At 69.7% G+C, this 55,734-nt stretch carries 48 protein-coding genes, 2 tRNA genes and 1 riboswitch (2 of these 51 running past the window's edge); of the genes, 30 read left to right on the plus strand and 20 right to left on the minus strand.

All coding sequences use genetic code 11. From position 1 onward, the window contains the following. The 3 genes in view from CDN99_RS05130 to CDN99_RS05140 are tightly spaced (at most 36 nt apart) and all read right to left on the minus strand, a layout consistent with a single transcriptional unit that may run on beyond the window. A protein-coding gene (locus CDN99_RS05130; RefSeq protein WP_088383115.1) for a M15 family metallopeptidase crosses the window boundary here: on the minus strand, positions 1-2,146 show its 5' portion. 536 nt of this gene lie to the left of the window's left edge; only the first 2,146 of its 2,682 coding nucleotides appear in the window; its start codon is at positions 2,144-2,146; its stop codon lies beyond the left edge, outside the window. Positions 2,147-2,182: 36 nt separating this feature from the next. Further along, positions 2,183-3,367 (minus strand): cell wall hydrolase, encoded by a 1,185-nt coding sequence (locus tag CDN99_RS28080; protein ID WP_141100642.1) that lies wholly within the window; start codon positions 3,365-3,367, stop codon positions 2,183-2,185. Further along, positions 3,364-4,887, minus strand: coding sequence for a hypothetical protein (locus CDN99_RS05140; RefSeq protein WP_088383117.1), 1,524 nt, complete (start codon positions 4,885-4,887; stop codon positions 3,364-3,366). Before CDN99_RS05140 ends, CDN99_RS28080 begins: the two co-directional genes overlap by 4 nt. A 151-nt stretch (positions 4,888-5,038) precedes the next feature. Here CDN99_RS05140 and CDN99_RS05145 point away from each other — a divergent pair, with 151 nt between their 5' ends. Beyond that, positions 5,039-6,235, plus strand: coding sequence for a hypothetical protein (locus CDN99_RS05145; protein WP_141100643.1), 1,197 nt, complete (start codon positions 5,039-5,041; stop codon positions 6,233-6,235). Between the two features lie 128 nt (positions 6,236-6,363). On the opposite strand, the gene CDN99_RS05150 is transcribed toward CDN99_RS05145, so the two are convergent. Further along, a complete protein-coding gene (locus tag CDN99_RS05150; protein WP_088383121.1) occupies positions 6,364-7,065 on the minus strand; it encodes an ion channel in 702 nt (233 codons plus the stop codon). A gap of 305 nt (positions 7,066-7,370) precedes the next feature. Here CDN99_RS05150 and CDN99_RS05155 point away from each other — a divergent pair, with 305 nt between their 5' ends. Then, entirely contained in the window at positions 7,371-7,589 is a 219-nt protein-coding gene (locus tag CDN99_RS05155; protein WP_088383123.1) for a hypothetical protein, read from the plus strand. Between the two features lie 117 nt (positions 7,590-7,706). Here CDN99_RS05155 and CDN99_RS05160 read toward each other — a convergent pair whose 3' ends face one another. The 6 genes from CDN99_RS05160 to CDN99_RS05185 form a co-directional block, all read right to left on the minus strand. Continuing rightward, positions 7,707-8,648 carry a DMT family transporter gene (locus tag CDN99_RS05160; protein ID WP_088383125.1) on the minus strand — a complete coding sequence of 314 codons (942 nt, stop codon included), beginning with the start codon at positions 8,646-8,648 and terminating at the stop codon, positions 7,707-7,709. Between the two features lie 205 nt (positions 8,649-8,853). Then, positions 8,854-9,516, minus strand: coding sequence for an amino acid ABC transporter permease (locus tag CDN99_RS05165; RefSeq protein ID WP_088383127.1), 663 nt, complete (start codon positions 9,514-9,516; stop codon positions 8,854-8,856). Positions 9,517-9,793: 277 nt separating this feature from the next. After that, on the minus strand, positions 9,794-10,789 hold the full coding sequence (locus CDN99_RS05170; RefSeq protein WP_088383129.1) for a cytochrome d ubiquinol oxidase subunit II: 996 nt from the start codon (positions 10,787-10,789) through the stop codon (positions 9,794-9,796). Next, positions 10,786-12,168: a cytochrome ubiquinol oxidase subunit I gene (locus tag CDN99_RS05175; RefSeq protein WP_088383131.1), complete on the minus strand. Its 1,383-nt coding sequence runs from the start codon at positions 12,166-12,168 to the stop codon at positions 10,786-10,788. Before CDN99_RS05175 ends, CDN99_RS05170 begins: the two co-directional genes overlap by 4 nt. Positions 12,169-12,452: 284 nt before the next feature. Further along, a complete protein-coding gene (gene aqpZ / locus CDN99_RS05180) occupies positions 12,453-13,133 on the minus strand; it encodes an aquaporin Z (RefSeq protein WP_088383133.1) in 681 nt (226 codons plus the stop codon). Positions 13,134-13,324: 191 nt separating this feature from the next. Next, positions 13,325-14,248 (minus strand): LysR family transcriptional regulator, encoded by a 924-nt coding sequence (locus CDN99_RS05185; protein WP_088383135.1) that lies wholly within the window; start codon positions 14,246-14,248, stop codon positions 13,325-13,327. A 158-nt stretch (positions 14,249-14,406) separates the two neighbouring features. On the opposite strand from CDN99_RS05185, the gene CDN99_RS05190 reads away from it, so the two are divergent. From CDN99_RS05190 to leuD, 3 genes are read left to right on the plus strand one after another with little or no spacing between them, the layout of a single operon-like run. Beyond that, positions 14,407-15,411, plus strand: a complete 1,005-nt coding sequence (locus CDN99_RS05190; RefSeq protein WP_088383137.1) for an alpha/beta fold hydrolase — start codon at positions 14,407-14,409, stop codon at positions 15,409-15,411. Between the two features lie 11 nt (positions 15,412-15,422). After that, complete coding sequence (leuC, locus tag CDN99_RS05195; RefSeq protein WP_088383139.1) at positions 15,423-16,952, plus strand: 3-isopropylmalate dehydratase large subunit; 1,530 nt, start codon at positions 15,423-15,425, stop codon at positions 16,950-16,952. Next, positions 16,949-17,614: a 3-isopropylmalate dehydratase small subunit gene (gene leuD / locus CDN99_RS05200; RefSeq protein WP_088383141.1), complete on the plus strand. Its 666-nt coding sequence runs from the start codon at positions 16,949-16,951 to the stop codon at positions 17,612-17,614. The genes leuC and leuD overlap by 4 nt, the downstream gene beginning before the upstream one ends. On the opposite strand, the gene CDN99_RS05205 is transcribed toward leuD, so the two are convergent. Continuing rightward, on the minus strand, positions 17,574-18,626 hold the full coding sequence (locus tag CDN99_RS05205) for a DMT family transporter (RefSeq protein ID WP_088383143.1): 1,053 nt from the start codon (positions 18,624-18,626) through the stop codon (positions 17,574-17,576). The genes leuD and CDN99_RS05205 overlap by 41 nt on opposite strands. 111 nt (positions 18,627-18,737) lie before the next feature. Between CDN99_RS05205 and CDN99_RS05210 the strand changes: the two genes are divergently transcribed. After that, positions 18,738-20,072 (plus strand): aminotransferase-like domain-containing protein, encoded by a 1,335-nt coding sequence (locus CDN99_RS05210; protein ID WP_088383145.1) that lies wholly within the window; start codon positions 18,738-18,740, stop codon positions 20,070-20,072. Positions 20,073-20,078: 6 nt separating this feature from the next. On the opposite strand, the gene CDN99_RS05215 is transcribed toward CDN99_RS05210, so the two are convergent. Next, the gene (locus tag CDN99_RS05215; RefSeq protein ID WP_088383147.1) at positions 20,079-20,999 is read right to left on the minus strand and encodes a class I SAM-dependent methyltransferase; all 921 of its coding nucleotides are present in this window, start codon (positions 20,997-20,999) and stop codon (positions 20,079-20,081) included. A 207-nt stretch (positions 21,000-21,206) separates the two neighbouring features. On the opposite strand from CDN99_RS05215, the gene CDN99_RS05220 reads away from it, so the two are divergent. From CDN99_RS05220 to CDN99_RS05230, 3 genes are all read left to right on the plus strand, one after another. Then, positions 21,207-21,743 (plus strand): DUF4124 domain-containing protein, encoded by a 537-nt coding sequence (locus tag CDN99_RS05220; RefSeq protein WP_141100644.1) that lies wholly within the window; start codon positions 21,207-21,209, stop codon positions 21,741-21,743. A 149-nt stretch (positions 21,744-21,892) separates the two neighbouring features. Then, a complete protein-coding gene (locus tag CDN99_RS05225) occupies positions 21,893-22,177 on the plus strand; it encodes an EF-hand domain-containing protein (RefSeq protein ID WP_088383151.1) in 285 nt (94 codons plus the stop codon). A gap of 225 nt (positions 22,178-22,402) precedes the next feature. Continuing rightward, positions 22,403-24,250 (plus strand): hypothetical protein, encoded by a 1,848-nt coding sequence (locus tag CDN99_RS05230; protein ID WP_088383153.1) that lies wholly within the window; start codon positions 22,403-22,405, stop codon positions 24,248-24,250. Between the two features lie 46 nt (positions 24,251-24,296). Here CDN99_RS05230 and CDN99_RS05235 read toward each other — a convergent pair whose 3' ends face one another. Continuing rightward, entirely contained in the window at positions 24,297-25,088 is a 792-nt protein-coding gene (locus tag CDN99_RS05235; RefSeq protein WP_088383155.1) for a transporter substrate-binding domain-containing protein, read from the minus strand. A gap of 298 nt (positions 25,089-25,386) precedes the next feature. On the opposite strand from CDN99_RS05235, the gene CDN99_RS05240 reads away from it, so the two are divergent. Both CDN99_RS05240 and CDN99_RS05245 read left to right on the plus strand, forming a co-directional pair. Beyond that, a complete protein-coding gene (locus CDN99_RS05240; protein ID WP_088383157.1) occupies positions 25,387-28,599 on the plus strand; it encodes an AAA family ATPase in 3,213 nt (1,070 codons plus the stop codon). Positions 28,600-28,601: 2 nt separating this feature from the next. Then, a complete protein-coding gene (locus CDN99_RS05245) occupies positions 28,602-29,432 on the plus strand; it encodes an HNH endonuclease family protein (protein ID WP_088383159.1) in 831 nt (276 codons plus the stop codon). A 75-nt stretch (positions 29,433-29,507) separates the two neighbouring features. Here the strand turns inward: CDN99_RS05245 and CDN99_RS05250 are convergent, their stop codons facing one another. Beyond that, a complete protein-coding gene (locus CDN99_RS05250) occupies positions 29,508-30,665 on the minus strand; it encodes a hypothetical protein (protein ID WP_141100645.1) in 1,158 nt (385 codons plus the stop codon). A gap of 252 nt (positions 30,666-30,917) precedes the next feature. On the opposite strand from CDN99_RS05250, the gene CDN99_RS05255 reads away from it, so the two are divergent. The 3 genes from CDN99_RS05255 (at position 30,918) to CDN99_RS05265 (ending at position 33,401) form a co-directional block, all read left to right on the plus strand. Then, entirely contained in the window at positions 30,918-31,127 is a 210-nt protein-coding gene (locus CDN99_RS05255; protein ID WP_088383163.1) for a hypothetical protein, read from the plus strand. An 85-nt stretch (positions 31,128-31,212) separates the two neighbouring features. After that, on the plus strand, positions 31,213-32,364 hold the full coding sequence (locus tag CDN99_RS05260; RefSeq protein WP_088383165.1) for a hypothetical protein: 1,152 nt from the start codon (positions 31,213-31,215) through the stop codon (positions 32,362-32,364). Between the two features lie 164 nt (positions 32,365-32,528). After that, positions 32,529-33,401 carry a restriction endonuclease gene (locus tag CDN99_RS05265; protein WP_088383167.1) on the plus strand — a complete coding sequence of 291 codons (873 nt, stop codon included), beginning with the start codon at positions 32,529-32,531 and terminating at the stop codon, positions 33,399-33,401. A gap of 97 nt (positions 33,402-33,498) precedes the next feature. On the opposite strand, the gene CDN99_RS05270 is transcribed toward CDN99_RS05265, so the two are convergent. The 3 genes from CDN99_RS05270 to hrcA form a co-directional block, all read right to left on the minus strand. Then, complete coding sequence (locus CDN99_RS05270) at positions 33,499-33,738, minus strand: DUF2513 domain-containing protein (RefSeq protein WP_088383169.1); 240 nt, start codon at positions 33,736-33,738, stop codon at positions 33,499-33,501. A gap of 153 nt (positions 33,739-33,891) precedes the next feature. Further along, positions 33,892-33,968 (minus strand) — tRNA-Ile (locus CDN99_RS05275). 69 nt (positions 33,969-34,037) lie between these two features. Beyond that, entirely contained in the window at positions 34,038-35,054 is a 1,017-nt protein-coding gene (hrcA, locus tag CDN99_RS05280; RefSeq protein ID WP_088383171.1) for a heat-inducible transcriptional repressor HrcA, read from the minus strand. Between the two features lie 81 nt (positions 35,055-35,135). Between hrcA and CDN99_RS05285 the strand changes: the two genes are divergently transcribed. The 4 genes from CDN99_RS05285 (at position 35,136) to CDN99_RS05300 (ending at position 39,974) form a co-directional block, all read left to right on the plus strand. Next, complete coding sequence (locus tag CDN99_RS05285; RefSeq protein ID WP_088383173.1) at positions 35,136-36,011, plus strand: NAD kinase; 876 nt, start codon at positions 35,136-35,138, stop codon at positions 36,009-36,011. Continuing rightward, positions 36,011-37,738 carry a DNA repair protein RecN gene (gene recN, locus CDN99_RS05290; RefSeq protein ID WP_193531678.1) on the plus strand — a complete coding sequence of 576 codons (1,728 nt, stop codon included), beginning with the start codon at positions 36,011-36,013 and terminating at the stop codon, positions 37,736-37,738. Before CDN99_RS05285 ends, recN begins: the two co-directional genes overlap by 1 nt. Further along, on the plus strand, positions 37,735-38,742 hold the full coding sequence (gene rapZ / locus CDN99_RS05295) for an RNase adapter RapZ (RefSeq protein WP_259374708.1): 1,008 nt from the start codon (positions 37,735-37,737) through the stop codon (positions 38,740-38,742). Before recN ends, rapZ begins: the two co-directional genes overlap by 4 nt. A 104-nt stretch (positions 38,743-38,846) precedes the next feature. Further along, complete coding sequence (locus tag CDN99_RS05300) at positions 38,847-39,974, plus strand: hypothetical protein (protein WP_088383177.1); 1,128 nt, start codon at positions 38,847-38,849, stop codon at positions 39,972-39,974. A gap of 46 nt (positions 39,975-40,020) precedes the next feature. Here the strand turns inward: CDN99_RS05300 and CDN99_RS05305 are convergent, their stop codons facing one another. Further along, on the minus strand, positions 40,021-40,395 hold the full coding sequence (locus CDN99_RS05305; RefSeq protein WP_088383179.1) for a hypothetical protein: 375 nt from the start codon (positions 40,393-40,395) through the stop codon (positions 40,021-40,023). Positions 40,396-40,710: 315 nt separating this feature from the next. Between CDN99_RS05305 and CDN99_RS05310 the strand changes: the two genes are divergently transcribed. Then, a complete protein-coding gene (locus CDN99_RS05310) occupies positions 40,711-42,636 on the plus strand; it encodes a hypothetical protein (protein WP_141100646.1) in 1,926 nt (641 codons plus the stop codon). Here CDN99_RS05310 and mutY read toward each other — a convergent pair. Both mutY and mutM read right to left on the minus strand, forming a co-directional pair. Further along, positions 42,575-43,630, minus strand: coding sequence for an A/G-specific adenine glycosylase (mutY, locus tag CDN99_RS05315; RefSeq protein ID WP_088383183.1), 1,056 nt, complete (start codon positions 43,628-43,630; stop codon positions 42,575-42,577). The genes CDN99_RS05310 and mutY overlap by 62 nt on opposite strands. A 96-nt stretch (positions 43,631-43,726) precedes the next feature. After that, complete coding sequence (gene mutM, locus CDN99_RS05320; RefSeq protein WP_088383185.1) at positions 43,727-44,587, minus strand: bifunctional DNA-formamidopyrimidine glycosylase/DNA-(apurinic or apyrimidinic site) lyase; 861 nt, start codon at positions 44,585-44,587, stop codon at positions 43,727-43,729. A gap of 138 nt (positions 44,588-44,725) precedes the next feature. Between mutM and CDN99_RS05325 the strand changes: the two genes are divergently transcribed. The 11 genes from CDN99_RS05325 to CDN99_RS05375 form a co-directional block, all read left to right on the plus strand. Continuing rightward, positions 44,726-46,561 carry a tetratricopeptide repeat protein gene (locus CDN99_RS05325; RefSeq protein ID WP_088383187.1) on the plus strand — a complete coding sequence of 612 codons (1,836 nt, stop codon included), beginning with the start codon at positions 44,726-44,728 and terminating at the stop codon, positions 46,559-46,561. Continuing rightward, complete coding sequence (locus CDN99_RS05330) at positions 46,561-47,181, plus strand: outer membrane lipoprotein LolB (protein WP_088383189.1); 621 nt, start codon at positions 46,561-46,563, stop codon at positions 47,179-47,181. The genes CDN99_RS05325 and CDN99_RS05330 overlap by 1 nt, the downstream gene beginning before the upstream one ends. Positions 47,182-47,304: 123 nt before the next feature. Continuing rightward, the gene (gene ispE / locus CDN99_RS05335) at positions 47,305-48,387 is read left to right on the plus strand and encodes a 4-(cytidine 5'-diphospho)-2-C-methyl-D-erythritol kinase (protein ID WP_141100647.1); all 1,083 of its coding nucleotides are present in this window, start codon (positions 47,305-47,307) and stop codon (positions 48,385-48,387) included. A 38-nt stretch (positions 48,388-48,425) separates the two neighbouring features. Next, positions 48,426-48,502: transfer RNA gene (locus tag CDN99_RS05340), tRNA-Gln, on the plus strand. A gap of 68 nt (positions 48,503-48,570) precedes the next feature. Continuing rightward, positions 48,571-49,533, plus strand: coding sequence for a ribose-phosphate pyrophosphokinase (locus tag CDN99_RS05345; protein ID WP_088383191.1), 963 nt, complete (start codon positions 48,571-48,573; stop codon positions 49,531-49,533). Positions 49,534-49,648: 115 nt separating this feature from the next. Continuing rightward, entirely contained in the window at positions 49,649-50,266 is a 618-nt protein-coding gene (locus CDN99_RS05350; RefSeq protein ID WP_088383193.1) for a 50S ribosomal protein L25/general stress protein Ctc, read from the plus strand. Between the two features lie 112 nt (positions 50,267-50,378). Continuing rightward, positions 50,379-51,146, plus strand: a complete 768-nt coding sequence (gene pth, locus CDN99_RS05355) for an aminoacyl-tRNA hydrolase (protein ID WP_088383195.1) — start codon at positions 50,379-50,381, stop codon at positions 51,144-51,146. Between the two features lies 1 nt (position 51,147). Beyond that, positions 51,148-51,729 carry a hypothetical protein gene (locus CDN99_RS05360; RefSeq protein ID WP_088383197.1) on the plus strand — a complete coding sequence of 194 codons (582 nt, stop codon included), beginning with the start codon at positions 51,148-51,150 and terminating at the stop codon, positions 51,727-51,729. Continuing rightward, positions 51,725-52,037: riboswitch (cobalamin riboswitch) on the plus strand. It overlaps the preceding gene by 5 nt. Positions 52,038-52,149: 112 nt before the next feature. After that, entirely contained in the window at positions 52,150-54,057 is a 1,908-nt protein-coding gene (locus tag CDN99_RS05365; RefSeq protein WP_141100648.1) for a TonB-dependent receptor domain-containing protein, read from the plus strand. A gap of 54 nt (positions 54,058-54,111) precedes the next feature. Beyond that, the gene (gene cobU, locus CDN99_RS05370; protein WP_088383199.1) at positions 54,112-54,750 is read left to right on the plus strand and encodes a bifunctional adenosylcobinamide kinase/adenosylcobinamide-phosphate guanylyltransferase; all 639 of its coding nucleotides are present in this window, start codon (positions 54,112-54,114) and stop codon (positions 54,748-54,750) included. A 125-nt stretch (positions 54,751-54,875) separates the two neighbouring features. After that, positions 54,876-55,734, plus strand: the 5' portion of a protein-coding gene (locus CDN99_RS05375) for an ABC transporter substrate-binding protein (RefSeq protein WP_310732466.1). It continues 77 nt past the right edge of the window; 859 of the gene's 936 nt are visible here — the first part of the coding sequence; the start codon lies at positions 54,876-54,878; its stop codon lies beyond the right edge, outside the window.

Consider the following 55,734-nt stretch of genomic DNA (forward strand, 5'->3'; position numbering starts at 1 on the left):
CGTCGCTGCGCACCGGCGTGGCGCCGCGCGCCAGCGGCGCGGTCGGCACCGGCGGTTGCGCCGGGGGCGGCGCGGTGCCGCGCAGCAGGCGGTCGATCTGCGGGCCGGTCAGCACGCCGTCGGCCGGCGTCTGCTTCTGGGCGTCCTGCCACTGCGCGATGCGCTTGCGGGTCTCCGTGTCGAGGCGGCGTGTGATCAGCGCCGCCGGCATGTTCAGGCCATTGCGCTGGAGGCGGTCGATGTCGTCGGCGGTCAGGGTGCGCTCGGCCTCGGAGAGCGTGTCCGACGAACCGCCATTGAGGCCGCCGTCGCCCCCCGCGGGCGGCGCCACTGGCGCGGGCTGCGCCAGCATGCCGCCGCCCGGCCCGTTGGCGTTGCCGCCTCCCGGCGCCGGCGCGGCATTGCCGCCCTGGGCGCCGTCGGCCGGTCGGGACCCGCTGCCGCGCAGCTGGATCAGCCGGCCCAGCATGTCAAACCAGAACGGCGCCCCCAACACCGACGCAAGTCCGATCACGAGCCAGCCCAGCACCAGCAACACGCGATTGCATGGGACCTCGCCCTTGACGCATTGCAGGAAGACCTCACCGGCGCTGATCGGCGTCGTCCTCAGCGCCGCGGCGGCCACGCGCCATTCCGCCGTCAGCTTGAGATCGAGCGCGCCACGCGCGCCCTCCTGCCGCAACAACGCATCCAGCGCCTCGCAGCCCTTCGAGCCGGGCTTGGGCTTGTCGGCCTTGCAGGCCTCCAGCGCGCCTTGCAGCGCCGCGCGATCCTGCTGGGCGATCTTCACGCGCAGGTCGCTGCGCACCTGATCCGGCGTGCGGGCGTCGCCAGACGTCCTGGCGCAGCGGCCCTCGTCACAGCCCGGCAGGTTCTCAAGATGCCATCCCACCGGCAGCCCACCGTCGCCGAGCGAGCGCACGCCCTCGATGCGCTCGCACAGCGCGCGTGCCTCGGGCGTCGTGGCCGAGCGGCAGCGTTGGCCGGAAGGGGCCGGCAGGGCCCGCACCAGCAGGTCCGCGCGCTCGGTCAGCAGCGCGGCGCGCGCCTCGCGCGCCGCCTGCTCGACGGCGGTCAGGCGGCTCTGGCTGGAGAGGTCCAGCAGCCGCTGCAGTTCCTCGTCGACCAGCAGCGAGAACTCCAGCAACTGCTCCGGCACGCTGTCGTCGGCGATGCTCGCGCGGCGGCGGCGGATCAGCTCCCGCAGCTCTGTCTCGGCGCGGGCCAGCTTGGCCAGGCGGTCCAGGCTGTCGCGGTCCTTGCCCTGCGCGCCGTCCAGTTCCTCGCGCAGCCGGCTCATGGCCGCGTCGACCCGCGCGGCCGAGGCCGTCGTCGGTTGCGCGGCCGTGGACGCGGTTGCCGGCGCGGACGCGGCCGGCGGCAGCGCCTTCAAGACACGCTGCAGCGTCTCGGGATCCGGGCTCGAGGCCGCCTGCGCGGCCTTGTAGGCCTCGCTGGCCGATTCCGCCATGGCCACGGTCGCGCGGCGCAACGGCTCCTCGTTCCAGAGCCGCTGCGCGATGACGAACGGATTGACGTTGAAGGTCGCCGCGATCAGGAAACCGAAAGCCGCCAGGCGCATCTGATTCCAGCGCTTGTACCAACCGATCGAGCGTTCGCCGATGCTGTCGAACCAGGCCACCAACCGGCGCTCGTAGGCCGGCCAGTCGCTGTCGACGCCCTGCGCCAGCGTGTCCAGCGATCGCAGCAGCTCCGGCGGCGGCGCCGCGGCCCCCGCGGGCGCGGGCGCCGCCTGCAGGCTCGCCATCAGCAGCCGGGGCGAGTCCGGACGCGTGCCGCCGGGCGTGGCCTTGGCCAGCAGGTCCAGCAGCACCGACACGACCAGATCGCCCGACAGGTAGGACGGCTTGCCCTGCTCGCCCTCCCGGCCCTGCGATTGCGACACCATCAGCGGATGGTCCAGCAGCGCCTGCGTGAACGGCGTCGCGCGGCGTTGCGGGAACAGTCCGTGCCAGCCGCCCTTGCCCGGATCGTCCGCCAGCATCGAGCGCAACGCCCGCTCCAGGTTGGCGCCACGCCGTCCGCGCACCGACGCCCAGATCTCGGTGACGGTGGTGACCAGCAGGCTGGTCAGCGCGAAGACCAGCACCAGCCCGATGCAGACCTCGATGAAACGCATGTCCATGATGTCGATGCCTTGTGTGCCTCGGGTCCGGGGCCGTCAGCCCACGTCCTTGAAGAAAAGGTGGTTGCCGATGTCCGCGACCGGTTGCCGTCCTGCCGCCCAGTTGGGCCAGGTCGGCATCCGGCGATCGAAGTAATGCGTGGCGCCGTGGGTGGGATCGTCCCGGATGCGCTGCGGGTCGTCGGCCTTGATGGCCACGAAACCGGCGGCAAGGTCGCTGGCCTCGGCGAATTGCGGATCGGCCGTCGTCACGCGCAGCATCTTGGGCAGGTTCGGGTCATCGGCGTTCCAGCAACTGAACTGGCGGTCGTGACGGCAGACGCTCTCCACGTCGTAGCCCCACCAGCGCGCGCCGAGCACGCGGTTCAGCACCACATGGCCCACGGCGGCCATGCCCGGGGGGCGCTCGCCGCGCGCCTCGCCCCACATCGTGCGGGCCAGCGTCAACGCCGCGGCGGCATCGACGGCGGCCGCCCTCGGCGCGCTCGCCAGCGGGGCGGGCGCTGCGACGGGGAGCGCGGGCGCCGGCGCGCCGCGGTCCTCCGGGCGCAACGCATCGTGGCGCAGCACCAGGTCCGCCTTGGCCCAGGCCAGGATGCGCCGGATCGGCGTCATCACCGCCACCGCCCCGGCGTCGTCGGGCGCGAAGCCGGACACCACGCCCACCAGCTCGTCCTTGAGGTTCCAGACCGCGGCGCCGCTGTCGCCGGGCATCAGGTTCTGGACGTCGAAGAGCGCCGCGTCGAGCAGGTCGTAGCGCAGGTTCTCCGGCCCAGCCTGCATCGGCACGACGTCCTGCATCCGGACCATGCGCGCGGGCAGCCGGTGCTGGCGCGCCAGCACGCGCAGGTCCTCGCCCGGCTGCGGATCGGCCCAGCCCAGCGGCCAGGCCATGTCGGCCGCCAGCGGTTCCACGGCCTGTGCGGCCAACTGGATCAGGCCCGCGTCCATCGGCACCGAACGGTCGTCCTGCCCGAAGTAAGGCAGCCAGTTGTACAGCCGACCGGCCACCGCCGTGCCGGCCGAATTCTTCAGCGCGCAGCCGTCGTCGACACGCGCCCGCGCGTCCTCGCTGACCACATGCCCGGCGGTCAGTCCCAGCAGTTCGTCGGGCCTGTCGGCCGGCCGCAGCAGCGCGGCCAGCGTGCCGGTGCAGTAGCCCTGCGCCTGGTTCACCGTGCTGACCCAGGCCAGCGCGCGACCGACGGACCGCGGTGTCATGGCTTGCAACTCCCCAGCACCAGTTTCGACAGCGAGGTGCCGGACAGCTGACCCTGGCCCGGGTCGTCGGGCAGGATGTCCTTGTTGTGGCAATCGCTCAGCGCCTGATTGACCAGCTGCGTCGCGTTGCCTGCCTTGGGATCGATGCCCAGCATCGGCGCGATGCGCAGCCGCAGCGCGTCGTCGATCAGGACGGAAGGCTCCACCTTGGCCGGGTCCGTGCCGGCCCCGGCGACCGCGACCGGACGCGCCATGCCCGGCACGGTGCAGCCCTCCAGCGACCGCGACCGGGCCTGCCGGACCTGCATCCGGGCGAGCGTGTTCTGCAGCTGGCGCACATGTGTCGCGGTGGTGTCGATGCGGCTGCGCGTGTCGAGGAACTCGTCGCGATCGCTGCCCCGCAGCCGCTGCGTGTCACCCGCCGCGCCCGGGATCTTGCCGTTGGAGCTGGTGGCCTGGCCGACCGACGTGGCGGCCGGCGGCTTCGTCAGCTTGGGGACCGAGATCAGCCCCATGCCGATCTCGGCGCTGCTGGCGGCGGCAGCCTTGATGGCGACGACGTTGGGTTGGGTCTGGGCGGCCTCCCGGGCGACCGCCTCCTCGATCGCGCGCGTGCGGCCGCGCAGCTCGGAGCCCGCCAGCGACATCTGGCCGGCGTAACCCGCCGCGGCCGTCAACTGGCTGTCGAGGTTGGTGCGCAGCGTCTTGGCGTAACTCAGGTAGGCGACGACCTCGGGGTCGGCCGGGATCGAAGACTCGGTGCGGGTCGCCGCGGTGCAGCGCTTGGCGCGCGCCGCCTCCAGGTCGGCGCAGCGCCGCTGGTAGCGGGCGATGTCGCCCGCGTCGGACGACTGGATCGCGCCGCAGGCGATCGCCGGCTTGTTGCAGTCGGAGGCGGGTCCACCCGACACCTTCTCCACCGTCTTCGGCTTCGCCCATTGCTCCAGCAGCAGGATGTCGACGTTGAGGGGGTCGGCGTCGAGCTGGACCTCGTCGATCAGGCCCGGCAGGCTGGGCTCGTTCAGCGCGACGCTCGATCCGATCGCGCACTCCAGCGCCAGCACGCCGGCGCGGAAGGCGGGCGCGCGCTCCGGCGGCACCAGCGTGGTCCCGGCGACGTACAGGCCGCCCAGCAGTGCCGCGAGCCCGCCGATGTCGCGCGAGTTGGGGTGGCTCATCGCCTTAATGCCGCCCACGGTGCCCAGGCCGAGCATCGTCGCGCTCAGCCCGGTGTTGGAGTTGGCCAGCGACTGCACCACGGCCGCGTATTGCTTCTGCAGGAAGCGGGCGTTGGCGATGGCGTCGTCCAGGCTCTCTTCCTTCACCGGCGGTCTGGCGGCGGCGGCCGGCGCGCGCGGCGCGCCCGTGCCCGCCTCGTCCACGCCGCCCGAGGACGCGGTCGTTGCCGCCGTCGGCGGCGCGATGTCCGGCGCGTAGTACTGCGGCGCCAGGGCCGCGCATCCGACCAGCACGATCGCGGCGGCCAGCGCCGTCAGCCTCGCATGGCCGCTGCTTCTCATGGCAGATTCCTTCATGACGCCCCCGCAAGAGATGACGCGGGTTCCCTCCACCTTCGCATTCCAGCGAAAAGCCCGGGGCCGGTCATCCTCAAACTTGCGGACAGTAGACTCGGCCCCGATCCCCCAACGCCGCCCGATGGAGCCCTGCCCGATGTCGTCGTCCCCTCTCCTGTTGCCGCCCCCGCCCGAGCTCCACGGCGTCGACCAGGTCGTCGCCGACCCGCTGCGCTTCAAGGCCAGGCTGGCCATCGGCGAGGCCGCCTACGCCTCGCTGCGGATGATCAACCGCGGGCGCGAGGTCTGGGACGTGCTGGGCGCCGCGGGCGCGGGCGCGGCGGTGGCCAAGACCGGCATGGTGGCGTCGCTGCTCGGCGCCTCGGCCACGCCGATCGGCTGGGTGGCGCTGGCGGCGCTGGCCTCGGGCGGGGCCTGCTACGGCATGTACCGACTGCTCAGCGCGACCAAGGGCGACCGCGTCATCGAGATCCCCAAGTACCTGAACACCCCGCTGGACACGCTGGGGCTGGCGCTGTTCGACCTGATCGCGCCGCTGTCGTTGCGGCTGGCCGCGGTGGACGGCGCCATCGAGGACGCCGAGCGCCGCTACCTGATCGACCACCTGGTGGCCGACTGGGGCCTGAGCCGCCCGTTCGTCGAGCAGTCGGTCGCCATCGTGGAAGCGCGCCTGGGCGGCAGCGAGCTCGAGGCGATGGCTGCCGAGGGCGCGGAGTTCCTGCACCTGAACCCGGACTGCAACCACCCCGCCATCGCCAAGGACCTGGGCGTCTTCATGCGCGGCATGCTGGAGGCCGGCGGTCCGCTGACGCCGCAGGAGACGCAGGCGCTGGAGACGGTGGTGCGGCTGCTCGCGACCGCGCCCCCGGGCGAGCTGTCCAAGCGCTGGAACCAGACGGTGAGTTATGCCGGCGGCGCCGCGGGGCAGGTCAAGAGCGCCATCGCCGACGCGGCGGACTGGACGCAGGAGCGGCTGCCCAGCGCCGACCAGATCCGCGCCACCACGGCCGTCGCCGCGACGCAGGCCTGGGACACCGCGCGCAAGGCCGCCGACTGGACGCAGGAGCGGCTGCCGTCGCTCGACCAGGTCCGCGCCCAGGCCGACGAGACCGCCGCGCAGGCGGTCGACGCGGCGAAGAAGGCAGCCACCTGGACCCAGGAGCGCCTGCCCAGCGCCGAGCAGGTCAAGACCACCACCGCGGAGGCCGCCACGCAGGCGATGGGCGCGGCGAAGAAGGGCTTCGCGTGGGCGAGAAACCTGTCGACCCGCGCCGCGGAGTCCACCGGCGCCGACAAGCTGCTGCGGCGGGACGACGAGCCGCGCAAGGACTGACCCCGGGTTCAAGCTCAAGGCCCCAGGCGCCACGCACCGGGTGCCGGGCACCGGGTGCCGGGCGCCGGGCGCCGGGCGCCGGGCGCCGATCATCCGGCCCCAAGGCTGGTCGCCGGTCAGCGCGCGTGTCAGTCCAGCTCTTTCCTGGTCTCGTGCTGCAGCAGCGTCAGCCCGATCAGCCGTGAGACGACCACGGCCACGTACATCACGCCGACAAACATCTCGATCGTCGTCACCGCGCGGGCGAGCGGCTTCACCGGGATCACATCGCCGATGCCGGTGCTGGACAGCAGCGCGAAGCTCAGGAAGACCAGCTCGGTCCAGGTGCGCGGGTCCTGCGGGTTCACCGCCGCCGAGAAGCTGCCCGGGTACAGCGCCTGCACCACCACGAACACGTAGGCGAAGGCCCAGGCCAGCAGCGTGAAGGTGGCGCCGGCCGCGAAGAGCTCGTCGGTCGTGGCGTGCCAGTCGCTCATCATGTAGGCGATCAGGCTGCCGGCGGCGTAGAAGTAGAACAGCGCCTCCAGCGCCGCGGACCAGGGCAGCAGCCAGGGCATGCCCCACACCCCTTGCAACAGCAGCAGCACGACGGCCGGCAGCGCGATCGTCGCGCTGAGCCAGGTCAGCCCCGGGGTGCTGCGCACCATGCGCGTCGTGAAGATCAGCACCACGATGCCGAACGCGCCCAGCGCCAGCGGTGCCGAGCGGCTCGATTCGAACAGCGGGTAGAGCAGCAACCCGGCCAACTGCACCAGCAGCAGGATCGCGGACGGATGGCGTCGGGTGAGCGCGAGATAGCGCAGATAACGGAAATAGCGGAGGGGGCCCATCGCCGCATTCTCACCGCCCGGCGGTGCCTGGCCTGGCCTGGCCTGGCCTGGCCTCGCCTCGCCTCGCCCAACCCAACCCAACCCAACCCAACCCAGCCCAGCCCAGCCCAGCCCAGCCATACCGTGCCATGCCGTGCCGTGCCGTGCCGTGCCGTGCCGTGCCGAACCTACGGCAGCCAGGGATGCGACGGTGCGCGGGACCTGGACGAGCCACGGCCCGACATCGGCATGCGGCGCCGTCCTACGTGCGCTGCCCCACACAGGCGCTCCAATCGCTGCACAACTCACAACCGTTGGAGGACGCCATGGGTGGCATTCGAATCATCGCCGTGATCCTGATCGTCGCGGGCGTGCTGGGGCTCGTCTACGGCGGGTTCTCGTACACGAAGGAGAACACCGCGGCCAAGGTCGGCCCGATCGAGCTGAAGGTCGAGGAGACCAAACGCGTCAACGTCCCGCTGTGGGCCGGCATCGCCGCGATCGTCGGCGGCGGGCTGGTGCTGCTGGGCGCCGCGCGCAAGTAGCAGGCGCTCCGCGCGTCGGCGACCGGACGAGCACGGCGCGCCGGTCGGCGCCGGCATGAAAGGCCGCCGGCTGGCGCCGGAACGGACCGGCCGCGCCGGCCCCCGCCCCGGCCCGGCTCAGCGCCGGCCGAAGTTCATCACCGCCGTGCCGGCGATCGCCATCGTGCCGCCGATAAGCAGAGACGCGTCGACGACCTCGCCCAGCCACAGCGCGGAGAACACCACGCCGAAGACCGGCACCAGCGTGATGTAACCGGACGCCGCGCCGGCGCCCAGCGTCCTGACGCCGTCGAAGTACCAGGCATAGGCCACGGCCGTGGAACCCACCGCCAGCATCACCAGGCACAGCCACGCGTTGGCCGGGCCGTGCAGCACGGTGGTCCAGCCGGCGGCGCCCTCCACCGCGAGGCTGGTCAGCAGCAGCATCGCCGCGCCCAGCGCCGCGGTGACGCCGGTCGTGGTCAACGCATCCACGCCGGCCATGACGCGTCGGCCGATCAGGGTGTAGCCCACCCAGCAGACCACGCAGCCCAGCAGCAGCAGTTCCCCGATGCCGACACGGCCGTCCAGCACATGCCAGGGCTCGCCGCGCGTGATCACCGTGACAGCGCCCACGGCGGCCAGCGCCATGCCCAGGCCGATGACGCGATTGAGCCGCTCGCGGAAGATCCAGGCCGCCAGCAGCATGGTGATCACCGGATTCATCGTCACCACCAGCGCGCCCTTGCCCGCCGGCACGTGTTGCAGCCCCATCATGAAACACGTGGCGTAGCCGTGCACGCCGGTCGCCGCGGCCAGCGTCATCCCGGCCCAGCGCGATGCCGTCCAGCCGCGAAGCGCCGCCAGCCGCCCGGTGCGATGCAGCCAGGCCAGCAGGATCAGGCTGGCCAGCAGGAAGCGGCACGAGGCCGCGGCCAGCGGCGGCATCGCCTGCGCGATCACCCGCCCCCACGGCCAGGACGCGCCCCAGAGCACCGCCATGCCGATCAGGCGCAGATGCGTGGACAGGTGGGAGACCGCCGCCTCGGGGGGCGACGCAGGCTGGGGAGTGGCGCTCATGGGGGAACTATGGCCGCGGCCGGCACACGGCCAGACGACTAATCGCACGCCACCGCGCGTCGTCGCGGAAGTCGGGCATCGAGCCTCCAGGTCCTCACGTCCTCACGTCCTCACGTCCTCACGTCCTCACGTCCTCACGTCCTCACGTCCTCACGTCCTCACGTCCTGAAATCATCGGGTGGGCGCGGCGCCGCACGGCCCGGCGTCAATGCGGATACGCCATCCGCTTCTCCATCCACTTCTGGATCTGCTCGAAGCAGAAGCTCAGCAGCCAGTAGATGCAGGCCGCGGCCAGGTAGAGCGGGAACGGCTGGAAGGTGGTGGAGATCAGCTCCTTGGTGGCGAGCATCAGCTCGGTCACCGCGATCACCGACACCAGCGAGGTGTCCTTGATCAGCGAGATCAGGCTGTTGGAGAGGCTGGGCACGGCGGCGCGCAGCGCCTGCGGGCCGACGATGAAGCGCAGTGTCTGCTGGCGGCTCAGGCCGAGGCTGGTGCCGGCGAGCCACTGGCCCTGCTCCACCGCGCCGATGGCGCCGCGCAGCGTCTCGCTCATGTAAGCGGCGACGTTGAGCGTGAGCGTCAGCACGCCGGCCGCGAGCGGCGAGAACTCGATGCCGATGCTGGGCAGCCCGTAATAGACGATGAACACCTGCACCAGCAGCGGCGTGCCGCGCATCGCGCTGACGTAGACCGCCATCACCGTGTCCAGCACCCGGATCCGCAGCACGCGGATCAGCGTGATCAGTGCCGCCAGCGGCAGCCCGAAGAGCATCGACATCACCGCGAACAGCAGCGTGTAGCCGGTGCCCTTGAGCATCACCGGCCATGCCATCTGGGCGAGCGAAAGCAGCGAGGGAAGGTCCATGGGGGAAAACGGCTCGGGCCTTTCGGCGAAGCGGCCATGTTGCCACCAGAGCACCCACCACACGTCACGGTAGAAGAACCACCGCACTCCCGGCAAAGAATCCCTCGCGTGCCGCGCCGCAAAACCTTCGCATGCCGCGATGGAGAAACCTTCGCATGCGGAGGTGATGGGGGACGGTGGGGCATGGGGTTTTTGCGCAGGCAAAGGCCCCATGCCCCGGCGGCCAACGCGCCGATCTCCGCAGGAGGGGCGCCGATCTCCACAGGAGGGGCGCCGCTCAATACGCCAACGCCCTCACCTTCCCCCGGAACACCCGATAAGAAAACAGCGAATACATCAGGATCACCGGGATCGTCAGCGCGCACCCGACCAGCAGGAAGCTCAGCGACTCATCCGCCGCCGCGGCCTGCCACAGCGTGAGGCGGTCGATGACGACGAACGGATAGAGGCTGTAAGACAAGCCGAAGAAGCTGAGCGTCAACACCACCACCGTCAGGAAGAACGGCAACCAGCACAGCTTGCCGCGCACGCGGTGCGAGTTGAGCAGCCCGCGCACGGCCGCCAGCGCCAGCAGCGCGATCACCGGCAGCGGGGCCAGCGCGATCAGGCCGGGCATGTCGAACCAGCGCTCCCGCACCGTCGGGCTCAGCCAGGGAGACGCGACCGAAACCATCAGCAGCCCTGCCAGCACCACCGGCCAGGCGCGCTTGGCCCATGCGACGGCGCGCTCCTGGAGCGCCGCCTCGGTCTTCATCAGCAGCCACCCCGCGCCCAGCAGCGCGTAGCAGGCGACCAGTGCCACCGCGATGCCCGCCGCGAAGCACCGCGCCGCCGCGCCGTCCTCGAAACCGGTCACGTAGCGCCCCAGCATCCAGCCTTGCGACAGCGCGGCGAGCGCCGAGCCGCCGGCGAAGGCCGCATCCCACCACCGCTTGTGCGCGGGGTCGCCCTTGGCGCGGAAGTCGAAGGCCGCGCCGCGCAGCATCAGGCCCAGCAGCATCAGCAGCACCGGCACGTACAGGGCGGTCAGCACCACGCCCTGCGCCTTCGGGAAGGCGATCAGCAGCAGGCCGACGGCCAGCACCAGCCAGGTCTCGTTGGCGTCCCAGAACGGCCCGATGGACGCGACCATGGGATCGCGGTCCGCCTCCGACGCCATGGCCGACAGCATGCCCACGCCCAGGTCGTAACCGTCCAGCACCACATAGATCAGCAGCGAGAGCCCCATCAGGCCCATGAAGATGACGGGCAGCAGGCCCTCGGTCGCATTCATGCGAAGCTCCTTGAAATCACGGCCGCGGGACCGCCCCGATCGGACGACGGCGTCGAGCCCCCCTGCCCGCCGGGCTCTGCCTGCTCGACCTTCTCCGCCATCCGCTTGATGGCCGCCACGTAGGCGATCAACAGCGCCAGATAGACCGTCGCGTAAGCGGCCAGCGACACGGCCACCATCGATCCGGGGTTGTTCGCCGCCACTTCCTGCGTGCGCAGCACGCCGTAGACGATGAAGGGCTGGCGGCCGATCTCGGTCACGTACCAGCCGGCGACCGTCGCCACCCAGCCGGAGAAGCTCATCAGCGACAAGCCCCACAACCAGCCGCGGGGCAGCAGTGTCCAGCCCGACCGGCGATACAGCCACATGCCGCCCCAGGCGAAGACCAGCATCAGCACGCCCATGCCCACCATCACGCGGAACGCCAGGAACAGCGGTTTCACCGGCGGATGCGCGCCTTCGAATTCATTGAGCCCGCGGATCTCGCCGTCCGCGTCGTGCGTCAGGATCAGGCTGGCCGCGCGCGGAATGCCGATGGCGAAACGGTTCTCCCGCGCCTGCTCGTCGGGCCACGCGAACAGCAACAGCGGCGCGCCGCGCTCCGTCGTCCACACGCCTTCCATCGCGGCGACCTTGGCCGGCTGATGCTTCAGCGTGTTGAGCCCGTGCATGTCGCCAGCCAGGAACTGCAGCGGGACCAGCACGGCGGCCAGCGTCAACCCGACGCGCAGCACGCGCGCCGTCTCCGGCCGCGCGACGCCCTTGAGCATCTGCCAGGCGCTGACACCGCACAGCAGGAACGCGGCGGTCAGCCCCGACGCCAGCAGCTTGTGGGCGAGCCGGTACGGGAAGGACGGATTGAAGACCACCGCCCACCAGTCGACCGCGTGGATCACGCCGTCCCGCACCTCATGCCCGGCGGGCGTCTGCATCCACGAGTTGAGGCTCAGGATCCAGAACGCGCTCAGCGTCGTGCCGAAGGCCACCGTCGCCGTCGCGACGAAGTGCACGCGCGGGCTGACGCGCTCCCGCCCGAACAGCATGATCCCGAGGAAACCGGCCTCCAGGAAGAAGGCCGTCAGCACCTCGTAGCCCAGCAGCGGCCCGGCGATGTTGCCGGCCCGCTCCATGAAACCCGGCCAGTTGGTGCCGAACTGGAAGCTCATCGTCACGCCGCTGACCACGCCCAGCGCGAAGCTCAGCGCGAAGACCTGGGTCCAGAAGCGATAGGCCGCGAGCCATGCGGCATCGCCGCCGCGCCGCCAGCGCCAGAGCATGAAAAGCACGATCCAGCCCAGCGCGATGGTGATCGTCGGGAACAGGATGTGGAAGGTGATGTTGAGCGCGAACTGCATCCGCGCGAGGATCAGCGCGTCCATCTCAGCGCCGCCTCGACAGGGCGCGGCCGATGGCGCCGATGTCCGTGTTCATGGGGTCTCTCCGCGACGATCGCTCAAGCCCGGGCCGCGCCCGGAACGCCTTGCGATGCGTCAACGATGCGCAGTGTTCAGGACTTCATGCGCACGTGGAAGAGACAGATCGTCCTAGGGCGGAACGTCCTAGGACAGATCGCCCTAGGACAAATTGTCCCGGGCTGGCGGGCCGGGCGCGCCACGCGCGGCCCCCTGCGGCCCGCGCGTGACCGGCCGCCGCGGCGCGGCGCTCAGTCCCGCGAGAGCGCGCGGTAGACGGCGCCGCCGAGGATGCCGCCCACGATGGGCGCGACCCAGAAGGCCCACAGCTGCTGCAGTGCCCAGGGCTCGGCGAAGAGCGCGACGCCGGTGCTGCGCGCCGGGTTCACCGACGTGTTGGTGACCGGGATGCTGATCAGGTGGATCAGCGTCAGCGCCAGGCCGATCGCGATCGGCGCGAAGCCCTGCGGCGCGCGCTTGTCCGTGGCGCCCATGATGATGAACAGGAACATCGCCGTCATCACCACCTCGCACAGCAGCGCCGCGCCCATCGCGTAACCGCCGGGCGAGTGCTCGCCGAAGCCGTTGGACGCGAAGCCGCCCACCGTGAAGCCGGGCTTGCCGCTCGCGATCAGGTAGAGCACGCCGCCCGCCAGCGCGCCGCCGATCACCTGCGCCGCGATGTAGGGCAGCAGGCGACGGGTCTCGAAACGCCCACCCGCCCACAGGCCGATGGACACGGCCGGGTTGAGGTGGCAGCCGCTGATGTGCCCGATGGCGAAGGCCATCGTCAACACCGTCAGGCCGAAGGCCAGGGACACGCCCAGCAGCCCGATGCCCAGTTGCGGGAACGCGGCGGCGAGCACGGCGCTGCCGCAGCCGCCGAGCACGAGCCAGAACGTGCCGATCAATTCGGCGAACACTGCTTTCATGGGAGTCCTCCCTTGCTGAGACGCGCTGCGGCGCCGGGTGTCGTGAGCTTCGTTCTTGTCGTGGCCGGCGCTCGTGCGCCGATGCCGGCGGATTCTGGCAGTGACCGGATGACGCGTGCGGCCCTTTACGTCCCTTGACACGGGGGCTCGCGCCGCGCGGTCCGACGTGGCACAAGGACGGGTTGCGCGGCTCACCAGCCGCCGTCCTCCCCCGCGGCGGCCTCGCGGTGCGGCTCGAAACGTTCCGCCAGGAAGTCCACCAGCGCGCGGGTCTTGGCCGGCAGCAGCGCGCGGGTCGGAAAGACCAGGTGGATGTCCGCCGGCGGCAGCGCCCACTCCGCCAGCACCGCGCGCAACCGCCCCGAGCGCAGCATCGGCGCCGCCTCCCACATCGACCGGATCAGCAGGCCGTGGCCGTCCAGGCCCCAGGCGAGCACGCTCTCCCCGTCGTTGGAGGCGAGCGGGCCGCGGACCTTCACGGTGTCCTTGCGCGTGCCCTGCGTGAAGTGCCAGGTACCGAAGGTCTCGTCGTTCTCGCGGATGAAGAGGCAGGCGTGCCGCGCCAGGTCGCGCGGCGACGCCGGCTCCCCGGCGCGCTTCAGGTAGGCCGGCGACGCGCACAGCACGCGCCGGTTGCGCGCCAGCAGCCGCGCCGTGAGCCGCGCGTCCGGCAGGTCGCCGACATGCACCTGCAGGTCCAGGCCCTGCTCGACCAGGTTCACCGGGCGGTCGGTGAGCGCCAGCTGGACCTCGACGTCCGGGTACTTGCGCGCGAACTTCGACAGCGCCGGCGCGATGTGCCTGCGCCCGAAGCCGAAGCTCGCCGCCACCCGCACCAGCCCCTTGGGCACCGCGTGCTGCCCGGCGACGCTGCGCTCCAGCGCCTCCAGGTCCTCCAGCACGCGGGCGCCGTCGACGAGGTAGGTCTCGCCCTCCGGCGTGAGGCCGATGCGCCGCGTCGTGCGCTGCAGCAGGCGCACGCCCAGCCGCCGCTCGATCGCCGCCAGCCGCTTGCTCACCGCCGGCGGCGTCACGCCCAGTTGCTGCGCGGCCGCCGCCAGGCTGTCGTGCTTGACCAGCAGCGCGAAGAAGGCCAGATCCGAGAAGCCGTCCATTGGTAACTCCGGAGAACGAAAGAACTGCCGATCCGGAAATTATGCGATCTCGATTCACTTTCAGAATCACGACCATCCCCAGGGAAAGTCGGCATGACGCCCAGCGGCCGCCGCGGCGGGCCATGCCGACAGTCCCCAGCCGATCGCCAGGAACCCCCATGCCAAACGCCCCAGAGATCGCCGGCAGCGCCGCCAACGCCGCGAGCGTCACGCGCGCGGACGAAGCGCCGACGCCGGCCCGTGCCGCGCCGTCGCCCGAGGTCGTCTCCGACGACCTCGCCGCGTTGCTGCCCGGCTTCACGCACGGCAGCGTCGCCACCGCCGAGGGCGTACGCATCCATGTCTCCACCGCCGGCACCGGGCCCGCCCTGCTCTTGCTGCACGGCCATCCGCAGACGCGCGCCATCTGGCACCAGGTCGCGCCGCGACTCGCGGAGCGCTTCACCGTCGTCGCGGCGGACCTGCGCGGCTACGGCGACTCTTCCAAACCGGACGGCGATGCCGGGCATGCCGCCTACAGCAAGCGCACGATGGCGGCGGACATGCTGCGCGTGATGCGCGCGCTGGGCCATGCGCGCTTCGACGTGCTGGCGCACGACCGCGGTGCCCGCGTCGCGCATCGGCTGGCGATGGACGCGCCCGAGGCGGTGCGTCGCCTGGCGTTGCTGGACATCGCCCCGACGCTGGACATGTACGAGGGCACCGGCGGCGACTTCGCCCGCGCCTACTGGCACTGGTTCTTCCTGATCCAGCCGGCCCCGCTGCCCGAGCGCCTGCTGGCCGCCGATCCGGCCGCCTACGTGCGCGACGTGATGGGCCGCCGCAGCGCCGGCCTCGCGCCCTTCGACCCGCGCGCGCTGGCCGAGTACCAGCGCTGCCTGGCCCTGCCCGGCACCGCGCACGGCCTCTGCGAAGACTACCGCGCCAGCGCCGGGATCGACCTGGTGCACGACCGGCTCGATCGCGCCGCGGGCCGCACGCTGACGATGCCGCTGCTGGTGCTGTGGGGCGCGCAAGGCGTCGTGCACCGCTGCTTCGAGCCGCTGATGCTGTGGCGCCGCGTCGCCGACGACGTCCGCGGCGAGGCGCTGCCCTGCGGCCATTACCTGCCCGAGGAAGCGCCGCAACCGGTGCTCGATCGCGTGCTGCCCTTCTTCGCCTGAAAGGTCGAACGATGAGTCCTTCCCACCCCTCCCCGTCAACCGCCGGTTCCGGCGCCGCGCCTGGCGCGGCGTCCGATGAGGCATCCGATACCGCGCGCCAGGCGGAGGACGCGCGTCGGCAGGCGCCGCGCAGCCTCTACCGCAAGCTCGTGGACAGCCACGCCGTCGCCGAGCTCGACGCCGAGAACGTGCTGCTGTTCTGCGACCTGCACCTGATGAACGAGTACACCAGCCCGCAGGCCTTCGCCGGGCTGCACGAGCAGGACCGCGGCGTCGCCATGCCGGGCCAGAACGTCGCGGTGGTGAGCCACATCATCCCGACGCATCCGGTGCCGTCGCGGCTGCGCGTGATCGCCGACGCGGCCTCCGCGCTGCAGGCCACCAACCTCAAGCGCAACTGCGACCGGCACGGCATCCCGCTGTTCGACACCACCGACGCGCTGCAAGGCATCGAGCATGTCGTCGCGCCGGAGCACGGGATGATCCGTCCCGGCATGGTGGTGATCTGCGGCGACAGCCACACCACCACCTACGGCGCGCTGGGCGCGCTGGGTTTCGGCATCGGCACGACCGAGGTCGAGCATGTGCTGGCGACGCAGACGCTGGTCTACCGCGTCGCGAAGGACATGCGCATCCACGTCGACGGCCGGCTGCCGATCGGCACGACGTCCAAGGACCTGGTGCTGGCCATCATCGGCCGCATCGGCGCGCAGGGCGCGCGCGGTTTCGTCGTCGAGTTCCGCGGCGAGGCCATCGCCGCGCTGTCGATCGAGGCGCGCTTCACGCTGTGCAACATGGCGGTCGAGGCCGGCGCGCGCGGCGCGCTGATCGCGCCGGACGCGACGGCGATCGACTACGTGCTCGCGCGCTGCCCCGACATCGCCGGCCCGCATCGGGACGCCGCGCTCGCCCATTGGCGGTCGCTGCGCAGCGACGACGGCGCGGTCTTCGACGTCGAGCATCGCTTCGACGCGAGCGAGGTGGCGCCGCAGGTCACCTGGGGCACCAGTCCCGACCAGGTCGCGGCCGTCGACGCGCGCATCCCCGATCCGTCCGGCATGCCGGACGGCCCCGTCCGCGGCAGCGCCGAACGCGCCCTGCGCTACACGCGCCTGAACGCCGGCGCGCCGCTGGAGGGCACGCCCATCCAGCATGTGTTCATCGGCTCCTGCACCAACGGTCGCATCGAGGATCTTCGCGCCGCGGCGGCCGTGCTGCGCGGCCGGCACGTGGCGGCGGGCGTGCGCGCGATGGTCGTGCCGGGGTCCGGCGCGGTGCGCGCGGCGGCCGAGGCGGAGGGGCTGGACCGTGTCTTCATCGACGCTGGGCTCGAATGGCGCCAGCCGGGATGCTCGATGTGCCTGGCGATGAACGACGACGTGCTGGCCGACGGCGTGCGCTGCGCGTCGACGACCAACCGCAACTTCGAGGGCCGCCAGGGGCGCGGCGCCATCACCCACCTGATGAGCCCGGCGATGGCCGCCGCGGCGGCGGTCACCGGCCGCATCACCGACGTCCGCCGCCTGGAGACCCTGTCATGACACCCGTCCACCGCATCGAGGGCCGCACCGCCGCCCTGCGCATCGAGAACCTCGACACCGACCAGATCATGCCCAAGCAATTCCTGCGCGGCATCGACAAAAACGGCCTGCGCGACGGACTGCTGTACGACCTGCGCTTCGACGCGGCCGGCCGGGCGCGACCGGACTTCGTGCTGAACCGCCCCGACCACGCCGACGTGTCGGTGCTGATCGCCGGCTCCAACTTCGGCTGCGGGTCGAGCCGCGAGCACGCGGTCTGGGGCCTGCAGCAGGCGGGCATCCGCGCCGTGGTGGCGCCGAGCTTCGGCGAGATCTTCTATTCCAACGCGATGGGCAACGGGCTGCTGCTGGTGACGCTGCCGGAGGCGGACGTCCGGCGGCTGATGGCCGAGGCCGACGCGGTGCCCGGCAACGCCGTGAGCATCGATGTCCAGACGCAGACGCTGCGCAGCGGCTCGGGCAGCGTCCAGGCCCGCTTCGACCTGCTCGCGCGGCATCGCCGGATGCTGCTCGACGGGCTGGATGCGATCGGCCTGTCGCTGACCTACCGCGACCGGATCGACGCCTTCGCCCGCGCGCACTGGGCCGCGCAACCGTGGTTGAAGAACGTGGCCGCCAACGCTATCGCGAGCATCGCCGAGCCCCCGCCACGCAGCCGATGACCGCGACGGTCACGCCCAGCATCGCGGCGCTGACCGGCTCCTGCAGCAGCCCGGCCGCCAGCGCGAGCCCGAACAGCGGCTGCAGCAACTGCAGTTGCCCGACCGCCGCGATGCCGCCCTGGGCCAGCCCGCGGTACCAGAAGACGAAGCCGATCAGCATGCTGAACAGCGAGACGTAGGCCAGCCCGGCCCAGGCCGGCGCGCCGACGCCGGCGAAGGTCGCCGGCAGCGTCAGCAGCGCGACGACGAGCATCGGCGGCAACGACAGCACCAGCGCCCAGCAGATCACCTGCCAGCCGCCGAGCGAGCGCGACAGCTTGGCGCCCTCCGCGTAACCGAGCCCGCAGACCAGGATCGCGGCCAGCATCAGCAGGTCGCCGGCCGGCGCCGCCGTCAGGCCCTGCGCGGCGGCGAAGCCGATGACCAGCAGGCTGCCCAGGACGGAAAAGACCCAGAACGCCGCGCGCGGTCGCTCGCCGCCGCGCAGCACGCCGAAGGCGGCGGTGGACAGCGGCAGCATCGCGATGAAGACGATCGAGTGCGCCGACGTCACATGGCGCAGCGCCATCGCGGTCAGCAGCGGGAAGCCAATGACGACCCCCACCGCCACGATGAGCAGCGGCACCGCGTGCGCGCGCGATGGTCGTGGGGCCCTCAGCAGCAACAAGGCGATCAGCGCCACCACACCCGCGATCGACGCGCGGGCGACGGTGAGGAAGAGCGGATCGAAGTCCCGCACCGCCAGCCGCGTGGCCGGCAACGAGCCGCTGAAGATCAGCACGCCGATGAAGCCGTTCAGCCAGCCGCGGGCCGCGGCATCCTTGCCGGCCCCCGCCAGGCCGACACCAGCGGCGCCTCCACGGCCACCGTCGACATCGCCTTCGGCGGCCTTCCCGCCGGCCCTGGCATCGCGATCGCCCGCGACGATCGTGCCGGCAGGAGCGCTCGTGCCGGTCGCCGCCGTGTCGCCGACGGCGACGCCAATGGGGGCGGACTTGGTGACCCTGCTCATCCGGATGCCCTGCTGTCGTGGAGGTGAAGCGGCAGCGTAACCAGTGCCATCAATACAATCAAAAAATTGTCATGCATACAGGACGCACCCGATGTGTCCTCGTGGAGCGCCATGCCCAAGGCCCGATACAAGACGCTGGTGGACCGGCTCGCGGCGGAGATCCGCGCCGGTGACCTGCCGCCCGGCACGCGTTTGCCGACGCACCGTCAGCTTGCCGAGCGCGAGGGCTTCGCGCTGGTCACCGCGACGCGCGTCTACGCCGAGCTCGAGGCGATGGGCCTGATCAGCGGCGAGACCGGCCGCGGCACCTTCGTCAAGGAGACCGCCCTGCCGCCCGGCCAGGGCGTGGACCTGGACGCGGTGGCGACGGACATGGTCGACCTGAGCTTCAACTACCCATCGCTGCCCGGGCAGGCGGAGCTGCTGCGCGGTGCGCTGCGCCAGCTCGCCGGCGCGGGCGGGCTGGAAACGCTGCTGCGATACCAGCCCCATGGCGGCCGGCCGCTGGACCGCGCCGCGATCGCGCGGCATCTGCCGCGTCGCGGCATGACGGTCGGCGGTGAACAGGTCCTGGTCGTGGACGGCGCTCAGCACGGCCTGGCGGTAACGGCGATGGCGCTGCTGCAGCCCGGCGACGTGGTGGCGGCCGATGCGCTCACCTACCCGGGCTTCCGGCTGCTGGCGGAGATGCATCGGCTGGAGCTGGTGCCGGTGCCCGCGGCGGGCCAGGGGCCCGACCTGGACGCGCTGGAGGCGCTGTGCCGCAAGCGGCGCGTGAAGGCGATCTACACGATGCCGACGCTGAACAACCCGCTCGGCTGGGTGATGGGCCTGAAGCGGCGGCGCGAGCTGGTCGTGATCGCGCGCCGGCACGGCTTGCTGGTCATCGAGGACGGCGCCTATGCCTACCTCGCCGAGGATCCGCCGCCACCGCTGGCGATGCTCGCGCCGGAGCTGACCGTGCATGTCTCGGGTTTCTCGAAGAGCGTCGCGGCGGGGCTGCGGGTCGGCTTCGTCGTCGCGCCGACGGCATGGGTGCCGAAGCTGGAGCGCGCCATCCGCGCCACCACCTGGAACACGCCGGGCGTCATGACCGCCATCACCACCGGCTGGCTGGAAGACGGCACCGTCGCGCGGCTCGAAGTCGAGAAGCGCCGGGACGCGACGCTGCGGCAGCGCCTGGCGGCCGAGATGCTCGGCCCGCTCCAGCGCGTGGGGCATCCGGCGTCGTATTTCGTCTGGCTGCCGCTGGGCGAGGACGTGCGCGCCGATCAGGTCGCCATGGCGCTGAGCCGCGAGCGCGTATCCGTGTCGACGGCCGAGCCCTTCGCCACCACGCGGCCCGTGCCGCATGCGATCCGGCTGGCGTTGGGGTCGGTCGACCTGGCCGCGTTGCGGGAGGGACTGGTCAAGGTGCGGGAGGTGATTGAGGCAAGGACGTATTGAGCCGGCTCAGCCCGGCTGCCGATACACCAGCACCTTCAGCGCCCGCTCCTCCGACGCATCGGCGAAGACGGCGGGGTTGGCGACACGTTCGACGAACGCCAGCTCTGGCGCCTCCTGCGCGACGGTCTCTCGCAGGAAGTCGCTGCCCAGCTTCGGCGTGTTGAGGCAGACCAACGCATGGCCGCCCGGCGCCAGCAGCTCGGGCAACCGGCGCACGAGCCGCGCGTAGTCCTTGGTCGCGACGAAGCTGCCCTTCTGATAGCTGGGCGGGTCCATCACGACGAGGTCGTAGGGCCCGCCACGGCGGATCTTTCCCCAGGAGTTGAAGATGTCGTGGGCATGGAAGGCCACCTGGGCCTGCACACCATTGAGCTGATGATTGCGCCGCCCGGTGCCGAGCGGGCCGCGCGCCATGTCGTAGTTCTCCACCTCGCCCGCGCCGGCCTGCCGCGCGACGACCGAAAACGCGCAGGTGTAGGCGAACAGGTTGAGCACCTTGCCGCCCGGATTTCGCGCGGCCCAGCGCCGCACCCAGCGGCGGCCTTCGGCCATGTCGAGGAAGAAGCCGTGGTTCTGCCCATGGGCCAGATGGACGAGGAAACGCGCGCCGTCCTCCTCGACGACGTGTTCCTCGGGGATGGCGCCGGCCATGACGCGGTTGGTCGGGCGGTTCTCGTCGCGATGCTGGAAGACCCAGTTCAGCGGCTCGCCCGGGGCGATCTGCGCCCAGCGTGCGGCGAGGGCGTCACCGATGCGGGCCAGTTCCTCCTCGGCCACGGGGGCGAAGCTGGTCAGCAGCCAGACCGGCGGGAAGACGTCCAGCGACCATTGCTCGCAGCCCGGGTGCAGGCCACCCCGCCCATGGAAGACGCGGCAGGCGTCGGTGGGTCGGGCAAGCGTGGCGATGACGTCGAGGAGCGGCTGCATGGGGGACTCGCGGAAGGGGCGCCAGTGTAGACAGGCGGCCAGGGCCCGGGCGGCGGGGCGTCATGTCGTCGACAGCCGAAGGCGGGAAGATGGCCGTCGCACAAAGGCAAGGCGCCTGTGGTCCGGGCGACTCGTTCACCCCAGTAAGAGGGGTCGCTCCTCCGCCCCGCCTTCTTTACAGTCCAGCTCCAACAGAAAAGAACCAGATTGATCAGGGAGGGCGGCATGGCAACCCATGCACGCGGAATCGCTTTGCACCGCGTTTTGTACCGCGCTTTGCACCGTGTCTCGCACGGCGGCTCGACGGGCCGTCTCACGCTGACGGCCATCGCGACGGCGCTGCTGCTATCGCCATTGACGGCCGTTCGCGCGCAGCAGGTCTACAAATGGGTCGATGCCGAGGGCCGCGTCCATTATTCGGAGCGCAAGCCGGTCGATCCGGCGGTCAAGCCCGCCGAGATCAAGCCGCCCCCGCCTCCGCCGCCACAACCCGTGCCCGCGCCCAAGCCGCCGACGACGACGCAGGTCCGGCCGCACGCCCCCGTCGATCCGGGGTTTCATCACCCGACCGGCAAGAAGGTCCCGGAGTCCCTCTCCGCGGGTTTGAATCCCGAGACGGACGCCTACCGCTGCGCGCTGGCGAAGGATGTGCTCAGCGGCGCGGTGGTGCATGGCAACCGAAAACCGACGGACGACTACGACCGCGCCACCGCGCACGGCGACATCAAGCTGTTCTGCAAGTAGGCGAATCTCCGGTCGGCGCGACGCGCGCCGTGGCGGGCCAACAAGCGCCAACAAGCGCCACAGGACTTGACACAGCTTTACCGCCGAAGCCCTTCAAGCGCCGGCCGGCGTGTGCGACGCTGGCGGCTCCACTTCACGGGAGTCCCGAGATGAAAGCAGTTCTGGGCGCCATGGCTGGCGCCGTGATCGCAGCCCTCGCGCTGACCGCGTTGCCGGCGCACGCGCAGGAGGGCAAGGCCGCGCAGAAGCTCGAGGAACGCTTCGCCGCCGCCGACAAGGACCACGACGGCAAGCTCACCAAGGCCGAGGCGCAAGCCGGCATGCCGCGGGTGGCCAAGCACTTCGACGAGATCGACACGCAGAAGACCGGCGCCGTGACGCTGGAGCAGGTCAAGCAATTCGCGGCGGCGCAGATGAAGGACCGGAAGAAGTAGGCCGCGAAGCGGAAGTTCTCCTCGATGCAGCGCCGCGATGGTCAGGATGTCATCGCGGCGCTGCTACGCTTGCTGCCCGCATCAGAAGGCGCGCGCCATCGCGGCGAAGCGCTTCGCGGGATCACACGTGATGAATGAGGCCCTGCAAGAGTCCGTCACCGCGTGCAAGAACGACGCACCTCCGGCGCCTTCGTCGCCGGACGGTCGCAGCAAGCAGGGAGAACCATGTCATTCACGTCCACCGATCTATCGCCCTACAGCAGCCACCTGATCGTCCAATCGCCGACGCCCACGGCGGACCGGGACCTCGACCTGATGTCGCTGCTGCTGCTCATCATGGAGGTGGTCGAGTCCACCATCACGCTGCCTCGCACCGTGACGCGCAAGGCCAAGGAGCCCGGCGTGCTGGCGGCAAGCCACCTGGTCGATTTCTGGGACACGCCCGGCGGCGCGCGAAGCGTCGGCTGCGTCTACGTGGAGCACCGTCCGGTCGGATGGCTGCCCGCCGCGGCGGACAAGGACCAGTTGCATCACCTGGTCATCGTGACGACGAATCGCGACGGCCTGACGCTGGTCACGCTGACCGACGCGGAACACCGCGAAGCGATCATCGCCCGCTTCAAGTCCGGCTACTTCACGCCCTGGCGCCCCTTGCCCAAGGAGCTGCTGATCCAGGCCTTCGTCGCCGCGCGCAAGATGAAGACGCTCTGGCTCTCGGGCGCGCATCGCAGCACCACCGTCAAGCCTAGCGCCAAGATCATCTCGGGACCGGACCTGCGCGACGCCATCGATCCGATGGGCGACTCGACCTACCTCGCCGGCGCCGTGCGCTCGGAGGCCGCCGGCGTCAGCCTCGGCAACTCCTCTGCCTGGATCGGCCCCAACGGCGACCGCCACGCGCTCGATGCACGGACCGACGGGGTGTTCCAGGCCATCGCCGATGCCGTCAAGGCGACGCCGCCGCAGGACATGGCGGTGCATGCCGGCCTGGCCAGGCGCATCAGCGATGTCAGCCTGGCCACGGACTGTTATCACGTCGAGATGGCCTCCCCCGAGACGCTGTCGAGCGGCCAGGGCTTGGCGAGCGACCTGGCCGCCCGATTCAGCGTCGAGTTGGGCAAGGCGACCGTCGTGAAGGGGAAACCGACCTGTGCATTCACCGCGGAGGTCACGCACCTCGCCGACGGTGCCTCCGCGGTGACTGCCATCGCACCGACCGTCCACGACGAGCGCGTGAGCTTCGTCATCGCCCAGCCACCCGCTGAACCCTTCGCCGCCTGGACCCGGGCGATCGAGGGCAACTCATCGCTGCTGCGTGTGTTCTACAACTCCGGGCACACGATTTCCGACGGCGCGCTCGCCGAGGCCCGCACCCAGGACCGGCCGTTCGACGCGTTCGAGTTCGCCGACTTCAGCGGCTACAAGGTCACCCAGGAGAAGCCGCCAGGAACGACCTTGCGGCTCGACCGGATGATGACGGTCAAGGATCAGAGCCTCTTCAAGTGGATCTTCAAGGAGGGGCTGCCGCGGCTCAAGCTGGGGGCGCCTGCGCCGGGGCGGTGCTGGCTCTTCTGCGACGACGGATCCAGCGAGGTGGCCGACTTCGTGCATCTGGACACGAGGGGCCCGACGAAAACACTGACCCTGTTCCACGCCAAGGGCGCCAACAGCGCCAAGGCCAGCCGTTGCGTGGCGCCTGGCCCCTATGAGCTGGTGTCGGCGCAGGCCACGAAGAATCTGCGCGCGTTCGACGCCAAGGACCTGCTGGGGCGCGTCCAGCATCGCCTGGAGAAGAAGGGCAAGGAGCGGGTGTGGGACCACCCGTGGGCCGTGAACGCGCCTGCGATCGCCGACGCGCAGCCCATGATCGATGCGCTGGAGACACTGGGCATGGACTTCGCCTGCCGGGTCGTCATCGTCCAGCCGCACGTGCTCAAGTCCAAGTACATCGCCAGCGACGGCACCATCAGCGGCACCGTGGGCGCACGCCAGTTGCGCGCGCTGCTGTCAGGCGTCGAGTCGCTGGCCAAGGCCGTGTCGGCGAAGCTGACGGTGGTGACGGACCAACGCTAGCGACCGCGGGGCCTGGCCGGCTCGCGCGGCCCCGCGGCGACCGACGTCAGGGGGTCGCGATCGGCTTGCTCACATCCCTCTCGAACCACTTGGTCGAGATCTTCGCGTAGGTCCCGTCGGCCATCAGGTCGGCGAGGGCCTTGTCGATGGCGGTCTTGAAGTTGGGGCTGCCCTTGCGGAAGGGGATGGCGTTGGTCGCGGCCTTGCCGATGGGGGCGCCGGCCTTGATGGGCAGCTTGGTCTTTTCCTTCAGGTAGGGGATCAGCAGGCTGTCGTTGAGCGCCACGTCGATGCGGCCGGTGGCCAGGTCCTGCAGGTACTCGGTCGCGCCGGGATAGGTGCGGACCTCGGCGCCGTCGAAGCTCTTGGCCAGGTCGGCGAAGTTGCTGCCCTGCCCCACGCCGATCTTCTTGCCCTTGAGGTCCGCCGGCGTGCGCAGCGTGCGGGTCTCGTTGGCGCGGACGATCAACTGCGGATAGGACATGACATACGGCGCGCTGAAGTCGAAGGTCTTGCGGCGCTCGTCGGTGGCGGCCACCTGGTTGACGATCACGTCGTACTTGCCGGACTGCAGGCCGGCCAGGATGCCGCTCCACTCGGTGGTGGTGAACTCCGGCTTCACGCCCAGCTTGCCGGCGATGGCCTTGGCGATGTCGACGTCGAAACCCGTCAACTGCCCCTTCTCGTCCTTGAAGTTGAAGGGCGGGTAGGTGCCCTCGACCGCCACGCGCAAGGTGCCGCGCGCCTTGACGTCGTCGAGTAGATCGGCCGCCTGCGCGGCCAGGGACACGCCGGCCAGCAGCGCGGCCGCGAGGAGGGAGGTGCGAATGTGCTTCATGGAACCCTCTGGGACGGAGAAGGGATCGATGTTGCCACCTTCGGCACAACCGCGCGTCATATGGATATGCGCGGCGGCACGGGTGGCACGGGCGACGCCGAGTGCGCTGGCAGATAGGAGTGCAGGAGTGCGGGAGCGCCAGCGTGCGCGGGGTTGGCGCCGCGGCTGGGCGGGTCGCGTCCCCAAGTTGTGTGATGACGAAGGCCATCGCGCGACCTAAGGTTTCACGCTGACCCGCGCGGCACGGGCATCCCCTTGACGAGGCTCGCCGGCGCGATGTGTCTTCCCGGGAGTCTTCATGGACTGGATCGCGACGAGGCGGCTCGGCCTGGGCATCGCCTGCCTGGTGCTGCTCGCCGGAGAGGCGGGCGCCGCCGCGCCGCCGCCTGATAACAAGGCCCCGAGCCCCACGCAGCACGCGGCTCCAAACCCCGACCAGAGCCCCTCGCGGAACCCGTCGCTGAGCCCGGCCCAGAACGCGGCCCAGAACCCGGCTCAGAACCCCGTTCAAAGCGCCGCCCCGCAGTCCGGCAAGGGCGGATCGCCCACCCCGGATCAGAAGGCCGGCGTCGGCCCCTCATCCACGTCGACCGAGCCGATCGGCGCGGTGCAACCGTCCCCGAACCGTTCGACCGCGGCCCGCGGCACGGTGTCCGACTTCGTGGTCAAGGCCTCGATCGTCGATGTCGCGCCGATTCCCCTGGCGGATGGCGACATCTTCGCGGTCTCCGCGGAGGTCTTCACCTCGGCGCCCACCAGCCTGCGCACCCTGCACGCGCAGTTGGGCGTGCTGGTCGACGGGCAGCCCGCCTCGGCCATCACGCTGCCGTCGGCCACGACCACCTCGTCGGACGCGTACTTCGTGTCGTCGCCCTCGACGAACGCCACGTCGCCGCAGTCGGGCAGCTTCGGCAAGCCGGCCACGAGCGACTACTCCCACGTCGTGACGTTGCAGGTGCGAGCCCCCAAGGGCATGGCGCCCCGCTCGGGCGGCACGGTCACGATCTCGCTGTACAGCCAGGCGGACGGTCGCGTGATCGCGGTGAAGGCGCTCACGACACCTGTCGTGGGGCCCGTCGTCCAGGGGCCGGAAACACCCTGGTATCTGCGCTACCTGTCGCAGGGCATCGCGGGGACGTCGATCCTGGTGGCGATGATCGCCTTGTGGTCCAGCCGGACCCGCGTGCGCGAGGCCGACCGGCTGGAGGACGCCTACAAGCGCGAGCGGGAGGAGGACCTGCTCAAGCGCACGGAGCAGGAGCTGGAGATCCAGGCCGAGATGGACGCGGCGCGGCGGGCGATGCCGTCCACCGCGAGCGGCGAGCGCCATGCCATCGCCGATCTGGCGCCCACGCTGCCGGTGCTGCCGCGCGACGTCGAGGACGCCGCGACCGAGGGGCGGCTGGCGGTGGTGCTGGGCTCGGGCGTGTCCGCGCAGGCCGGCCTGCCCACCAGCCACGTCCTGTGCGAACGCGTGCTCACGGCGCTGCGCCGCCAGCGCGTGCTGCCCGCGGCCGATGCCGAGATGCTGCGGGAGCTGCTGGCGCGCTCCGGCCCCTACCTGCTGAACGAGGCCCTGCTCACGCGCCTGCCGCGGCGCCAGATCTGCCAATTGCTGCAGCAGGAGCTGACGGTGGGCCGCGCGGACAGCGCGCTGCACGACCACCTGCTGCGGCTGGGCGCGCAGGGCGTGTTCATCGATCTCACCTGGGACGACTCCGCGCCGCGTGCCTTCGCGCGCGCCGGCGCGCGGGTCTTCACGCTCAGCGACGCGGAGGGACTGTCCTCGGCGCTGCGGGAGCGGCAGTTGTGCGTCTTCAAGCCGTTCGGCATGGCGAGCAAGCCGGAGTCCCTCTGCCTGACGCTGCAGGAGCTGCGGCGCCAGCTCGACCGCAATCCCGAGTACGGCCGCCTGCTCGCCTCGTTCTTCTCCACGCACAGCGCGCTGTTCCTGGGCTCGCACCTGCGGTCGATCGAGGAATTCCTCAAGGCGCTGCCGCCGCTGGAGGCCTCGTCCAAGCGCCAGAACGTGGCCGTCGTCGCCAAGGAGCTGGACGAGCACCTGTGGGAGCTGGGCACCGGCGCGTCGTTCGGGATCAAGCTGGCCAGCTTCGTGCCCACGCGCGATTTCTCGGCCCTGCCGGAGGTCATCGGCAAGCTGGCGGACGCGGTGAGCGCGCGGGCCCGCGACCGGTCCGCGGGCTTCATCCAGCCGGTGCTGCGCAAAGTGCGGCTGCACAACATCGGTGTCTTCGAGGACATCGAGATCGACATCAACGAGGACTGGACCGTCTTCCTCGGCATGAACGGCGGCGGCAAGTCGACCATCCTCAAGGCCATCGCGCTGGCGATGTTCGGCACCGACGACCGGACGGCCCGCCCGGCGCAGCGCCTGCTGCGCAAGTCGGCCAACGCGGGCCGCGTGACGCTGGACTTCGAGAAGGACTCGATCACCACCGAGCTGATCCGCACGCCGGACGGCGTGATCGTGAAGGGCTCGCCCAACTCGCCGCTGCTGCTGCGGCGCATGCTGGTGCTGGGCTTCCCGGTGCTGCGCGGCGTGACGCTGGCCAATCCCAAGGGTCCGCGCGCACTGGCGGCGCTGGAGCCGTCGGTCAACGACGTGGAGCCGCTGCTCACCGGCGTGACGGACAGCCGGCTGGACGACATCAAGCAATGGCTGCTGAACATCATGGTGGCCGCCAAGGACGGCGTGGCGCGCGATCAGAAGATGCTGGAAACGGTCAGGAAGATCGTCTCGGCGATGCTGCCCGGGGAAGGCGTGGCGCTGCAGGACTACGACCCGCAGAGCTTCGAGGTGCTGGTGTCGACGCCGGCGGGGCCGGTGGAGTTCGACTCGCTGAGCCAGGGCATGGGATCGATCTTCAACTGGGTCGGCATCCTGGTGCGTCGGCTCTACGACATCTACCCCAAGTCCAGCCACCCCGAGAAGGAGCACGCGCTGGTGCTGATCGACGAGCTGGACGCCCACCTGCATCCGGAGTGGCAACGCCGGCTGGTGACGCTGACGAAGCAGGAGTTCCCGAACGCGCAGATCGTGGCGACGACGCACTCGGCCTTGCTGGTCGGGGCATTGGCGCCGGCGGAGATCCGCATGGTGGAGCGGGATCCGGAGTCCAGGCGCGTGCTGGTCCGCAATCCGGAGATCAACCTGACCGGCCAGCGCGTCGACGAGATCCTGACCAGTGCGCTCTTCGCGATGGATACGACGCGCAACCTGGAGGCGGAGAACACCATCAACAACTATTTCCGGCTGTACGAGCGCCAGGCCTTCCTGTCGCCGGAGGAACTGGCGGAGCTGGCGCAGTGGCAGGAGAAGTTCGATCGCCTCAACTATGGCCGGCCGCCCGCGCGGACCGTGCCGCCCCTGGTGGCGCCCACCGGTGATCCGATCAACGACGTCATGAACCGCGTGCTGGGACGGTCGGGCGGGCGGCCGGCGTCCTCCGGCGCCGCGGATCGGCCAGCCGCCGACGAGAGCAGGGAGTGACCATGCCAGGCACATGCAGAACCGCGCCGAACGGCGATGCCGACTGGGAAGACTGGCTGCGGCGCTGCGCCGCCGCGCTGAAGGACCTGGTGACCAACCGATCGCAGGGCGTGAAGACGGACATCCGGGGCGACGTCTACAAGGGGGCGATCCCGTTCCTGATGACGCTCACGCACAACCGCTGCGCCTACTGCGAGGCGAAGATCTATCAATCGCCGCCCGAGCTGGAGCACTACCGGCCCAAGGGCCGCATCGCCAATGCCGGCATCAAGGCCGACGGCGAGGAGCATCCCGGCTACTGGTGGCTGGCCTACGAGTGGGCCAACATGCTGCCGTCCTGCATCGACTGCAATCGCGTCCGCAAGCATGGCGCGGACAAGGAGCTCGCGGGCAAGGGGGACAACTTCCCGCTCAAGGACGAAGGCCGCCGTGCCTGGTCACCCGACGACCCCATCGACGCCGAGGAGCCGCTGCTGCTGGACCCGCTGCGCCCCGGCTTCGCGTGGGACGAGCACTTCGCCTTCAACTTCGACGGCACGATCCAGGCAAAGAGCGAGCACGGCGCGGAGACCATCCGCATCCTGGGGCTGAACCGGCGCGAGCTGCTGCTGGAGCAGCGACGTCAGCGCATCGACGACGCGGTGGAGCGGATGAGCACCTACCTGCAGAGCCGCATCACGCGAGCGCCGTTCGCCCAGGCCAAGCTGCGGGCGCTGGAGGAGATGTGGGAGGGGGACTCCGACTTCGGATCGTTCACGCAACGCGCGTTGCATGCCTACGTCGACGAACTGGCCACGGAAGGCGTGCAGGTGCGCTTTCCGCCGGAGCCCTGACGGAGAGAGCCGCCAGATCCACTGCGAAGCAACTCCTGCCCGATGAGAGCAGCGCAGTCGCCCTCCGAATCGATTTCAGGTCAACGCTATCCGGGAGTTCTCGTAAATGGGCGCGAGGTCGGCGAGCGAGACGTGACCTTGACAGAGGAAGATCAGCGACAGATAGCAATAGCAGAACAGGAACGTCCACGACGACGAGGAAACGGACTCGCCATCCGCGAACACGCTGTTGAGGCGCGTGGCGGCGTTGCCATGTGCCGCCGCATTGCGGGAGGCGTACAGCAGCGCCAGGATCTGAAAGCGCACCCATTCGGCATCGGCCTCGAACACGTCGCCAGGCTGACCGGAACCCAGCACGTAGCTCTGAATTTCCTGCTGAATGATCAGCCCGGTCGCGTGAACGAGCTTTCTTGCCTTGTCCGCGTTCGCGCCCGCGATGCCGTAGTCGATCTCCGTTCGATTTGCCTTCTCCGACACGTTGCAGAGTTGCGCGTACTTGGCGCCGGTGGAGGACGCGATCCTCGCGTGCAAGACTGGGAAGTTCTTCTTGAAGCTCTTGTAGGACGACGGGATGAGCAATGTGCGCACGACGGCTGCAGTTCCAGCGTTGGTCGTGTTGTGCGTCTCGACGGCAATGCCGCGAAGAACGTAGGCGGCCACGAAATGGAGGTTCTTGTCCGTGGCCGAAGCCGTGTAGTTCTTCAGCAGCTCGAAGACGGTGATCTGTGCCGGCCCGCCAGCGACAGCCGGCAGCGGGATGACGTTGTTCAAGCGACCCGCGATCGCGTCGGCGACGTTCTTGATGCTGCGACTGTCGGTGAGCTGATCGCTACCTCCCGCGGGCCCGCTCAGATAGAGGTCGTTGTACGCGTTGTTTGTCGCGGACCACAGCGCATTGAACGCGAGGTCGGGTCGCCGCGGCAGTTGCGAGTACGCATCGAGCAGGCTGGTGGCCGCGACGTAGGGGATGTTCTGCGGTGTCGCCCAGCCGGCCGGGTCGAGGTGCCGGAACTGCTGATGCCACCCATATCGGGCATGCCCGATGGGGAGCATCTGTGCCTGGTGTCGCTCCGGCGAATAGGCCGTCACCAGATTCTTCAGGATGTCCAGTTTTTGCTGCGTGGCTGCGTTGTTGTTGGGCGTGGTCGCCATAGGAGTCGGTTTCCCTGCTTGCTTGTCATGAGTCGCCGCCGCGAAGACCACAGGGCCGTCGGCAGTGGCGGTCAGCAGCATGCCGGACAGGCATAGGTGCGTCACTTCGGGGATCACACCAATCGCCCAACGGGGAGTTTCATGCCGCTGTCGCCACGGTCGGGAGCGATGCCTTCCGCAGGGCAGGATCCATTGTCCAGTCTCTCCCGGCTGACGGAACCTGACGCGTCACCGATTCTTGCGCCCCAATCGAGGCGATTCTCCCGGCGCCGACCGATACCTAGAGTCCAAAACACGTCGCCGAACACGGCGGCGGTTTTTCAACTTATCGACATGGGTGAAGTGATGAGAGAACTGACGTCGCAGGAACTGGAGCTTGTCTCCGGCGGAGACAGCTGGGCCGGTACCCCGGAAGGCCGCGCGCCCTACGTGGGCAGGTTTACGCAATGCATGATCGATTCGGTGGGATGGTCGCAAGGGCGAGCCGAATGGGCGGGGGCGTACTGCGGGGCGAAGCTGATGTATGAGGCATTGACCTGGTGATACTGATCCCGCGTGAGATGCGCCACCAAGGGACAGGGCGCTCGCGCCCTGTCATTGCTCGTTGAATGCGCTCAAATGGCTCTTCATGACGATCGAACACCAGAACAGCCACTCGACCAGCGACACAGCGGTTTTCGCCTCCCGCGAGGAGTCGCCATACGAGAAGAGAATTCAGACGGCGAGAGCACGTCGCGAGACGAGAGTCCAGAAGTTTCTGACGACTGCCTCGGAGAGGTCGAAGCAGGAGTTCGTCGAAGCCCTGCTTGACTTGAACTCGATGCTGCTTCGTTACGCCGTGGTCTCGGAGCGTCTCCTCGTCTTCATCGATAACAACGTCATTCAGGACATCCTCAAACACGAACGGGAGAACGAGCCCGTTCGGCGAACACGGTTTCATGCGCTCTTGGCGTTGCTGATGCTGGCGGAGGACTTCTACCAATTCGACATCTTCGCGTGCGTGAGCCCGGCGGTGTTCTACGAAGCAGCGGGACGAGGTTCACGCGGAATCACCGAGACTTATCAGGAAGTCGTCGATGCGATTGCCGGCACCGGCCTTGCAATGCATGCCGTGGGCTTCGAGAGCCTCGACGTGTTGCCCGAGATCTTCGAACGGATCCGCGCTGATGAATCGAGCATCCGCGGAGCCTTGGACAAGATCAAGCGCACGTCCTGGAGACACGATTTCGCGCCGACATGGGGAGCCGGCATGAGAATCCCGTTCAGCGTGGCGGAGGAGTCATGCCCCGAGGTGCATCTGAACTACTTCAGCGCGTGGCACGTGAAGTTCCTGCTCATGCACATCATCGAGCGGCGCATGTTCGATGAGAACGAACAGAACAAGGCCGCTCGCAAGCTGATGTTGAAGCCATCGGAAAGGGCGTTCTCGATCCTCAAGTCCAAGGGCGAAGGGGTCGAAGGCCTGGGGGACATCGAGCTTCTGACGCACTGCGACCTGGGGAATCAAACACTGCGACGCTCGCCCTCGATCACCATGGGCGTCACCTTCGACAGGAGCCTTCGTGATGCCCTGCTGAAACGAGCCACTGTACGAAGTCAGATGTCGGCGAGAGGCGGCGTCGACGATCCGGCGGACAGCGCCTTCCGATTCACGCACATGCTGCGGAGTTCCCAGCGTCGGGCCGAGAAGAGCAAACAAAGAATGCAGGAGTACGACGCGCTCCTCGGGGACTTCTTTCAGTGGATGGGCAAGCATCTCCTCTCCACGGAGAAGGGCTGATGGCTTTGGGCTCAGGTTCGGCCGCGCCCTCTTCCCTTCACTTGACCTCAGCGGGTGTCGCCCCGTGAATTAAGCAACGATGGGGGCACTCCTCACCGTCCACTCGACCCCATGAAACGGCGGTGAGTTCCGGATACTCCCGGCACAACTTCAGGGAGAGCCGAATGGCCAGAAGAAAAAGGACCTCGCCCGCCGAGGATCTACTCAATGTCTTCGCGTTGCTGCCGTGGTGGTTGTGCGTCGTGCTGGCGGCGGTCAGCTACGTCGGTCTACACGCGGTGGCCTCCCGGCCTGCGCTCAAGCCACAGGTCGGCGTTGATCCCATGTCGCAGCTGACCTCCCTGGTAACCGGGGCTGGACTCCAGGGGCTTGCCACGGTTGGCCAGTACGCGTTGCCCATCCTGTTGCTTGCCGCGGCGGTGATGTCCGTGGTGCGGCGAAGGGCTCGCCGACAGTTGGTCGAGCAAACGGCTCGAGGCCAGGATGCCGCGGCCATCGATGGCATGACCTGGCACCAGTTTGAATTGCTCGTGGGGGAAGGATTCAGGCAACAGGGCTACATCGTCACCGAGCTCGGTGGAAGCGGTCCCGATGGCGGCGTTGATCTCGTGCTTCGTCGTCCTGGGAAGAACGGCAGCGAGACATTCCTCGTGCAGTGCAAGCAGTGGAAGGCCTACCAGGTCGGCGTGGACGTCGTGCGCGAGCTGTATGGCGTGATGGCGGCAAAGGGCGCGGCGGGCGGCTTCGTGGTGACGTCGGGGACGTTCACCCAGGAAGCCATGGCATTTGCAGACGGGCGGAACGTGCAGCTTGTTGATGGGCCGAAGTTGCAGGAGCTTCTGGCGGCGGGGAAGATCGTTCCTAGAAGCACTCCCCGCCCTACACCGCCGGCATCTCCCGAGCTGACCACGATGGTCGTTTGCCCGGCTTGCTCGCATCCCATGGTCCGGCGTGTGGCCAAGCATGGCCCGAATGCGGGGCAAGCGTTTTATGGGTGCTCGACGTATCCGGTTTGCAAGGGGACGCGGCCGGCTTGATGGGGACGCTTGTCGGCCTCAAGGAACAGTTCAGCGATGCCAGGTTAGCTATCGGCGTCTTCGATGCGTCGAGGGGCAGCCAGGTACATGTCGAGCATCAACTGCTCTGTTTCATCACGTAGTCGAACGCCGACTGGCCCAAGCCTTTGACCGCATCGAAGGTCAGCTGCAAGCCCTTCTCCTTAGCCGTGGTCTTAATGCGCTCCCACATCGGCCGACTGCGCAGCGTGTCTAGCAAGTCATGGCCCTGCCATGTCAACTCCGGCGACAAAATCGCGGGCCCAGTCATTGGGCCGGCGTCAATCGCTTCAATGAAACCGGCCGTCCACAGCAGCAACGCATGTTCGCTCTTGCCTTGGTCGTCGGCAACACCTCCGACTCAGTAGCCGAATGGGCTGCGCTCGGATGCAGTTAGCGTCTCCACCTTTATCAGCAGGTCGCAGATCACGTCCCGGTTGCGTTTCCTGCACCCTCCCAGGCTGGTATCAAGTGGTAGGCCGTACAGGACTTGAACCTGTGACCAAAGGATTATGAGTCCTCTGCTCTAACCAACTGAGCTAACGGCCCCCTGGGGGTAATACGTGTTTGCGAAACCTGGCGGGATCGCGTTCCGGCCTTGCACCGAAGCGGCGGATTCTACTTCTGCGACAGCGCGTTGCTGACCATCCGCGACGTGATGTCCACGATCTCGATCATCCGGTCGTACGCCATCCGCGTCGGCCCGATCACTCCGAGCGTCCCCACCACCTGCCCATCCACTTCGTAGTTCGCCGACACCACCGACAGCTCCTCCACCGGCACCATCTGACTCTCCCCCCCGATGTAGATCCGCACCCCTTCCGCGCGCGACGACACATCCAGCAGCCGCATCAACTGCGTCTTCTGCTCGAAGAGATCGAACATCCGGCGCAGGCTGCCCATGTCGTGGTTGAAGTCCTGAATGGTCAGCAGGTTCCGCTCCCCGCTGATGATCACCGCCTCCTGCTCCCGCATGCCTTGCGGGCCGACATCCACCGCCGCGCTCATCAGCGCCGCGATCTCGCCGCGCAGGGCGTCGACCTCCGTCCTCAGCCGGTCCCGCACCACGTCCAGGCTCATCCCCGAGTAATGCGCGTTCAGCCGGTTGCTGGCCTCCGTCAGGTCACCCTGCGTCAGGTCCTGCGCCGTGAACACCAACCGGTTCTGCACGTCCCCATCCGGCGATACCATGATCACCAGCACCCGGCGATCACCGAGCCGCAGGAACTCGATGTGGTGGAACACCGCGCTCTTGCGCGGCGACGTCACCACCCCCACGAAACTCGACAGGTTGGACAGCAGTTGCGCCGCGTTGGCGATCACGCGCTGCGGCTGGTCGGGCAGCAGCTGGCTTTCGAAAGAGCTGGCCGTGTCCCGCGGCAGACCCGGCTTGGCGGTCAGCAAGGTGTCGACGAAGAGCCGGTAGCCGCGCGCCGTCGGGATCCGCCCAGCGCTGGTGTGCGGGCTGGCGATCAGCCCCAGCTCTTCCAGGTCGGCCATCACGTTGCGGATGGTCGCGGGGCTCAGCTCCAGGCCCGAAGCGCGCGAGAGCGTGCGCGACCCCACCGGCTGGCCGTCGGCGATGTACCTCTCCACCAGAGCCTTGAGCAGTAATTTCGCGCGGTCGTCGAGCATGTTTTTCATTCTAGTGACCCCCGCCGGCTCCCTCTGCCGACACCCCTGTCCGGTCACATCGCTGTGGTGTAATTCCGCGCTATGTCCAAGCGCTTCCGTCATGTGGCGATCGTCGGAAAACCCCAGTCGCGGGGAATCCGCCCCATCCTGGAGGAGATTGCCGAATTTGTCGCCTCCCTGGGATTGGATGTTTCCCTGGAACAGGAGACGGCCGAGAGCACCGGCATCACCAACCTGCCCGCCCTGAGCCACGCGGAACTGGGCCTGCAGTGCGACCTGGCGATCGTCATCGGCGGCGACGGCACCATGCTCGGCTTCGCCCGCCAGGTCGCCCGCCACGGCCTGCCCCTGGTCGGCATCAACCAGGGCCGCCTGGGGTTCATCACCGACATCTCCGCCGACCAGTACAAGGAGGCCCTCGCCTCCATCCTCGCCGGCGACTACGAGATCGAGCACCGCTCCCTGCTCGAAGGCGCCGTCATCCGTGACGGCGAGCAGATCTTCTCCGGCGTCGCCCTCAACGACGTCGTCGTCTCCCGCGGCGCCACCGCCGCCATGGTCGAGCTGCGCGTCGACGTGGGCGAGGAATTCGTCGCCAACATGCGCGCCGACGGCGTCATCGTCGGCACGCCCACCGGCTCCACCGCCTACGCGCTGTCGGCCGGCGGCCCCATCCTGCACCCCGGCATCGGCGGCTGGGTGCTGCTGCCCATCGCCTCGCACGCGCTGTCCAACCGCCCCATCGTGCTGCCCGACAACGGCGAGGTCCGCCTCACCATCGTCGCCGGCCGGGACGCCAGCGTGAACTTCGACATGCAGTCCCTGGCCAGCCTGCTGCACGGCGACTGCATCACCGTGCGCCGCTCCCAGCACCGCGCACCGTTCCTGCACCCGCGCGGCTGGAGCTACTACGCCACGCTGCGCCGCAAGCTGCGCTGGAACGAGGGGACGAACTGATGCTGCGCCGACTGAGCCTCAAGGACTTCGTCATCGTCCCCACGCTCGAACTCGACTTCGCCGCCGGCTTCTCCGCCCTCACCGGTGAAACCGGCGCCGGCAAGTCCATCCTGATCGACGCGCTGCAACTGGCGCTCGGCTCCCGCGGCGAGGCCGCCGTGGTGCGCGAGGGCGCCACCCGCGCCGAGATCTCCGCCGAGTTCGACCGCCCCGCCGCCCTCGCCCACTGGCTGGAGGAAGCCGGCTTCGAATCGTCCGCCGAGCATCACGCCGACCACCCCGACACGCTGCTGCTGCGTCGCGTCATCGACGCGCAAGGCAAGAGCCGCGCGTGGATCAACGGCGGCGCCGCCACCGTCGCGCAGTTGCGGGAACTGGCCGAGCACCTGCTCGACATCCACGGCCAGCACGCCTGGCAAGGCTTGACCCGCCCGGCCAGCGTGCGCGAGCTGCTGGACAGCTTCGCCCAGATCGACGCCAGGCCGCTGGCCGCCGCCCATGCCGCCTGGCGCCAGGCCAGCGAGGCCTTGGCCGCCGCGCAATCGAAGCAGGCCGACCTGGCCCGCGAGCATGAACGCCTGAGCTGGCAGATCGCCGAGATCAACCGCCTCGCGCCCGCCGCCGACGAGTGGGACGAGCTCAACGCCGAGCACTCGCGCCTGTCGCATGCGCAGTCGCTGATGGACGCCACGCGCGGCGCGCTGGAACGCATCGCCGATGCCGAGATCAACGCCCAGGCGCTGATCGATGAGGCGCTGTCCGCGCTGCACGACGTGCTGGCCTACGACGCCGGCCTGCAGGACACCGTCAACGCGCTGCAGGGCGCGCAGGCGCAGTTGCAGGACGCCGCCCACAGCCTGAGCGCCTACCTGCACGCGGCGGATCTCGACCCCGAGCGCCTGCAGCAACTCGACGAGCGCCTGTCCGCGTGGGTCACGCTGGCGCGCCGTTATCGCCGCCAGCCGGTGGACCTGCCGGCGCTGCATCAGGAATGGAAGGCCGAGCTCGCGCAGCTCGATGCCGCCACCGACCTCGACGGCCTGCAGGCGAAACAGGCCGCGGCGTTGAAGGCGTTCCAGAAGGAAGCGAAGCTGGTCGGCGCGGCCCGCGCGAAGGCGGCGCCGGCGCTGTCCGGCGCGGTGTCGCAGGCGATGCAGCAGTTGGGCATGTCCGGCGGGCGCTTCGAGGTCGCGCTGTTGCCGCAGGACGAGCCGCAGAGCTTCGGGCTCGAATCCGCCGAGTTCCTCGTCGCCGGTCACGCCGGTAGCACGCCCCGGCCGCTGGCCAAGGTCGCGTCCGGCGGCGAGCTGTCGCGCATCGCACTGGCCATCGCCGTCACGACCAGCCAGCGCAACAGCGGCGCCGGCACGTTGATCTTCGACGAGATCGACGCCGGTGTCGGCGGCGCCGTCGCGGAGACCGTCGGCCGGCTCATGAAGCAGCTCGGCCAACGCGCCCAGGTGCTGGCCGTCACGCACCTGCCGCAGGTCGCCGCCTGCGCGGACCACCACTTCCTCGTCGCCAAGGCGCTCAAGGACGGCAAGACCAATTCCGACGTCCGCCCCATCGCCGGCGAGGCCCGCACCGCGGAGATCGCTCGCATGCTCGGCGGCGAGCGCCTGTCGTCGACCAGCCTGGCGCATGCCCGGGAAATGCTCGACCTGTCTGCCCGCGCCGCGCCCCAGCCCGCCGACACGGGCCCCCGCGGCAAGAAAGTGAAACCATGAACGCGCCCGACCCGACGATGACGCCGGGCTCCCTTCCCGCCCAGGACAGCGCCTCGCCCACGACGCCATCCCCGATCACGACCGAGCCCGAAGCCACCAGCGCGACCCCGGGGGACCACCCGGCCGCGACCGCGGCGAAGGGCAGCGACGTGGTGCTGGTCACGGGCATGTCCGGCGGCGGCAAGTCGATCGCGATGCATGCGCTGGAGGACGCCGGTTTCTTCTGCGTCGACAACCTGCCGCCCGAACTGCTGCCGCAGTTCCTGGAGCTCGAGAAACGCCGCGGCTGGCGCCGGGTCGCGATCGCGGTCGACGTGCGCAGCGCCGGCTCGCTGCCGCAACTGCTGCTGCACATCAAGGAGATGCGCCAGACCGGCATCTCGCTGCGCTCCATCTTCCTGGACGCCGACAACGACACGCTGCTGCGCCGCTTCTCCGAGACCCGCCGCCCTCACCCGCTGCGCGTGGGCACCGAGGACAGCGACACGCACCGCGCGCTGCAGGAAGCGATCGCGCTGGAGCGCGAGCTGCTGACGCCGCTGCGCATGGAGTCCACCGTCATCGACAGCAGCCAGCTCCGCCCCGCGCAATTGCGCGCCTGGGTGCGCGACCTGGTGCGCGCGAGCGGTTCGTCGCTGACGCTGGTCTTCGAGTCCTTCGCCTTCAAGCACGGCGTGCCCAGCGACGCGGACTTCGTCTTCGACGTTCGCGTGCTGCCCAATCCGTATTACGACCGCGAGCTGCGCCCGCTCACCGGACGCGATGCCCCGGTGGCCGCCTACCTGGAAGTGCAGCCCGAGGTGCGGCTGATGCTCAGCCAGATCGGCGCCTTCATCGCGCAATGGCTGCCGAACTTCGGCCAGGACCAGCGGAGCTACCTGACCGTCGCGATCGGTTGCACCGGCGGGCAGCATCGATCCGTCTACCTCGTGGAGACGCTGGCCAAGCAGTTCGCCTTCCACGGCCAGGTACTCAAGCGACATCGGGAACTCGACGCACGCTGAAGCAGGCCGCGTTCAGCACGTCGGATTTGCAGGCGGCACCGTTTATGGGTGACGCGTCACGGTGCAGGTGACCACTGACCGGCTTTCCATCCGTGGAGGTCGTCGTGTCCTGCTTCCCCCTGCTCTCGCTGTTCCGCTCCTCCGGTGTCTATTGCGTTCCCGAAGCGGCCTTGAGGCGTGCTTCGCCTTTCTCCGCGCGCAACAAGTTCGATGGGCAGCATCAGCCGCGCGCGTTCTCGATCCTGCGGGAGATCGAGCGGACCTTGGGCCAACCGACAACACGCCAGGGCCGCGCGCTCCTGAACGACGTGGAGCGCCACCTGTGCGCCGACGCACTCGGCGCCACGCATGCGGCGCTGCGCAAGCTACCGCCTCTGTCCCGCCTGCAAGGATGGCTGGACGAGGCGCGCTTCGATCTCCGCGTCAATCCGCGCGCGGCCGATCAATTCCGCGAGGATCAGGCGATGCTGGCGGACTTCCGCCGGCGCCACGGGGTCCCGGACGAGTCGACCGTCGGCCGGGCCTGCGATCAGTTGTGGGCCGAGATCGATCGTGCCCTGTCGCCGCCGGCGTCCATCGCATCGGCGAAAACCTGCCGCGCGCTGCGGCAGCGCATGGACGCGATGATGGCGCGGCTGGTCCAGTTCGTCGGGCATCGTGACGCGCTCATCCAGGCCCGACTGGATCTGGCCCCCTGCCTCCAGGCCGTTCGGCGCGTCGCGGGTCAGCCGTCGGGCGTCACGTCGGCGGACATGCTTGATGTCGTCCGTCCATACGAAGCGATCCAGCGCCGGCTGAACGATCTGGCGACGGCCGTCCACCGCGAGGATTACGCGGCGATCCAGAAGTCCGTCCCGGACATCGCGCGTCGCAGGACAGCGCTACGCAATCGCCTGATCCAGCTGGGCTGCCCGCCGGAAGTACGGCAGTCGCCGGATTCCCGTCCGCCGGCGCCACAAGCACAAGCGCTGACTGAGCGGCGCACGGCGCTCACCATGACGGAGCGGGATTGCCGCGTCGTCTTCGCCAACGCGCCCTGCGACGCGGGCGACGAGATCTTCCAGCGACTTCACGCGCTGACCGCCAGGCTCGATCGGCTGGACAAACTCATGCCGTGCGACCTCGATCGGCGCCTGGCGCGCTTCGACGAGGACCTCGCCGTCCTGCGCGGCGAAGCTGTCGACCTCGGACACATCGCCAGCCGTCTGCCGACGCCCTGGCTTCGCCGATGACGCACAGCGCTGGTACGGCGGCACCGACGCGACGTCGGCGCCCCGGTCAGGCGGCGCGTCCCGCGCCGTCCTGTCCCTGGGCCTGCAACGCCTGCTGCTCGATCTCTTGCGCCTGGTTGTAAAGCAGGATGCCCAGCACCACCGACGCGAACGGCACCAGCAGCACCATCGCCACCATCCACCAGAACACGCCGCGTCCGGCGCGCTTCAGCGCCAGGCCCATGTACACCCAGTGCGCGCAACACGCGGCGAACAGGCCGATGCTGAACATCGTCGCCCGCGCCGAATCCACGTCCTCGGCCCCGGCCGTGTCGCTGATCAGGAACCACAGGCACACGCCGCCGACGAGCAGCGCGATGAAGGCGGATTCCAATGCGCTCTTGAGGGCGGCGGCGGGCCCCGGCACGGCGGCGTTCGACATGATGTCCCTGACGGTCGGAGGAGCCGCGGCGCGGCGATCGCGCGAGCATAGCGGAGCGGACGAACAGGACCAGAGGATTTCCGCGTCGGGACTGATCCTTGGGAGGCCTGTCGGTTGGCCCGAGTGCACAGACGGACAACACCCTGACGCGCGCCTGCCGCGGAAAACCCGCGACTGAAGGGTGCCGGTCTTCTCCGGCGCTCGCGATGCCGGATCCCCGATCGACATGGCGAGTCCGTCCTGACGAATCCCCTTCCCACGATGACTTTGCACACCAGTCTCTCGTCCACGTCCTTTCCCGGACTCGGCCCCTCGATGGTGCCCGACGACAGCGCCGCCCCCGCACGCGCGCCGACAGCCGCCGAACACCGCTTCGGCCTTTCCGCCAACGAGCAACGGCGGCTTGCCGTCACGCTGGCGGGCATCGACGCCATGATCGGCACGCCGTCGAACGCGCGTGCCCGCGCGCTGCGGGACGACGTCTTGAGCGCGCAACGCGCCCTCCACGCCCGAGACAACGACATGGCGTTTCCTCATGCGAGGCTGCCCGCCTTGCTCGCCACGCCCGAGGACGCTTCAGCGGTGCAGGAGCGCATCCGATTCAATCCAGACTTCCACTCGACTCTCGGCGCGGCGCTGAAGAAGGACGTCGAGCGACTGCGGGAGTTCACGACAGTTCATCTGCCCGGCCTATCCGAACGACATCCGCTGCGCAAGGAACTCGCCACGATCGCGACTCGCGCCGATCAGTTGCTCGCCACCCCGCGGGCCGGCGATGCCCGCGCGTTGAAGGGCCTGCACGAACGAATGGCCCGATGGGCCGGACAAGCGAATCACCACGCGCTGCAGGTCGCCAGACTCGATCACCTCGAACGCGAGGGCGCGGTGATGGAAGCGACCGTCTCGATTCTGCTGCGCCAGAAGGTCACGGATCCCGACACGGCACGATCGCTGGACGATAGCGTGGCGGTCGTGTCGGAACAGCATCGACTCGCGCTGCGGGCGTGGGCCGGGCATGCGCCCGAGGCGGCCGACAAGGCGCTCGCCATCGCCTACAAGCGCTTGCACGAAGGATGTGAGCAACTCGTCGGCCTGGGGTTCAAGACAGCGATGCCGCCCTTCGTCCACGAGATGCCGGCGTTGCGCGTGAATCCGCCTGGGGCGCCGCCGGATCTCGATGCGATCGCGTCCTCGGGCGCTCGCCACTCGCCGCCCGCACCCGAGCCCGCGACCTCGCACTCGCCCAGACGGTGGCTGAGCCGCGCCGGGGCCGAAGGCGCTCGACTCTGCCACCGGCTGCGCGACGCGTTCTGCGCGGGCGACTCCGCGCCGAAGCCCCTGTCCGGCACGATGTCGCCAGTCCCCTGCACGGAATCGGTGCTCGCCGCCGGCCGGCGCCAATTGATCGACGCGGTGGCGCAGGTGGTGGCGCGCGACCTGCCCGGCCTGCCCAAGGACTGTGCCCTCGGCCGGAGCATGGAGGCCCTGGTCCAGGGCAGCCGACCCGGAACCCGGGTGCCCCCGCGGTCCGTCGAAGGAAATGCCTATGACGACATCGTCGCCCTCGCGGAACGCCTCCTCCCATGTATCGAGCTCTGGGCCTTTTGCCAGGGCATCGAGAAAGCGATCTCCATCCTGGAACGGGAGCGGATCCCCCAAGACGGCGATACCCCCGGTCTGGCCCGGTGGCGTCGGCATTCCCTGGGCGATCGCATTGCCCATTTGCAGGTCGACCTGGCGGCTTGCCTCGCCGCGATCGGGAACGAGGAGCATCAACTGGCGTGGTCCCGGTTGGACTCGCTGACAGGGCAACTGCAGCAGCTCGACATCGATCTCACCCCGTTCGGCCAACCGGTGGATGGTCGACTGATCAAGCACCTCCCGCCGCCTGCCGATCCGACGCCGCGGTCGTCGGCGGCACGAAGCATGGCGCATCGCGCCGAGTGGTTGCGGGTAAGTCCGACCGATCAGCTACGTCCGCAATGGGAAAGTCTCGCGGCGCGGCAGGAGGCGCTCGCACGGCAGGCGTTGATTCTCGAGCGCTTGCGGCTGCCCGATTACACGCAGCGTGTCGGCGCGCTGCTTCATGCGTCGAATCGCCTGATAGGCATCGCCACCAAGTCCATGGCCCCGTTCAAGCGCTCGCATCTCCCGCCGGACGGAACGCCGGACAGAGCGCTCAGTCCAGCAGCTTCTTCAGCGGCGCCGGCAAGGCGTATTCGCCGAGACGCTCCCGCGTGACCCACACGCCCTCGCCGGCCGGCCGAGCGGCCTGCGACAGCAGCGCGCGGCGCGGATGCAGCAGCCAGTCGAAGTGCGTCAGCACGTGCTTCACTTGCGGCAGCGGTTCCGGCGACGCCACGCCGAGCGCGGCGCTCTGCGCCGTCAACGCGGCCTCGTCGTCGAACAGGGGCAGCGTCCACAGCCCGCCCCAAACGCCTTCCGGCGGACGCTGCTGCAGCCAGATGCGCCCCTCGTGCTCCAGCCACAGCCACCAGCTCTCGCGGCTGCCGCGCTTGAGCTTCTTCGTCTTGATCGGGTACCGCGTCGGCTCGCCCTCGGCCAGCCCGGCGCACAGTGCCGACACCGGACACAGGAGGCATTGCGGGCTGCGTGTGGCGCACAGGCTCGCGCCCAGGTCCATCAGGCCTTGCGTGTAGGCCGGCATGTCGTCAGGGGAAGACGGCAGCAGTTCCTCGGCCTGGCGCCACAGGCGCTTCTCCTGCGCGGACGAGGACAGGTCGCCGTCGAAGGCCAGCAGCCGCCCGAGCACGCGCTTCACGTTGCCGTCCAGGATCGCCACCCGCTCACCGAAGCAGAACGACGAGATCGCCGCCGCCGTGGAGCGCCCGATGCCGGGCAGCTCGGCCAGCTCCGCCGCGCCGCGCGGGAACGCGCCGCCGTGGCGCTCGACCACCGCCTGCGCGCACTTGTGCAGGTTGCGCGCCCGGCTGTAATAACCCAGCCCGGCCCACGCGGCCATCACCTCGTCCGCCGGCGCCGCCGCCAGCGCGGCCACGTCGGGAAAACGCTCCAGGAAGCGCCGGTAGTAGCCCAGCACCGTCGTGACCTGCGTCTGCTGCAGCATGATTTCCGACAGCCACACGCGGTACGGATCGCGCGTGTTCTGCCACGGCAGGTCGTGCCGCCCCTCGCGCCGCTGCCAGGCCAACAGCAGGGGCGAGAAGTCGTCGCGCAGGGCGCGCACGCGGGCGTGCAGGTCGTCGTCGGTCATGGGGTGTCCTGGGCGCGCGCGGCCGCCTGGGTGTGGTCTCTTGATCTCGTGATCGCTTGAATGGTGGGGCGCTCGCAGGGCCGGTGCCTCGGCGCCTCAGCGCTTCTGGCAGGCGGGGCAGAAGAACGTCGACCGCTGCCCCTGCACGATGCGCCGGATCGGCGTGCCGCAGGTGCGGCAAGGCTCGCCCTCGCGGCCGTAGACACGCGCCTGCATCTGGAAGCTGCCCGCCACGCCGTGCGCGTCCTTGAAGTCGCGCAGCGTGCTGCCGCCGGCTTCCAGCGCCTCGCCCAGCACCTGCCGCAGCGCGCCGGCCAGCCTGTCCGCGCGCGGCTTGCTGATCTTGCCGGCGGCCATGCGGGGATCGATGCCGGCCATGAACAGCGCCTCGCACGCATAGATGTTGCCCGCGCCCACGACCACATCGCCCGCCAGCACCGCCTGCTTGATCGCGACGCGCCGGCCCTTGAAGCGCTCATGCAGATGCGCGCCGTGGAAGTCGATGTCGAAGGGCTCCAGCCCAATGCGCGCCAGCAGCTTGGCCGCGGGCTCGACGTCCAGGCCCTCCGACCACACCACCGCGCCGAAGCGCCGCGGATCGGTCAGCCGCAGCACGCCGCGATCGGTCACCAGCTCGAAATGGTCGTGCGGTCCGGCCGCCGGCGGCAACTCGCGGAACGCCAGCGAGCCCGACATGCCCAGGTGCATCAGCAGGCCGCCGTCCGGCTCCCTCGCGCCGGCGGCGGCGACCCCGCCGTCCGTCGGCGCGTCGAGCGGCACCCACAGGTACTTGCCCCGTCGCAGCGTCTGCCCGACACGGCGCCCGACCAGGCGCTGCGCCGCGATGCCCAGCGGCCATCGCAGCGGCTTGCCCATCTTGACGGCCAGGACTCGGGCGCCGGCGATGGCCTGGGCAAAACTCCGTCGTGTAACTTCAACTTCCGGTAACTCGGGCATCCCGGGATCATAGGCCGGGCGCCTCCTAGAATGGTCCGGTTCTTGCCCCACACCGCTGGCCTCCCCCTTCGCCCCTTGTCCAACCGTTCGTCACCCGTTCGCCGGCCCGAGCCCTCAGGACTGTTCAGGAGTCACCGCATGCCCGCCCTTGTGCGCCACCACTGGTGGCTCTGCGCCGCCCTCGCCCTGAGCGGCGCCGCCCACGCCCAGACGTCCGCGCCCCAGCCGCCCGCCGGGCCGGGGGCCTCCGCTCCCGTCGCCGCGGACGCCGCCGAGCCGGCCGCCTCCGCGCCGGTCGTCAACTCGGATATCGACGCGCCGCTGTTCTATCAACTGCTGATCGGGGAGCTCGAATTGCAGGGCGGCCAGCCCGGCGTCGCCTATCAGGTCATGCTGGACGCGGCCCGCCGCACCGGCGACGAGGAGCTGTTCCGCCGCGTCGTGCAGATCGCCCTGCAGGCCCGCGCCGGGGATCAGGCAGTCATTGCCGCCCGCGCCTGGCGCGACGCGGTGCCCACCTCGCTGGAGGCGCACCGCACGTTGATCCAGCTGTTCGCGCTGCTGAACCGCCCTGCCGAGATCGCACCGGTGATGCGCTCGCTGCTGGCGATCACGCCGCCCGACGCGCGCGCCGGGTTGCTGGCCGGGCTGCCGGGCCTGTTCCAGCGCAACCCGGAGCCGGTGCGCGTGCAGGAAGCGCTGGAGCCGCTGCTGCGCGAGGCCGCCGCCAGGCCCGAGACCCGCTTCGTCGCGCTGATGGTGCTGGCGCGGCTGGCGCAGGTGGCCGGCAACTACGAGTCCGCGCTGATCCAGACCCGCGCCGCCGCCAAGGACTTCCCCGACCGCGACGAGCCGCTGGCCATGGCGCTGGAGCTGCTGCCGCACCGTCCGGAGGCCGAGGCCCTGATCACCGCCGAGCTGCAGGCCCATCCGGACAAGCAGTCGCTGCGCATCGCCTACGGCCGCGCGCTCGCCCGCGCCCAGCGCCCCGCCGATGCGGCGCGCGAGTTCCGCATCCTGACGCAGGAGTCACCCGACATCGCCGGCCACTGGCTGGCGCTGGGCTCGCTGGAACTCGACCTGCAGCACCCCGACGCCGCCGAGGCCGCGCTGCAACGCTACATGGCGCTGGTGGGCAGCCGCCCGCCGCCGACCACGCTGGCCGAGCGCGCCGCCGAGGCCGCCGGCCTCAACCAGGGCGACAAGGAAGCGCGGCAGCAGGGTCAACTGCTGCTGGCCCAGGCAGCCGAGATGCGCGGCGACTTCAAGGCCGCCGAGGCGCTGCTGGCCCAGATCGACGCGGCGCCGGGCAACCTCGACATCGCCTACCGCCGCGCCTCGCTGCTGGGCCGCCAGGGCAAGCTCGACCAGGGCCTGAAGCTGCTGCAGGCGCTGCCCGTGGAGCGTGACCAGGACCGCCGCGCCCGCGTGCTGGCCGAATCGCAGCTGCTGCGCGAGAACCGCCAATGGCAGGCCGCCTACGACCTGCTGGGCAAGGCCGTCGCGCAGAGCCCCGAGGACGCCGACCTGATCTACGAGCAATCGATGATGGCCGAGAAGCTGGGCCGCGCGCAGGAGATGGAAGCGCTGCTGCAGAAGGTGATCGAGCTCAAGCCGCAGCATTACCACGCGTACAACGCGCTGGGCTACTCGCTGGCCGATCGCAACGAGCGGCTGGTGGAGGCGCGCGACCTGATCTCCAAGGCGCTGAGCTTCGCGCCGGGCGAGCCCTTCATCGTCGACAGCATGGGCTGGGTGGAGTTCCGCCTGGGCCGCCTGGGCGAGGCCGAACGGCTGCTGCGCCAGGCCTACGGCTCGCGGCCGGATCCGGAGATCGCCGCCCACCTGGGCGAGGTCCTGTGGGCCGCCGGGCGGCAGGACGAGGCGCGCCGCATCTTCGCCGACGCGTCCCGCCGCGATCCGCGCAACGAAGCGCTGCAGGCGACGATGCAGCGGCTGCAGGTCCGGCCTTGATGCAACGACGGCGCTTCAACACGGACGTGCTCGGCGCGCTGCTCGGCGGCGCGTCGCTGCTGGCCCTGAGCGGCTGCTCGTCCGTGCCCAAGGTGCCCGAGGCCGATGCCGCGGCACTGGCCGACGCGCCGCGCCTGACCGGCCGCTTCGGGTTGATCGTCCCGGCCGGCCCCGGCGGCCAGCCGCGCGGGCAGAGCGTCAACGCCAACTTCGAGCTGGCCGGCGACGCCCGGCTGGGCCGCCTGGAAATGAGCACGCAGATGGGCAGCCTGGTCGCGCGGGTGTCCTGGAAGCCGGGCACCGCCACGGTCCAGACCCCCGACGGCGAGCGCAGCTACGACGACATCGACGCGCTGACGCAGGAGCTGCTCGGCGAGGCATTGCCGGTCCAGGCGCTGTTCGACTGGCTGCGCGGCCGGCCCTGGCCGCAGGCACCGCACCGGGCCTCCGGCGAATCGGGTTTCGAGCAGCTCGGCTGGCAGGTCGACCTGCGCCGTTTCGACACCCAGCTGATTTCCGCCCAGCGGCTCAATCCCAACGGCGCGGAACCCCTGGCGACCTTGCGGTTGAAACTCGACGCGCCCTCGTCGGCGGCCTCTTCAGCGACCTCGGGTCAATAATTCCCCTCTGATTTCTCAGGGTATCCGCCCGAGTTTTCTCCGAATTTCTCGCACGCCGTCCATTCATCGCACAAGCATCGTCGGAAAACCCGGCGGCATATTGCGCCCGCGATCTCCAAGCCCATGACTTCCCCGCTCTTTCCGCCCCCTTCGGCCGCACCGCTGAATGCGCTGTACGACGTGCCGGCGCCGGCCAAGCTCAACCTGTTCCTGCACGTGGTGGGCAAGCGGCCCGACGGCTATCACCTGCTGCAGTCGCTGTTCGTGCTGGTCGACTGGGCCGACACGCTGCACTTCGAGCGCCGCGCCGACGGCGCGCTGCATCGCCACGACCGCGGCGACGCCCTGCCGGCCGACGACCTGTGCCTGCGCGCCGCCCGCGCGCTGCAACAGGCCAGCGGCTGCGCGCACGGTGTCGACATCCACATCGACAAGCGCCTTCCCTCGGGCGCGGGCATGGGCGGCGGGTCGTCGGACGCGGCCAGCACGCTGCTGGCGCTGAACCGGCTGTGGGGGCTGAACTGGTCGCGCGAACGGCTGCTGCCCATCGCGCTGAAGCTGGGGGCGGACGTGCCGTTCTTCGTTGGCGGCCGCAACGCCTTCGTCGAAGGCATCGGGGAGATCCTGCGTCCGGTCGACGTGCCGGCGCTGCGGCTGGCCGTGATCAAACCGGCGGTCAGCATCGGGACCAAGGAAATTTTTTCCAGCCCCCTGTTGCAAAGGTCAGAATCCGTGGCTATAGTAGCGGGCTTTCCTGCAGCGAACGACGGACGCGACGCAGACAACTCCAAACCGGCAACGGCGGCGAGTTTTCTCGAAACAGAAATCGACAGCTCGGGTGGACGCGAAGGCAATATGCACCGCGACCGCCAAACGCCGGAAATACTCGTGCAGCAGTTGTATGAGGGATGGGGCAGAAATGATCTGCAACCGCCCGCGCAAGCTGCCAGTCACGAAGTATCGACAGCGCTTGAATGGTTGCAAACTCGCTACGGCAACAGCCGAATGACGGGTTCAGGCAGCGCAGTATTTGCTAGAGTTCAGCCCTCGCTGATCACGGCGCAGGAAACAGACACGGTCACCGACCCAGGGAGCAATCCCGAGGCGACACCGGACGGGCGACTGAATGAGTTGCCGCCGGGTTGGGTGGGAAGGATGTGTCGCAGTCTGGCAGTTCATCCGCTTCGCGGCTGGGCTGACGACTGAAGGTCGTAGGGTGTTGTGCCACGCACAACGTCCTGTGTAGGGGAGTCGCCAAGTTGGTCAAGGCATCGGATTTTGATTCCGACATGCGAGGGTTCGAGTCCTTCCTCCCCTGCCAAATTTTCAGTTTCAATCCGGGACCCGCTGGGTTGGCCACCGGGCCATAAATCTCAAGGATGGCCTGCTGTGCTGCTCAATACCGTGCTCTTCACGGGTAACGCGAACCCGTCCCTCTCCAAGGAAATCGCCACGCATCTGGGCCTCGAGCTCGGCAAGGCCGTGGTCGGTCGATTTTCCGACGGCGAGGTGGCTGTTGAAATTCAGCAGAACGTCCGCGCCCGCGACGTCTTCGTGGTCCAGCCCACCTGCGCGCCGACCAACGAGAACCTGATGGAACTGCTGGTCATGGTCGATGCGTTGAAGCGCGCCAGCGCGCGCCGCATCACCGCCGTGATCCCCTACTTCGGATATGCCCGCCAGGACCGCCGCCCGCGTTCGACGCGCGTGCCGATCTCGGCCAAGGTCGTGGCCAACCTGCTGGAAACCGTCGGCGTCGAGCGCGTCCTGACGATGGACCTGCACGCGGACCAGATCCAGGGCTTCTTCGACATCCCGGTCGACAACATCTACGCCTCGCCGGTGCTGCTGTCGGACCTGAAGGCGCGCAACTACACCGACCTGGTCGTGGTCAGCCCCGACGTCGGCGGCGTGGTCCGCGCCCGCGCGCTGGCCAAGCAACTGGGTTGCGACCTGGCCATCATCGACAAGCGCCGCCCCGCCGCGAACGTCAGCGAAGTGATGCACGTCATCGGCGAGATCGACGGCCGCAACTGCGTGATCATGGATGACATGATCGACACCGCCGGCACGCTGGTGAAGGCGGCCGAGGTCCTGAAGGACCGCGGCGCCAAGAGCGTCTTCGCCTATTGCACGCACCCGATCCTGTCCGGCCCCGCCATCGAGCGCATCGCCGGGTCGCAGCTGGACGAGGTCGTCATCACCAACACGATCCCGCTGTCGGACGCCGCCAAGGCCTGCGGCAAGATCCGCCAGCTGTCCGTCGCCTTCCTGTTCGCCGAAACCATCCGTCGCATTTCGGACGGCGAGTCGGTGACTTCCCTCTTCAGCGAACAGAACAACAACTTCTGATCGCAACCCGTACCGGCCGCTGTTCGCGAGGACAGCGGCCGATTCGCGAAGGATCCTGGTCGCGGGACCTTCAACCGGAGCGCCATGGGGGTGCTCCGTCACTTTGGAGTCAGATATGAAATTCGTCGCTTTTGAGCGCAAGCTGCAGGGGACCGGAGCGAGCCGCCGCCTGCGCCACGCCGGCAAGGTGCCTGGCATCGTTTACGGTGCGGGCGAGCCGACCGTGATCGAGCTGGATCACAACGCGCTGTTCCACGCCATGAAGAAGGAAGCCTTCCACAGCTCCCTGCTGGACATGGAGCTGAACGGTGCCACGACGCAAGTGCTGCTGCGTGATTACCAGATGCACCCGTACAAGCAGCAAGTGCTGCACGTGGACTTCCAGCGCGTCGACGCCACCACCAAGATCACGAAGAAGGTGCCGCTGCACTTCATCGGTGAAGCCGAATCGCCGGCCGTCAAGACCGACAAGGGCACCGTCAACCACGTGATCACGCAAGTGGAAATCACCTGCCTGGCGCAACAGCTGCCCGAGTTCATCGAAGTGGACCTGAGCGGTCTGACGATGGGCCACTCGGTGCACGTGAACGACCTGAAGGTCGCGCCGCACATCAAGATCGTGACGCACGGCAAGCCGAACCCGGTGGTCGCCACCCCGGTGCCGGCGGTCGTCGAAGAGATCATCGTCGCGGCCGCTCCGGCCGCCGACGCGGGCAAGAAGAAGAAGAAGTAATTCTTCCCCTGACGTGGACGCGGGCCTGACGAGGTCCCTGTCCATCGCCCCGAAGAAGGCCCCGCTCAGCGGGGCCTTCTGCTTTCCGCACCGCCACTGATAATCCCGCCCCATGATTCGTCTCTTTGTCGGCCTGGGCAATCCCGGCCCGGAATACGAGGACACCCGCCACAACGCCGGGTTCTGGTGGATAGACGCGCTGGCGCGCGGCCTGAAGGCCACGCCGCAGCTGGACGTGAAGTACCACGGCCTGGTGGCGCGGGTGAACGACGCGCCCGGCGCGGCCGGTCCGATCTGGCTGCTGCAGCCGATGACCTACATGAATCTCTCGGGCAAGTCGGTGGCGGCGCTGGCGCGCTTCTTCAAGATCGCGCCCGAGGAGATCCTCGCCATCCACGACGAGCTGGAGCTGGCCCCCGGCGAGCTCAAGCTCAAGCAGGGCGGCGGCAACGCCGGCCACAACGGGCTCAAGGACATGCAAGCCCAGCTCGGCAGCGGCAACTTCTGGCGCCTGCGCCTGGGCATCGGCCATCCCGGCCACCGGGACGAGGTCGCCGGTTACGTGTTGCGCAAGCCGCCGCTGGCCGAGCGCCAGGCGGTCGAGGACTGCATCGGCAAGTCGCTGGAGTCCTTCAAGCTGATGGCCGGCGGCGACATGCCCAAGGCGGTCGCCCAACTGCACGCCAAGCCCCCACGTCCCAAGCCGCCGCGCCCCGCGCACCTGCCTCCGGCAGGCGAGCGCCCGCGCGACAAGCCGGCGGGCACCGGTGTGGCGCCCCTCCCCGCCTCGACCGCTCCGGCCACCGCCCCCGTGGCGGCATCGCCCGCCCCGGCCGCGACGCCGCCCGGCACCGAACCCCCTCCCCCCACCGGAGCCTGACATGGCCCTGCGCACCGCACCGATCCTGACGACAGCTGTTCTGGTCTTCTTGCTCGGCGCGGGGAACGCGCGGGCGCAGGCTCAGCCGCCTCGGGAGATCCCGCCGGCCGCATCGCCCGCGGCCTCGGCCGGTCCCGCACCCTCGGCGCGCGCCGCCTCCGCGGTCCGATCGCAGATCAAGCCGGAGCCCGACGCGGTCTATCACCGCTGCGGCCCCCAGGGTCAGGACTTGCGCGACACGCCCTGCCCGGACGGTCTCGGCGGCGGCGCGGCCCCCTTGCCGAAGGACCGGGTCGATCCCAAAGAGGCCGCCGCGGCGCGCCAGCGCGTCGCCGCCGAATCGCGCGACACCGCCGCCAGGCGACGCGAGCGCGAACGGCTCGCCTCGGCCGCGCCACCCGGCGCCGCCGGCATCCGCGGCACGGCGGGCACCGCCCCCTCGGCGCAGGTGCCCAAGCCCACCGATCCGAAGAAGCGCAAGCCCAAGGACCCCAAGCAGCCGCCCGACAAGAAGCCCAAGGTGCCCAAGCCGCCGAAGCTGCCGCCGACGCCCGTCACCGAGGACGGCACGCCTCGCCGCTAGAATGCGCGCCGTTGGTGCTCGTGCAGGCATTGCGCCTGTGCAGTTAAACGGGAATCAGGGAGTCGGCGTCTCATCGGGACGCTTGCCAACCTGAGCTGTCCCCGCAACGGTAAGTGGCCGCCGGCCGCGCGCTCCGGATCCTGAGCCTCAGGACCTCCCGATCGCCGCCGGCACTGCCTGTCCCCATGTCCACTGGATACGGGGAAGGTCCGCGTGACTCCCGCGAGTCGAGCAGACCTTCCCCATACTGGGAAGGACGCGGGCAGCGTGCCATCAGCCCGGATACCGGCCAACAGGTGGCGCGCCCAGCGCGATCCGTGCGACGTCCCCGCGACGATCCGCGGACGCAGCCGGACGTGCCGTTTCTCAGGCGCCCTGCGGGAGAGCTGGCGCCTGACCCTGTCGTTGGTCCCCTTGCTCATGATCCCGTTTGCCTCGCGCGCCCGGCTTTGCGCCCGCACGCTGCTCGTCTTCACCCCGATGGCGCTGGCCTCGGCCGCCTGCACCTCGGCGTTTGCCCAGTCGGCGCCCGCCTCCACCGCTTCCGCCAACAAGCTCGACGACGTCACCGTCACCGGCACGCGCAGCCCGATGCGGCTGTCCGACGTCGTCGGCGACCTGACCGTCATCAACCGCGACGCCATCGAGCGCCAGGGCTTCGGCAACATCGCCACCCTGCTGCGCAACGTCGCCGGCCTCCAGCTGGTGAGCAACGGCGGCCCGGGCAACTCGACCTCGGTCTACGTGCGCGGCGCCGAAACCCGCCACACCGTCGTGCTGATCGACGGCGTGCGCGTGGACAGCCAGTCCACCGGCGGCGCCGGCTGGCAGAACCTGCCGATCGCGCAGATCGACCGCATCGAAGTGCTCAAGGGCCCGGCCAGCGCGCTGTACGGCTCCGACGCGATCGGCGGCGTGGTACAGATCTTCACCCGCAAGGGCAGCGGCCGCACGCAACTGGACCTCGGCCTGGGCGCCGGCAATCTCGGCCAGGTCAAGGCCGACGCCAGCATCAGCGGCGGCACCGCCGTCTTCGACTACGCCGCCTCGCTGGGCGTGGACCGCGGCACCGGCTTCAACGTCTTCACCAACACCAAGAGCGCCTCGTACAACGACGACAAGGACGATTGGCGCAACTACAGCGCCAGCCTGCGCCTGGGCGGCCGCGTCGCCGAGGGCCAGCGCCTGGAGTTCGTCGGCCTCAAGAGCCGCAGCAACGCCGGTTATGACGCCGGCAAGAACGCCGACGACCGCGGCATCTCCGAGACCGAGGCCGCCAAGCTGAGCCTGAACTCGGCCTGGTCCTCCGCCCTGTCGACGCAGCTCAGCGCCGGCCAGGCCGAGGAGAGCTACGAGACCAAGCCCAGCTCGCCCTACCTGACCAAGACCCGCATCCGCAGCCTGTCGCTGCAGGGCTTCTACAAGCTCGACGAGCACCACCAGATCAACGGCCTGCTGGAAAAACGCGACGACCACCTGGTCAACTCCAGCCTGATCACCGACGGCAAGGCGTCCCGCGACGAAAAGGCCCTGGGCCTGAGCTACCTGGGCAGCTTCGGCGCCTTCAGCGTACAGGCGCACGGCCGCCACGACGACGACAGCGAGTTCGGCCGCGTCAACACCGGCAGCCTGTCCGCCGGCTACAAGATCGGCGGCGGCTGGCGCGTCACCGCGTCGTCGGGCAACGCCTTCCGCGCGCCGACGCTGTTCCAGATCGGCAGCGTCAACGGCCCCAATCTGAGCCTGCCGGGGGTCGAGGCGCTGCGTCCCGAGCGCGCCCACAACAAGGAAGCCGGGCTGGCCTGGGCCCAAGGCGGGTACGACTTCGCCGTCACGACCTTCCACAACCGCATCAACGACCTGATCGTCTACGGCGCGGCCGGCACCTGCCGCTCGACGGCCGGCTGCTACGGCAACGTTGCGCGCGCCCTGCTCAAGGGCACGACGGTCAAGGGCGGGGCGCAGCTCGGCCCGGTCAACCTCAGCGGCACGGTCGACTTCCTCGATCCGACCGACGCCTCCACCGGCAAGCTGCTGGCGCGTCGCGCCAAGCGCTTCGGCACCGTGCGCGCCGAAACGGCGGTGAAGGACTGGACGCTGGGCGCGACCGTCGTGGGCTCCGGCCAGCGCTGGGACAACGCGGCCAACACCACGCGCCTGGCCGGCTACGGCCTGCTGAACCTGGACGCGCAGTACGCGGTGGCGAAGGACTGGCGCCTGCAGCTGAACGTGGACAACGCCTTCAACCGCAGCTACCAGACGGCCAACTTCTACGCGCAGGCGCCGCGCACCTGGTTCGTCATGCTGCGCTACGCGCCGTCGCTGTAAGGTCACGGCTTCAGCGCCTCGCGCCCGTCCTCGATGCCTCTCCCGGAGAACCGCATGCCCGCACATCAGCTCATCGTCGGCGGTCAGCGCAGTGGCAAGTCCCGCCACGCGGAACGCCTCGCCCTGCGCTGGACGGCCACGGCGGGCCACCGGGCGACAGTCGTCGCCACGGCCGAGGCGCATGACGACGAGATGCGCGAGCGCATCGCCCGCCACCGCGCCGACCGGCCCGCCGGCTTCGACACGGTGGAGGCGCCGCTGCGGCTGTGCGAGGCGCTGCGCGCGCACGCCTCGCCGCGGCGCCTGCTGGTGGTGGACTGCCTGACGCTGTGGCTGACCAACTGGCTGATGCCGATGAGCGGCGCTCCGCGCCTGGAGGACTGGCGCGCCGAATGCGCCGACCTGCAGCGGCTGCTGCCGACGCTGTCGGGCCCGGTGGTCTTCGTGTCCAACGAGGTCGGCTGGGGCGTGATGCCGATGGGGCGCGAGGTGCGGGCCTATGTCGACGAGCTCGGCCGGCTCAACCAGCTCGTCGCGCGCCAGTGCGCCGAGCTCACGCTGATGGTGGCCGGGCAACCGTGGACGCGGCCCGTCGAGCCGCTCGATCCCCTGGTGGACACCGGCGCCGACACGCCCCCGCATGAGAACAACACGACGGCCCACGCGGCCGCCGACACGGAGAACGACGCATGACGCCGACGCCACACCCGCAAGGTCCGCACGCCCCGCTGCAAGAAGCCCTGCGACACGCTCCGCGACAGCCCCTGCCGCCGGGCCCGCATGAGCATCCGCGGGCGCGCCGGCGGCAAGGCCCGGGCTTGTCCCTGCGCAGGGGCCTGCGACAAGGCCTCGCCCTGTGGGCTGCCGCGCTGCTGAGCGGCCTGGCCGTCGCCGCGCCGATCACGCTGAAGGACGACCGCGGCCACACGGTCACGCTGCCCGACACGCCCCGGCGCATCGTCAGCCTGCTGCCGTCGCTGACCGAGACCGTGTGCGAGCTGGGCGACTGCGCCAAGGTCGTCGGCGTGGACCGTTTCTCCAACTACCCGGCGCGCGTGCAATCGCTGCCCAAGCTCGGCGGCCTGGACGACACCAGCATCGAATCGCTGGTCGCGCTCAAGCCCGACGTGGTGCTGCTGGGCGTCTCGGCGCGCGTGATCGACCGGCTCGAAGGCCTGGGCCTCAAGGTCGTCGCGCTGGAGCCCAAGAGCATGACCGACGTGCAGCGCGTGCTGGGCAAGGTCGGCCAGATCCTGGGCAGGGACGACGACGCGCGGCGCCTGTGGAACCGCATCGACGGCCACATCGCGCAAAGCGCCGCCACGCTGCCGCCCGGCGCTCGCGGCCTGTCCGTCTATTACGAAGTCGACGCCGGCCCTTACGGCGCCGGCACCGTCTCCTTCATCGGCGAGATCCTGGCGCGCCTGGGCGCCCGGAACATCATCCCCGCCGAGCTGGGTCCCTTCCCCAAGCTCAACCCTGAATTCATCGTCCGCGCCGACCCGCAGGTGATCATGGTCGGCCAGCGCAACGCGCCGGGCCTGCCGCAGCGGCCGGGCTGGCAATCGATCCGCGCGGTCAAGAACCAGCGCCTGTGCGTCTGGGTGCCGGCCGAGTCCGACGTCCTGGTGCGCCCCGGCCCACGCATGTCCGAGGCCGCCGCGCTGATGGCGCGCT

It is taken from the genome of Roseateles aquatilis (assembly GCF_002205645.1).
Lineage (GTDB): Bacteria > Pseudomonadota > Gammaproteobacteria > Burkholderiales > Burkholderiaceae_C > Roseateles > Roseateles aquatilis.

What these genes read in the sequence shown, in the direction of transcription:
- CDN99_RS28080 (WP_141100642.1), bottom strand. Translation starts at nt 3,367, where the DNA reads ATGACACCGCGGTCCGTCGGTCGCGCGCTGGCCTGGGTCAGCACGGTG.
- CDN99_RS05140 (WP_088383117.1), bottom strand. Translation starts at nt 4,887, where the DNA reads ATGAGAAGCAGCGGCCATGCGAGGCTGACGGCGCTGGCCGCCGCGATC.
- CDN99_RS05145 (WP_141100643.1), top strand. Translation starts at nt 5,039, where the DNA reads ATGTCGTCGTCCCCTCTCCTGTTGCCGCCCCCGCCCGAGCTCCACGGC.
- CDN99_RS05150 (WP_088383121.1), bottom strand. Translation starts at nt 7,065, where the DNA reads ATGGGCCCCCTCCGCTATTTCCGTTATCTGCGCTATCTCGCGCTCACC.
- CDN99_RS05155 (WP_088383123.1), top strand. Translation starts at nt 7,371, where the DNA reads ATGGGTGGCATTCGAATCATCGCCGTGATCCTGATCGTCGCGGGCGTG.
- CDN99_RS05160 (WP_088383125.1), bottom strand. Translation starts at nt 8,648, where the DNA reads ATGAGCGCCACTCCCCAGCCTGCGTCGCCCCCCGAGGCGGCGGTCTCC.
- CDN99_RS05165 (WP_088383127.1), bottom strand. Translation starts at nt 9,516, where the DNA reads ATGGACCTTCCCTCGCTGCTTTCGCTCGCCCAGATGGCATGGCCGGTG.
- CDN99_RS05170 (WP_088383129.1), bottom strand. Translation starts at nt 10,789, where the DNA reads ATGAATGCGACCGAGGGCCTGCTGCCCGTCATCTTCATGGGCCTGATG.
- CDN99_RS05175 (WP_088383131.1), bottom strand. Translation starts at nt 12,168, where the DNA reads ATGGACGCGCTGATCCTCGCGCGGATGCAGTTCGCGCTCAACATCACC.
- aqpZ (WP_088383133.1), bottom strand. Translation starts at nt 13,133, where the DNA reads ATGAAAGCAGTGTTCGCCGAATTGATCGGCACGTTCTGGCTCGTGCTC.
- CDN99_RS05185 (WP_088383135.1), bottom strand. Translation starts at nt 14,248, where the DNA reads ATGGACGGCTTCTCGGATCTGGCCTTCTTCGCGCTGCTGGTCAAGCAC.
- CDN99_RS05190 (WP_088383137.1), top strand. Translation starts at nt 14,407, where the DNA reads ATGCCAAACGCCCCAGAGATCGCCGGCAGCGCCGCCAACGCCGCGAGC.
- leuC (WP_088383139.1), top strand. Translation starts at nt 15,423, where the DNA reads ATGAGTCCTTCCCACCCCTCCCCGTCAACCGCCGGTTCCGGCGCCGCG.
- leuD (WP_088383141.1), top strand. Translation starts at nt 16,949, where the DNA reads ATGACACCCGTCCACCGCATCGAGGGCCGCACCGCCGCCCTGCGCATC.
- CDN99_RS05205 (WP_088383143.1), bottom strand. Translation starts at nt 18,626, where the DNA reads ATGAGCAGGGTCACCAAGTCCGCCCCCATTGGCGTCGCCGTCGGCGAC.
- CDN99_RS05210 (WP_088383145.1), top strand. Translation starts at nt 18,738, where the DNA reads ATGCCCAAGGCCCGATACAAGACGCTGGTGGACCGGCTCGCGGCGGAG.
- CDN99_RS05215 (WP_088383147.1), bottom strand. Translation starts at nt 20,999, where the DNA reads ATGCAGCCGCTCCTCGACGTCATCGCCACGCTTGCCCGACCCACCGAC.
- CDN99_RS05225 (WP_088383151.1), top strand. Translation starts at nt 21,893, where the DNA reads ATGAAAGCAGTTCTGGGCGCCATGGCTGGCGCCGTGATCGCAGCCCTC.
- CDN99_RS05230 (WP_088383153.1), top strand. Translation starts at nt 22,403, where the DNA reads ATGTCATTCACGTCCACCGATCTATCGCCCTACAGCAGCCACCTGATC.
- CDN99_RS05235 (WP_088383155.1), bottom strand. Translation starts at nt 25,088, where the DNA reads ATGAAGCACATTCGCACCTCCCTCCTCGCGGCCGCGCTGCTGGCCGGC.
- CDN99_RS05240 (WP_088383157.1), top strand. Translation starts at nt 25,387, where the DNA reads ATGGACTGGATCGCGACGAGGCGGCTCGGCCTGGGCATCGCCTGCCTG.
- CDN99_RS05245 (WP_088383159.1), top strand. Translation starts at nt 28,602, where the DNA reads ATGCCAGGCACATGCAGAACCGCGCCGAACGGCGATGCCGACTGGGAA.
- CDN99_RS05250 (WP_141100645.1), bottom strand. Translation starts at nt 30,665, where the DNA reads ATGCTGCTGACCGCCACTGCCGACGGCCCTGTGGTCTTCGCGGCGGCG.
- CDN99_RS05255 (WP_088383163.1), top strand. Translation starts at nt 30,918, where the DNA reads ATGGGTGAAGTGATGAGAGAACTGACGTCGCAGGAACTGGAGCTTGTC.
- CDN99_RS05260 (WP_088383165.1), top strand. Translation starts at nt 31,213, where the DNA reads ATGACGATCGAACACCAGAACAGCCACTCGACCAGCGACACAGCGGTT.
- CDN99_RS05265 (WP_088383167.1), top strand. Translation starts at nt 32,529, where the DNA reads ATGGCCAGAAGAAAAAGGACCTCGCCCGCCGAGGATCTACTCAATGTC.
- hrcA (WP_088383171.1), bottom strand. Translation starts at nt 35,054, where the DNA reads ATGCTCGACGACCGCGCGAAATTACTGCTCAAGGCTCTGGTGGAGAGG.
- CDN99_RS05285 (WP_088383173.1), top strand. Translation starts at nt 35,136, where the DNA reads ATGTCCAAGCGCTTCCGTCATGTGGCGATCGTCGGAAAACCCCAGTCG.
- recN (WP_193531678.1), top strand. Translation starts at nt 36,011, where the DNA reads ATGCTGCGCCGACTGAGCCTCAAGGACTTCGTCATCGTCCCCACGCTC.
- rapZ (WP_259374708.1), top strand. Translation starts at nt 37,735, where the DNA reads ATGAACGCGCCCGACCCGACGATGACGCCGGGCTCCCTTCCCGCCCAG.
- CDN99_RS05305 (WP_088383179.1), bottom strand. Translation starts at nt 40,395, where the DNA reads ATGTCGAACGCCGCCGTGCCGGGGCCCGCCGCCGCCCTCAAGAGCGCA.
- CDN99_RS05310 (WP_141100646.1), top strand. Translation starts at nt 40,711, where the DNA reads ATGGTGCCCGACGACAGCGCCGCCCCCGCACGCGCGCCGACAGCCGCC.
- mutY (WP_088383183.1), bottom strand. Translation starts at nt 43,630, where the DNA reads ATGACCGACGACGACCTGCACGCCCGCGTGCGCGCCCTGCGCGACGAC.
- mutM (WP_088383185.1), bottom strand. Translation starts at nt 44,587, where the DNA reads ATGCCCGAGTTACCGGAAGTTGAAGTTACACGACGGAGTTTTGCCCAG.
- CDN99_RS05325 (WP_088383187.1), top strand. Translation starts at nt 44,726, where the DNA reads ATGCCCGCCCTTGTGCGCCACCACTGGTGGCTCTGCGCCGCCCTCGCC.
- CDN99_RS05330 (WP_088383189.1), top strand. Translation starts at nt 46,561, where the DNA reads ATGCAACGACGGCGCTTCAACACGGACGTGCTCGGCGCGCTGCTCGGC.
- ispE (WP_141100647.1), top strand. Translation starts at nt 47,305, where the DNA reads ATGACTTCCCCGCTCTTTCCGCCCCCTTCGGCCGCACCGCTGAATGCG.
- CDN99_RS05350 (WP_088383193.1), top strand. Translation starts at nt 49,649, where the DNA reads ATGAAATTCGTCGCTTTTGAGCGCAAGCTGCAGGGGACCGGAGCGAGC.
- pth (WP_088383195.1), top strand. Translation starts at nt 50,379, where the DNA reads ATGATTCGTCTCTTTGTCGGCCTGGGCAATCCCGGCCCGGAATACGAG.
- CDN99_RS05360 (WP_088383197.1), top strand. Translation starts at nt 51,148, where the DNA reads ATGGCCCTGCGCACCGCACCGATCCTGACGACAGCTGTTCTGGTCTTC.
- CDN99_RS05365 (WP_141100648.1), top strand. Translation starts at nt 52,150, where the DNA reads ATGATCCCGTTTGCCTCGCGCGCCCGGCTTTGCGCCCGCACGCTGCTC.
- cobU (WP_088383199.1), top strand. Translation starts at nt 54,112, where the DNA reads ATGCCCGCACATCAGCTCATCGTCGGCGGTCAGCGCAGTGGCAAGTCC.